The following is a 57,671-nucleotide window of genomic DNA, read 5'->3' as shown; positions in this document are numbered from 1 at the left end:
TCTTCCTTGGAAAGATGGAGACATCTCTTGTCATAAATAGAGATTTCCTTACCCGCAACAGTACGTTTCATGCTTTCCAGCTCTTCCTTGCCGCAGAAGCAGTAATATGCATCTCCCTGCTCAATAAGCTGTTTGGCATATTTCAGATACATGCCTGTTGCCTGACGCTCGCTCTGTACATACGGGCCAAATCCGCCATCCTTGTCCGGTCCCTCATCATGGAGAAGTCCTGTTTTCTCAAGAGTACGGTAGATGATATCTACAGCTCCCTCCACATAACGTTCCTGGTCTGTATCTTCAATACGGAGGATAAAATCTCCGCCCTCATGTTTTGTGATCAAATAAGCATAAAGAGCTGTTCTTAAATTACCCACATGCATTCTTCCTGTAGGGCTCGGTGCAAATCTTGTTCTGATCTTTGTCATTTCTTTTCTCCTCGTTTTTGTTGTTTCTCTTTATAGGTGCTATTATATACCCAAATCCTTCAAAATGTCCATAGGTTTTCCGACGGAACCCCCTGCCATACCGCTCCCATATCTTCATATATACAGAAAAATCCCCTGAGACACTGTCGTCCCAGAGGATCATTAATTCCTGTTTATGCTTCTACGCCTTTGTTCTTAAGATAATCAATCACATCTCCAACTGTGTTCAGATCTGTAAGCTCCTCTGCCGGGATCTCAACATTGTACTCATCCTCAAGAGCCATAACCAGTTCAAACAGGTCAAGAGAATCTGCACCAAGATCATCCTTGAAAGATGTCTCCGGTGTGATTGTAGATGCCTCACAATTTAACTGCTCTGCAAGCATTTCTTTCATTTTTTCTAACATGTCTTATTCTCTCCTTTAATCATTACAGATCGAATCTGTTTCCTCTTTTTGAGCAAAGTATATAGTCTGCCAAAACAGTTGTCAAGAGGATTTTCCCAAAAAATGGCTCCAGAGCAAAAATATTTTGATTTTAAAACTATTTTACTCTTGAAATTTTATCTGACGGGCCACGCTGAGAGCTATTGCCATCTCCAGCATCAGAAACACAATGGACGTTCCTCCGTAACTGATAAAGGGCAAGGTAACACCTGTATTGGGCAGCAGATTCAGTACAACGGCAATGTTCAGGATCACCTGCAGCGCAATATGTATAAAAATCCCGGTAACGATCAGTGAGCCAAACAGATCCGGTGCATTCTGCGCAATAAAAAACAACCTGTACAAAAGATATCCGAACAGGGCCAGTACAAAAATCCCTCCGAAAATTCCAAGTTCCTCACAGATAATGGAAAAGATCATATCATTTTGTGCTTCCGGAACACTTCCAAGCTTCTGGATACTATTTCCAAGCCCGCGGCCAAAAAGCCCTCCGGAGCCAATGGCATACAATGCCTGCAGCGTCTGATAACCGCCTTCATCGGAATATTTCTCAGGCTGAAGCCATACAAGTACTCGCATAACACGGAAGCTGTCACTGTCCCTGGTCGTCGCAACCAGAAAAAGTACTCCGATCACAATAAGGATCACTCCTGCCGCTGCCACAGCAATAAACGGACGCATATCCGGATGTGCCACAAACACCATTCCAACTGTTATTCCCAGAATGATCATGGCTGTACTCAGATTATCTGTAAGTATATAAGCCGCAAGCGCAAGTCCTGCTCCCGGAAGTCCCAGGATCATACAGCTCTTTAAAGTCTTTACCTTTCGTCCCATTTTTCCGATCATGTAAGCCATCATGATAATAACTGCGATCTTTGCCAGCTCGGCAGGCTGGAAGTTGATCGGTCCGATATACAGCCATCTGGTAGCACCATGAGAGGAATGTCCCAGCGGAGTCCGCACAAGTCCCATAAGGATCAGCGAAGCCACATACAACGCAGTTGTAAAAGGAAGAAGGATATGATAATCCAGTATTTTTGAAATAAATAACGCTCCGATCAGACATGCTGCACTGATCAGTGCCTGTTTCTTAAAATAAAACATATCGTTGCCATAATTCACTTCTGCCATATATGAACTGGTGCTGTAAAGCATGACCAGTCCAAAGCACACCAGCAGTACAATAACAGCTACCAGATTATAATCATAATAATCAGCTTTCTTATTCTGCTTTTTTCTGTTAAGCAGAGTTTTTTTCATTCTATCACCATCGCTTTCTGTATCTGCGAAGAATTTCCTGATATCCACGAGTAATAAAGAAAGTAAAAAAAATTCCCGGAAAGCCGCATAAATGCTGTCTTTCCGGGACGTTCCATAAATGGACCTGAGGGGAATCGAACCCCTGTCCGAAAGCCTATCCCTTAAGGCATCTCCCATCACAGTCGCTGATTTAACATTCCCTCGGCAATACGCCCACCGACAGGCTTACTGCTTCAGTAGCTTCATGATACATCTACCGGGGCAAAGCTTACCCGGCAAGGTTTCTCACATGGTCGACGCCAGATTCCCGATGTGTGAGTGCAACGGGGCTGACGAGCAGCTTAGGCTGCTAACGCTAACTTTTCGTCTGCGTTTATATTTAGTTCCCGGTTGGTACGCAGTCCAGGAGTCTGCGGATGGCTTCCCTAACTTCAAAGCCCCCGTCGAAACCAGTACAAGCCCTTAAAAGACTTCTGTGACCGGATCATTCCCGGTCACCTCTGGTGGACAGACGAACTTCTTAGTCAGTTTTTTGACTGGGTTTAATTATACCAGAATGATTTTTCGTGTCAAGGATATTTCAAAAAAAGTCCAGACTGTACAGTTTTTTCTTACCTGTACAGTCTGGAATATGCATTCAAACTTTGGTATTTTAAATACTGTCAAAATGATCTTTTAATTTTATGGCACAAAAAAACCCGCTTACGCGGGTTTTTTGCTGCATTATACACGTGAGAGATACTCACCTGTTCTTGTATCGATCTTCAGTTTGTCGCCCTGGTTTACGAACAGAGGAACCTGAACCTGTGCACCTGTCTCAACAGTTGCCGGTTTGGTAGCACCCTGTGCTGTATTTCCTGCGAATCCTGGCTCTGTCTCAATAACCTCAAGCTCTACAAAAAGAGGTGGCTCGATTGCGAATACCTCTCCGTTATGAGAGCAAACCTTAACCATCTCATTATCCTTAACAAATTTCAGAGAATCGCCAACCTGCTCCTCTGTAAGACCAACCTGATCATATGTCTCTGTATTCATGAAGTAGTATAAACCACCATCCTGATACAGATACTGCATATCTACACGCTCAATACGTGCTGCCGGGAATTTCTCTGTAGGACGGAAGGATTTCTCTACTACAGAGCCTGTGATAATGTTCTTGTATTTTGTTCTTACAAAGGCTGCGCCTTTTCCTGGTTTTACATGCTGGAATTCAACGATCTGACATACGTTTCCATCAATTTCAAGTGTGATACCATTTTTGAAATCACCTGCTGAAATCATAAATATTTCCTCCTTAATATATGCGGTTCTTTTTCGCTATGGATTATTCTATAATACCTTTTGCCATTTTTCAACTGTTTTTTTGTTTAAGCCTTCAATTTTTCTTCAATTTCTGCGATCAGCTCATCAAAAGGCTTCACTCCTGTGACAACTTTAATGTCCGCAAACTTCTCATAAACCGGATCTCTCTGTTTCAGAAGTTTCTTGATCTTCTCTTCTTTATTCTCAGTTCCTTCCAATGTGGGATTGTTACTTCCTTCCAGACGTTTGATCAACGTTGCAGCAGATCCCTTCAGATAGATGATCGTTCCCATACTCTGGAGATATTTCTGGTTCTGCTCCTGAAGAGGCAATCCCGCACTTACAGAGATTACCTTCCGTTCGCTGTCTGTGGACAGTTCCTTGACTGCCATAGTCTCCAGCGCACGGTAAAATGCTTCTCCAAAGCGTTCAAATACCTCCTTTACTGACATGTTCATTTTTTTCACGATCAGTCTGTCCACGTCAATAAACGGAAGCCCCAGGTCCTTCGCCAGTCTCTTTCCAACTCGTGTCTTTCCTGAACCCATAAAGCCGATGATTACAATATGGTTCATGAATTCTTTCCCTCCTCTTTTTGGTAAAAATGTAATACTATTTTTTCCAGATATCGCTTCAGTACGATCTGGATCTCCTCTTTTGGATGAATCGGTTTCACAAGGATCGTCCGGATCCCTGCTCTCTTTGCTCCATAAATATCCGTAAACAACTGATCTCCTATAAAGATCGTCCTGTCAAGATCGATTCCGATCACCTGGCAGGCTTTTTTATAATTTTTCACAGCCGGTTTATGGGCATTTTCTATAAAATCCCCCTCTACTGCTTTGGCAAAGGGCTCCACACGAGGTTTCTGGTTATTGGATACAAAACAGTATCGAAACCCGAGAGCCCTCAGCTTTTCAAACAGTTTCTTTGCCCGGTCATCTGCCGGTGCCCCGTGGGGAACAATGGTATTATCGATATCAAAGAGCAGCCCTCTGTATCCTTCTCTGTAAAGCTTCTCATAATCGATCCCATACGCAGAATCCAGATATTCATCCGGAAAAAAGCATCTGAACATCTATTCCACCTCAGTCCTTTCCTATCGCTCGCAAAGAGGAATATACTCTGCTTCCGGAAGGACATTCTTATATGCGGGACGGATGATCTTATCCACATTGATAAGCTCTTCCATACGATGTGCGCTCCAGCCTACGATACGTGCAATAGCAAACATCGGTGTGTAAAGCTCCAGCGGCAGATCCAGCATGCTGTAAACAAATCCGCTGTAAAAATCCACATTGGCACTGACACCCTTATAGATCTTACGCTCCTCTGCGATAACCTTTGGTGCAAGACGCTCTACTGCAGCATACAGCTGATAATCCTTCATTCTGCCCTTTTCTCTTGCAAGCTGTTCCACATAGCCTTTAAAGACTTCTGCACGTGGATCTGAAACAGAATAGATCGCATGTCCCATACCATAGATCAGTCCACGTTTATCAAAGGCCTCTTTATGAAGAAGCTTCTTAAGGTATGCACTGATCTCCTCTTCATCACTGTAGTCATGTACATGTTTACGCATATCGTTAAACATTTTTACGACTTTGATGTTGGCACCGCCGTGTTTCGGGCCTTTCAGAGAACCTAGTGCTGCCGCGATCGCAGAATACGTATCTGTCCCGGAAGAGGAAACCACATGTGTAGTAAAAGTAGAGTTATTACCACCGCCATGCTCCATATGAAGGATCAGAGCAATATCAAGGATCTCTGCCTCCAGTGCCGTATACTTCTTATCCGGTCTTAACAGACGCAGGATATTCTCAGCTGTGGAAAGCTCCTTTTTAGGCTGATGGATATAAAGACTCTCGCCTCTCTCATAGTGGTTATAGGCCTGATATGCATAAACAGATAACAGCGGGAAAACACTGATCAGGTTGATACACTGACGGAGCACATTCTCCAGTTCAATATTATCCGGGTCTTTGTCGTAGGAATAAAGTGTCAGCACGCTTCTTGACAGAGCGTTCATAATATCTCTGGATGGTGCCTTCATAATGACATCCCTTACAAAATTCCGCGGAAGCATACGCTGGTTCGCAAGAATCCCGGAAAATCCATTCAGTTCTTCCTGATCCGGAAGCTTTCCGAAAAGAAGCAGATAGGTTACTTCCTCAAAGCCGAAGCGCCGGTCATTGATAAAACCATTTGTCAGATCCTTAATGTCATACCCGCGATAAGAAAGCTTACCTGCGCAGGGAACCTCTTTTCCGTCCACGATCTTCGTTGCCTGGACATTGGAGATCTGGGTCAGTCCTGCAAGGACACCCTTTCCATTCAGGTCACGCAAGCCTCGCTTGACATCGTATTTACCATATAAAGACAGATCCAGTTTGTCATTCTCACGACAGATCTGGGTAAGTTTCTCAATCTCAGGTGTCACTTTCATGTTGAATTTGCTCATCAGTTATTTCCCCTTTCGATTTCTGTTTTATTGCTGTTCGATAACGGTCCCTCCTCATTCCCCTCTCAAGCAATTCTGGTCTTATTTGTATATCCCGGCGTAGCTGGCCGGGATATTTCAGATATATTATAACATTTTTTTCGGTTCCGGTCTATGCCGAAAATATAACCGAATACCTGCTTTACAGTTTATCGGTTATGAGCAGGCAGCGAATGCGGATCGCAAATCTCTTCTTGTCTATCTGCGATCAGCCCTGCTTATATGTAGCAAAGAACTCTTTCATCTTCTTCATTGCCTTGTCAAGCTGGCGGATATCCGGCAGATAAACAATACGGAAGTGATCCGGCTGGTTCCAGTTGAATCCCTTGCCCGGAACAACAAGCACCTGTTTCTCATGAAGAAAATCCAAAGCAAACTGTTCATCATTGAAAATATTGAATTTCTCAGTATCGATCTTCGGGAATATATAAAATGCCGCATGTGGTTTTACAACGGAAATTCCCGGAATATCATTCAGTGCCTTGTAAATAAAGTCTCTCTGCTCATAAACACGTCCGCCCGGCTGCGTATATTCATTGACACTCTGATATCCGCCAAGTGCAGTCTGTACAATGGACTGTGCCGGAACATTTGAACAGAGACGCATGGAAGAGAGCATATTGATTCCCTCTATATAACCCTTCGCCTTACTTTTTGCACCACTTAAAATCATCCATCCGATGCGGAAACCTGCGATCATATGAGACTTGGACAATCCTGAAAATGTTACACAGAACACATCGGGTGCAAGGGATGCAATCGATGTATGTTTATATCCATCCATAACAAGACGGTCATAGATCTCATCAGAAAAGATGATCAGCTCATTTTCTCTTGCAATGTCTGCAATCTGTTCCAGGATCTCCTTCGGATATACTGCACCTGTAGGGTTATTGGGATTGATGATAACGATCGCCTTGGTCCTTGGTGTGATCTTGCTCTTGATATCCTCAATATCCGGATACCAGTCAGACTGTTCGTCACAGATATAATGAACTACATTTCCGCCTGCCAGTGTTGCAGTAGCTGTCCACAGCGGATAATCCGGAGCCGGGATCAGGATCTCATCCCCGTTATCAAGCAGCGCCTGCATACAGAGGTTGATCAGTTCACTGACACCATTTCCCGTATAAATATCATTAATGGTAACTCCCGGGATCCCGCGAAGCTGTGCATACTGCATGATCGCTTTTCTTGCAGAAAAAATGCCCTTGGAATCGGAATATCCCTGGGAAGTACGAACATTACTCAGCATATCCAGGATCACTTCCTGAGGTGCTGAAAACCCAAATGGATACGGATTACCAATATTCAGCTTCAGAATCTCCATTCCATCTTCTTCCATTCTGGCAGCCTCATCCACAACCGGTCCGCGCACATCGTACAGCACGTTGTCAAGCTTTGATGATTTCCCGAATGTTCTCATAAAAACCACTCCTCTTCTAATTTTCACTATTATTTAACCATTTTAATTTCATAGTCAAAAAATATTTATTCTATATCATCTCACATTTAGGCTTTCAACGCAAGAAATAAAAATTTAAAAAAATCAAATTTAGCACTTCCCTTTTTTAGCATGTTAATGTATAATAGCACTCGAATTTAGTTTTCAACGCAATTTAATATGTGATGAGGAGGAAACAACAATGTCTTACACAGAAGAAGTTTATGAAAGAGTTGTAGCACAGAATCCTGGCGAGCCAGAATTCCATCAGGCAGTTAAGGAAGTTCTCGATTCCCTTAAAGTCGTAATTGACAAAAATGAGGAAGAGTATCGTAAACTTTCCATCCTTGAGCGTCTTGTAGAGCCAGAGAGGATCATCTCCTTCAAAGTACCGTGGATCGATGATAACGGAACTGTACAGGTTAACAAGGGATATCGTGTTCAGTTCAACAGCGCCATCGGACCATACAAAGGCGGCTTAAGATTCCATCCTTCTGTAAATCAGGGTATCCTGAAATTCCTTGGTTTTGAGCAGACCTTTAAAAACTCTCTTACAGGCCTTCCGATCGGCGGTGGAAAAGGTGGCTCCAACTTCGATCCTAAGGGTAAATCTGACAGAGAGGTTATGGCATTCTGCCAGAGCTTTATGACAGAGCTTTGCAAATATATCGGCGCAGATACAGATGTTCCGGCTGGTGACATCGGTGTCGGCGGACGTGAGATCGGTTATCTCTTCGGACAGTATAAGAGAATCCGTGGCCTTTATGAGGGTGTCCTTACAGGAAAGGGTCTTTCCTTCGGAGGTTCCCTGATCCGTACAGAGGCTACCGGTTACGGTGTTGTATACATGCTCAACGAGATCGCCAAAGCTCACAATGATTCTGTAGAAGGAAAAACAATCGTTGTAACAGGTTCCGGTAATGTAGCTATTTACGCTGTTGAGAAAGCTACTCAGCTTGGTGCCAAGGTTGTTGCAATGAACGACTCCAACGGATATGTCTACGATCCGAACGGAATCAACCTTGACGTCGTAAAGGATATCAAAGAAGTAAAACGTGGACGTATCAAAGAATATGCAGACCGTGTTGAGGGTGCTACCTACACTGAGGGACTTGGCATCTGGAATATCAAATGTGATATCTACCTTCCATGCGCTACTCAGAACGAGCTTGGTCTTGACGGAGCTAAAACACTGGTTGCAAATGGCTGCAAATACGTCGTTGAAGGTGCAAACATGCCTACTACTCTTGATGCAACAACATACCTTCAGGAGAACGGTGTTCTCTTCATGCCTGGTAAAGCCGCAAACGCTGGCGGTGTTGCCACATCTGCACTTGAGATGAGCCAGAACTCCATGAGACTTTCCTGGACAAGAGAAGAGGTTGATGAGAAACTCCACCACATCATGATCGATATCTTCCACAAAGCTGATGACGCTGCTAAACGTTACGGTATGGAAGACAACTATGTTGTAGGTGCAAACATCGCCGGCTTCGAAAAAGTTGTTGACGCTATGAAAGCTCAGGGTATTGTTTAATTAAGTTTCCTGAATCATTAATGTATATTTATAGCAGGGACCGCAGAGGATTTTTCCCAGGCGGTTCCTGTTTTTTTGTATCCACTTTTACGATCTCTGAAAAATCAAACATTCATGTGTAAAGCGGACATTCGCAATCCGCTTCGCTACTTGCTCATGAACGCAGTCGCTTCGCGATCTGCGTTCAAAAAAGGCCGGTTGTCTTTTGACAATCGGCCTGAAATCTCCTGCATTTGCGGTCTATTCATTTAATCTCTTAATTGATCAGCTTCTTCAGCTCATCCATAAAGGTACTGACATCTTTAAACTCTCTGTATACAGACGCAAAGCGTACATACGCCACCGCATCCAGATCCTTCAGATGCTCCATAACGATCTCTCCGATCTTGGTACTGCTGATCTCACGGTCTTCTGACCGGAAAATATCTCCTTCTATGGAATCGATCATCTCTTCCACTCTCTCAATGGGAATGGGGCGCTTATAGCAGGCACGAAGAACACCATCCTGGATCTTGGAACGTTTATAGCTTTCCCGGTTCTGATCCTTCTTGATCACAGTCAGCGGAATCGTTTCCACCTTCTCATAAGTTGTAAAACGCTTTCCGCAGGCATCACAGAGACGGCGGCGGCGGATGGAATTGGTATCCTCTACAGGTCTGGAATCTACAACTCTTGTATTATCCTGGTTACAGAACGGACATCTCACGGAACTCTCCCCCTTTCCGGATCAGTAAATCATTACTAAATTCGTTTTTATTATAAAATAAATGCACATAATGTGTCAATAATCGGACTTGCATAAATTTTACAGATTTTCCATAAAATCATACCAGGTGATGAATTTATGCGCATCTGTGAGCTGAAACAAAAAGAAGTGATCAATATCCATACCTGCCGCAGTCTTGGCTGCCCTCTTGATGTGGAATTCTGCTGTGAAACCGCACGTCTGAAAGCCCTGATCATGCCGGAACCGGGAAAATTTTGCTGGTGTTTTTCCAAAGAAAATGAATATTCCATTCCATGGGACTGCATCCGCCAGATCGGCGAAGATATCATCCTTGTTGATTTCCGTAATGAAAAACTGCTGTCCGGAGAATAAATACCTCCTTATTGTCAAGGCCCTTTATTTTTTATATTTTCCCTGAAAAAGTATATTTCAACCGCCCTCTGAGAATCATCTTAATGTACTGACAAGACAAGGAGGATTCTAAGATGGCACTGAATAAAGTTGAAATCTGCGGAGTAAATACCTCAACCCTTCCCGTTCTCGATCAGGAAGAAAAGGCGGAGCTCTTTAAAAGAATCAAAGCTGGCGATGAAGAAGCCAGGGAATTGTACATCAAAGGCAATCTGCGGCTTGTTTTAAGCGTGATCCGGCGTTTTCAGAACAGCAGTGAAAATCCGGATGACCTTTTTCAGATCGGCTGCATCGGCCTGATCAAAGCGATCGATAATTTCGACACCACTCTTCAGGTAAAATTTTCCACCTATGCAGTTCCCATGATCATCGGAGAGATCCGAAGATATCTCCGTGATAACAACAGCATACGGGTCAGCCGTTCTCTGCGGGATATCGCTTACAAAACCATCTATACCCGGGAAAACTATATGCGGCAGCATCTCAAAGAGCCTACCATTGCAGAAATCGCTGATGAGATCGGTATCGACAAGGAAATGATCGTCTATGCCATGGATGCGATCCAGAGCCCGGTAAGCCTTTTTGAGCCCGTGTATTCCGAAGGCGGAGATACCCTATATGTTATGGATCAGATCAGTGATAAAAAGAACCTGGAAGAAAACTGGGTGGAGGATATTTCTCTTCGAGATGCCATGAACCGGCTTGGAGAGCGTGAACGTCACATTATCGATCTCCGCTTCTACGAGGGAAAAACCCAAATGGAGGTAGCTGATGAGATTGGTATCTCCCAGGCTCAGGTCAGCCGACTGGAAAAACATGCTCTTCGCAGTATGCGAAACTATCTCCGGAATTGATTCATCTCTCTTCAGACAAAAAGCTGCAGCAGAATATCTGTTATCCTGCCGCAGCTTTTATCTCTTATTTCAGCGCTTTCTCAATTTCTTCGATCACGATCCGAAGCGCCTTCAGCCTTGCATATTTCTTATCTACGGATTCCAGAATGTGCCATGGTGCATAAGCAGTACTGGTTTTCTGAAGCATCTCATCTACTGCTGTTTCATACTGATCCCATTTTTCACGGTTTCTCCAGTCCTCATCCGTGATCTTCCACTGTTTTTCCGGATTGCTCTGGCGGTCGTTGAACCTGGCAAGCTGGGTGTCCTTATCAATGTGGACCCAGAATTTCACGATCACAGCGCCCCAGTCAGAAAGCTCCTTCTCAAATTCATTGATCTCATTGTAGGCACGTCTCCAGTCATTCTCGCTGCAGAAGCCCTCCAGACGTTCTACCATCACTCTTCCGTACCACGTCCGGTCAAAGATGGCAATGTGACCATCCTTGGGAAGCCTTGTCCAGAAACGCCACAGATAATGACGGGCTTTTTCATGAGGCTCCGGACTTGCGATAGGATATACCTCAAATCCACGGGGATCAAGAGCCTCCGTGATCCTCTTGATATTTCCTCCCTTTCCGGCAGCATCCCAGCCTTCATAGGTGATGATCACAGGCACTCTTTTTCGGTAAAGACGGTTATGCAGGCTTCCAAGCTTTGCCTGCAGTTCCTTAAGCTCAGCCTTGTACTCTTCATCCCCCACTTCTTTTCCATCCAGAGGAATCTCGCTTAATCTGGGCATCTCCACCAGAGGAAAAACATTCTGCAGGATCGGCACTGCATGTTTGCTGTTTTCCATGGCAACCTCTATATTGCTGATCATGGTTTCCAGTACCTGCAGTTCTGCCCACTTCCGGTCACCGGCATCGACAATATACCATGGAGCCGCAGATGTATTGGTATCCTGCATATACTGGTCGAAAATCTTTCTGCACTTCTTATAATGATCATTCTGCCAGAGATCATATTCATTGACTCTCCATCTGGTATCCTTGCTTTCCAGAAGGATGCCCATACGTTTTTCCTGTTCTTTCCGGTCGATCTGTATAAAAAATTTCAGGAGTACATATCCATTATCCGTCAGCTGACGTTCAAATCTCCGGATACTGTCAATCCGTTTTGAATAATTGTCACCCTTCAGCTTTTTATCCATACGTTCACGACAGGTCTGATCCATCCATCCTGAATCCAGGAATGTAAACTTGCCCGCTTCCGGGATTTCCCTGAAATATCGGTAAAGAAATGGTTTCCGAAGTTCTTCCTCTGTAGGTGCTGACATAGTCGCAACTTTGAAGAAACGAGGATCGATATTCTTGATCACCTTACTTATGGTACTTCCTTTTCCGGAAGCTCCCCAGCCTTCAAACAGCACGATCACCGGAATCTTATGCTCTTTCAGAGCCATCTGCAATTCATATAATCTGGTTCTTGCAGCACTTAAACGCACTTTGATATCCTCTTTTTCCGGAATCTGTTCCGGGTTCCAGTTTTTCAACATCTGCATCGTCCTTCCTTGAATTTTTTGAATATTCATATTATACCACAGAAGATCTTATTTTACGATAATTTTTACATAATTTTAACCTTTAGCCTCACAAAAGCAAACAAATTGCACAACAAAAATCATTCATAAGCATCGAAAATCTTTTTAACCTCTTGACATTTTTGTCGCCGCTTCATACAATAGACGCTGATTGTTATTTTTTTAACTTCATAAAAAAGCAGTGCCTGAAAACTGTTGAAATAATAAAGATCAAGGAGCCGATCATGAAACTCACAGAAAAACTTCTGCAGAAAATGGAACAGAAAAAAGAACTCTATGGCGATGGCATCATCATGCCGGACGGGGATTACCGTCTGATCCAGGATGGACACTTAAAAACTCTCATGTCCCTTCTTCCATATACAGAAAACGAAATCTGGAAAATGATCCCCGATGATGATTCCGCACTTTTCTGGCTGGTAGAAAAAACAAGCTGCGTACTGACCGATGTCAATTCCACAATCGGAATGAAGATGACCCCCGCACAGCAGAAAACCTACGAAGCACTTTCCAGTCGCGGGATCATCTCTGATGAATATTATGATCTTACCAAACAGCGGGAAAAAGTAAAAGCTGCCCGGGCTAACGCCTGAGCAGCTTTTATTTATATCTGTCAGTCCTCATACCCTTCCAGAAAAGAATGTTTCACTCCATCTTTTTTGTATGCGATAACTGTATGAAGATTAACATTTTCCACACTTCGGAAAATATTACTTTCTACATGTGGATTTACCTTCTTAAGTTCTGCGATCAGATTCTTGATCTCCATTCTCTTGGAAACACTGGTACCATCTGTACGGCAGGTAGTACAGGTATCGGTAAATTTACATGCACACTGGATAAAATGAAGGTCATTATAATCTCTCCAGTGTTTGATATCTGCCTCCCGGATCAGATACATAGGACGGATCAGCTGCATTCCCTCAAAATTTGTACTATGGAGCTTCGGCATCATAGTCTGTACCTGCGCTCCGTAAAGCATTCCCATCAGGATCGTCTCGATCACATCATCATAGTGATGTCCAAGAGCGATCTTGTTGCAGCCAAGCTCCTTTGCCTTGCTGTAAAGATAGCCCCTTCTCATACGGGCACAGAGATAGCATGGGGATTTTTCTATATTATAAACCGCATCGAAGATCTCAGTCTCAAACACTGTGATCGGAATCCCGAGAAGCCTGGCATTGTGCTCGATCACCGCACGGTTTGCCTCATTATATCCCGGATCCATCACAAGAAACACCAGTTCAAAGGGAAACTTGTTATGACGCTTCAGTTCCTGGAACAGTTTGGCCATCAACATAGAGTCCTTACCACCGGAAATACAGACTGCTATCTTATCTCCCGGCTTCACCAGCTCATAATCGTTGATTCCCCTGGCAAATCTGGAAAACAGCTGCTTATGGAACTTTTTGCGGATACTCAGCTCGATATCCTTCCGCCGCTGTTCCATTGCATCATTTTCCTCTTCTTCACTGTTCTCTTTACCGGATTCTTTCTGCATCTGCTGAAAAAGCCATCCTGTATATCCACCTTTCAGGCTCAGTGCGGGAATTCCTTTTTCCCGGAGCATCTCTGCACCCTCCTGGCTGAAAAGCCCTCTTGTACAGTAAAGGACCGGTATCTTATCCCCCTTCAGTTCTTCTGCCCGCTCTTCCAGTTCCTGTTCCGGAACAGAGATTGCTCCCGGGATCATTCCATATTCTACAGTTACTTTATCACGGGTATCTATCAGAAGATATTTCCCCCGTTCTTTCTCTATCTGGTCAAAAGAAATCTCCAGTGTTTCTTCATTCATACTGCTATTATTCCTTTCCTTACATTTTCAAAGTTTCTGGTTCATATTGTAAGCCTTCCCGTCAAAAACCTCAAGAAGATTTTCCCGAAGGTTCCCGCGTTATTGGAATGCTGCTGTTCACTTTGTTCTCAACAACCCAGCCTGTACTTTTTTCTGAAAATCAGTTATAATATTTTTGTTTGTAAAAAAATTTTCACCAAGGAGGATACCGGAAATGAAAACACAGAATCAGACTATGCTCTCTGAGAATACACTGACATCCCGGCCCACAGATATTATTGCGGGATTTCCTGTACGTCCCGGGTTTTTTGAATTAAATGGCGCTACTCCTCTTTCCAACGGAGTCAACTTTACCGCACATACCCGCCACGGTACATCCTGCGAGCTTCTTCTTTTCCACTACGGAGAAGAGGAACCCTTCGCAGTCCTTCCTTTTCCCAATGCCTGTCGTATCGGTGATGTCTACTCCATGATCGTCATGGGACTGGACATCGAAGATCTGGAGTACGGCTACCGCATTGACGGTCCTTACGAACCGGAAAAGGGTCACATCTTCGATAAGACAAAGGTTCTTCTTGATCCTTATGCCAAAGCCGTTGCCGGTCAGCGTGAATGGGGCCAGCAAAAGATCGGAAGCTATCATGCCCGTGTGGTACGTGATTCCTTTGACTGGGAAGACATGCCGCAGTCCACCCGTAAGATCAGTGACCTGATCATCTATGAGCTTCACGTCCGCGGCTTTACACAGGATTCTTCTTCCGGTGTTATGCACCCGGGAACCTTTGCCGGTCTTCGTGAAAAGATCCCTTATCTCAAGGAACTGGGGATCAACGCCGTAGAGCTGATGCCGATCTTCGAGTTCGACGAGAATATGAATGCCCGTACTGTAAATGGCAAACGGCTTCTGGAATACTGGGGATACAATTCTGTCAACTTCTTTTCTCCAAACACCAGCTACGCTTCCAAGCCGGAGCATAACTGTGAGGGAACTGAGCTGAAAGAGCTGATCCGTGAGCTCCACGAAAATGGCATCGAAGTAATTCTTGATGTTGTATTCAATCATACCGCCGAAGGAAACGAGCTGGGAAAAACCTTCTGCTTTAAGGGCTTTGACAATAAGGTTTATTATATGCTGACTCCAGAGGGAAATTACTACAATTTCAGCGGATGTGGAAATACTCTGAACTGTAACCATCCCATTGTACGTCAGATGATCCTTGAATGCTTACGTTACTGGACCATCAACTACCGTGTGGACGGCTTCCGCTTCGATCTTGCCAGCATTCTCGGACGCCATGAGGACGGTTCTCCACTTAACAATCCGCCCCTTCTGGAGCTTCTCGCTTACGATCCGGTCCTTAGAAATGTCAAACTGATCGCAGAAGCCTGGGATGCCGGCGGGCTGTATCAGGTTGGTTCTTTCCCTGCCAGCCGCAGATGGGCTGAATGGAATGGCCGTTACCGTGACTGCCTCCGTTCCTTCCTGAAGGGAGATTTCTGGAATGCCTGGGACGCTGCATGGAGTATTTCCGGTTCCGGTGATCTGTACGGAGGCTTTTATTCTGATCATAATGACAATTATGCAGGATACAATTCCTGTGTCAATTTCCTTACCTGCCACGATGGCTTCACCATGTATGATCTTTATTCCTACAATGAAAAACACAACGAAGCAAACGGCTGGAATAACACCGACGGTTCCAACGATAACCGCAGCTGGAACTGTGGAGAAGAGGGCGATTCCACCAACCCCGAAGTGCTCTCCCTCCGCTTCCGCATGATACGAAATGCCTGTGCTGTACTGATGTCCAGCCGCGGAACCCCGATGTTCCTTGCAGGTGATGAATTCGGAAACACAAAACACGGAAATAACAATACCTACTGTCAGGATAACGAAACCTCATGGATCAACTGGAAGCTTCTGGAGAAAAATCACGATCTTTTTGAATTTTTCAAATTTATGATCCGGTTCCGTAAAGACCACCCTGTTATCTCCCGGAAGCTTCCCAACGCAGTATGCGGTATGGAAAATATCCACACTCATAACATTGACGCAAGGGATGTGACCATTCCAAGAGATGCCCACACCTTCGCTGTAAGCTTTGCAGGCTATGATAAGAGCAAAGGCACTGATGACCTGATCTACATTGTGATCAACGCATACTGGGAGGACGTAACGGTCACACTTCCGGAGCTTGCCCGTCCCGGTGCATGGTATCTCTGTGTCAACACGTTCGGTGACGGAAATGGCCGTTATTTCTACGAAAAAGGCCAGGAGCCACGCATTGAACACGATTTCTGCATGCGGCCCAGATCCGTTGCCATCTTTACCGGCCGCAATTATTAGAATTTATATCAGGGGCAAAATTCTTTTTGTCCCTGTCTGAAAGAAATGGAGTATTTTGAATGGAATTAAAAAACAGAACTTTGTCCAATTTTGCAGAACTTGTAGAAACAGGTGAATGTAAAAAATTCCGCGGTCGTCTGAAGACAGGCATAGACCTTGGTACTGCCAATACCGTTCTTGCCGTTGTCGACCGGAATAACCGTCCCATAGCCGGAATTTCCGCACCATCCCATGCGATTCAGGATGGAGTGATCGTCAATTACTATGAATCTGTCCAGCTTGTGACAAAGCTTAAAAATGAGCTGGAGGAAAGGCTTGGCACAGAACTTACTTACGGTGCTGCTGCCATCCCTCCGGGAGTTTCTGAAGGCAGTGTCAAAAGCATCGGCTATGTTCTGGAGGGTGCCGGTTTCGAGGTTACAAATATCGTGGACGAGCCTACTGCCGCAGCTGCTGTCCTTAAGATCACAGACGGTGCTGTTGTGGATGTGGGTGGCGGCACAACCGGTATCAGCATCCTGAAAGACGGAAAAGTTATCTACACCGATGATGAGGCTACTGGCGGCAGCCATATGACCATGACAGTCGCCGGTCACTATAAGATCCCTTATGAGGAAGCCGAAGTATTGAAAACTACTCCGGAAAAAGAAGACGAAATTTTCCCTGTGATCAAGGCCACTGTAGAAAAAATGGCTGTGATCACCGAGAAATTTCTAAAGGGCTATCAGGTTCCGGCTGTTTATGTAGTTGGCGGTTCTTCCATGTTTAAGGAATTTACTACCGTTTTTGAAAAGAGGCTGAAGCTTCCGGTATACCGTCCGGTCCATCCGCTTCTTGTTACGCCCCTTGGCATCGCATATCACTGTGAGCTGCCAAAAATCTAAGCTCTTCCCGGTCTGGTCCTACGATTCTCCAGAAGGCAAACAACCTCCACTGAATCGGTGAGCGGGAACATATCAACCGGCTGCATCTTCTTTACCAGGTAATCTCTCTTAGTAAGGCAGGCAAGATCTCTTGCCAGGGTTTCCGGGTTGCAGGATACATAAACAATTTTTTCCGGTGAAAGAGTCAAAAGGGAGTGAAGGAATTTACGGTCACTTCCGGAACGTGGCGGATCCATGAGAACAACCTCCACCTTCTCTCCCTCTGCTGCCATTCCTTCCATAAACCATCCTGCATCTCCCGGAACAAAACGAACATTACGGATCTTGTTTTCCCTGGCATTCATTCTGGCATCACGGATAGCATCACGGTTCAGTTCTACACCAATGACATCCCTGGCATTCCCGGAAGCGATGATCCCGATAGTACCTGTGCCACAGTAAGCATCGATCACCCTCTCTTTTCCTGTCATTGCCGCAAACTCCATAGCCTTTCCGTAAAGTACTTCTGTCTGCACAGGATTTACCTGATAAAAAGAAGATGGAGAAATACGGAAGGTCAGTCCCATAAGTCGATCTTTGATGAATCCCGGTCCGTAAAGTACGATATTGCGGTCTCCAAGTACCATGCTTGTCTGTCTGTCATTGACATTGAGAACCACCGTAGTGATCTCCGGATGCTCTTTACGGAGAGCTTTTACAAAGTTATTCTTAGATGGAAATATTGGAGAAACCGTAACTAATACCACCATGATCTCTCCTGTGGAAAAGCCTCTCCGCACAAGCACATGGCGGAGAAGTCCATATCCTGTATCCTCATCATAGGTCTTGATCTTAAAGGATTTCAGCATACCACGTATGGTACGGATGATTTCCTGACTTTTTTTATCTTCGATCATACAGTCATCTACGGAAACGATCCTATGACTCTTCTCCTCATAAATCCCGGAAATTACGTTTCCCTTCCGGTCACGGCCAAAAGCTGCATGAACTTTGTTTCTGTAATAATAGGGATCTTCCATTCCAATGATCGGCTCTACTTTTCCGAATTTTTTCAGAAGGCCTTCTGTAATTCTCTGTTTCCTGCGAAGCTGCTCCTGGTAGGATACACCCTGATAACGGCAACCGCCGCATTTCTTCGCAACTGAACAGACAGTCTCTTTCTGTTCCATTTTTATCTCTCCTCTTTTATGGGCACAAAAAAGATGTTCCCAGTTATTTTCACTGAGAACATCTTATCAGACCTTTTCTTTTTTTACAAGAAAATCCTTGGCCTACTCCTGATATGGCTCATTAAATACAAGAATATGTTTCTTCACATTCTCGTAAGTACCCTGGGCCATAGCCTCATTGAGGTCAAAGAAATTATGCTTGTCTGTTGATTCCATATATTTCTCCACATGAGCTGTCAGGCTGTTAAAGCTTGCTGTGGCAATATTCACCTTACGGATGCCAAGAGAGATCGCCTTCTGGAAATCTTTATCGGTGATGCCACTGCCGCCATGAAGAACCAGCGGAATATCCACTTTCTCATGGATCTTCTCCAATACATCAAAAGCAAGCGTCGGCGCTACCGGATAATTACCATGGGCATTCCCGATGGCAACTGCAAGCGCATCAATACCTGTCTCTCTTGCGTAAACGACCGCATCATCCGGATCTGTGCAGCGGATACCGTGGTCACAACTTCCATCCTCACTTCCGCCCACAAGTCCCAGCTCAGCCTCAACTGTAGCGCCGTATTTACGTGCTTTCTCCACAACGGCCTTTACTCTGGCGATGTTTTCTTCAAAAGGAAGCGTAGAAGCATCCAGCATAACCGATGTAAAGCCAAGCTCCAGAGCCTTGTCAACCGACTCAAAAGTAAGACCATGATCCAGATGGACAGCCACATCCACCTTAGCCTCCTTTGCAGCCTGTACCATCATCGGTCCCATCAGGTGAAGCGGAGAATTTTTCAAACGCACCTCCGCGATCTGAAGGATGATCGGAGTATCCAGTTCTTCTGCTGCGCGGATCGCACCTCTTACCATTTCCATATTACCAACACTGAAAGCACCGCAGCCAATATTTTTCTCTTCGGCACGTCTCAGCAGATCTTTCATTTTCACAAGTGCCATGATTTGGCCCTCCTGTCCTGTTTATCGTACACTGTTTGCATCTTACAGAAAAAAGCGGTGTCAAAGCACTACTGGCTGATACCGCTTTTTCTATGCAAAGCGGACATCTTTATTCCGCTTAACTGTACATCAGCATGCACCTATTTCCCTGTCGTAATTATAAGCCTGTCTTCTCAGCAATGAATTTTCTTGCACGGATCGCATACTCAAGCGGATTAGCCTTAGCCGGATCCTGCTCAGCCTCAACAACCATATATCCCTCGTAGCCTGCATCCTCGAGAACCTTGAAGATTGGATCATAGTTGATGCATCCATCTCCCGGAATCGTGAAGGCACCGGCTCTTACGCCTGCAAGGAAGCTCATGTTTTCTTTCTTAACCTGCTCAACAACTTCCGGACGGATATCCTTCAGATGAACATGTCTGATCCTGTGAACATATTTCTTTACAACCTCAAGAGGATCCTCTCCACAGTATGTAAAGTGACCGGTATCAAAAAGAAGACTTACATATTCAGGATCTGTATTCTCCATCATACGGTCAACCTCAGCAAGGCTCTGTACAACAGTACCCATATGATGATGGAAAGTAAGAGCAATATCATACTCCTCTTTTGCGATCTTACCAAGCTTGTTCATACCTGTGCAGAAGGTATCCCACTCTTCGTCATTCATCTCATATTTATGTCCGAAAATCGGAGTATCCATCTGGCCCTGAACACTGTGGCTCTGCTCAGATGCGCCGATCACTTTCGCACCCATAGCTTTCAGGAAAGCAAGCTGTGCACGGAACTCCTTCTCAACCTCCTCAAACGGTTTGGTGATCAGGAAGCTTGAGAACCACTGGTTACAGATCTCAACACCACGAAGCTCAAGAGCCTTCTTAAGAACCTCAGGATCCTTCGGATACTTGTTACCCACCTCGGAGCCTGTGAAACCGGCAAGAGCCATCTCACTGACGCACTGCTCAAAAGTATTCTCTTTGCCAAGATCCGGCATATCATCATTTGTCCATGCAATTGGTGCAATACCAAGCTTTACTTTATTCTTATCAAACATTGGTCAATTCTCCTTTTTATTTGAATTATTCCATAATCTCAGAAATCTTAACCGGTCTGTGCTCCTCGCTGGATTTCTTAGCTGCAAGACCCATTAATACCGGCTTCAGACCATCATAAACATTAAGAGGTGTTTCTTTGTCATTAACGATCGCATCAATAAATGCTGCAACCTCTTTACCATAAGCGTCCATGTATCTCTCAAGGAAGAAGAACATCGGCTTCTCGCCTGTAACACCCTCAGCATTGCTGATCACTGTGGAAGACTGGCTGTCATTGGAAATAGCAGCCATACCATCAGAACCGAAAACCTCAGCTCTCTGATCATAGCCATAGGAAGCTCTTCTGCAGTTATCGATAACAGCAATAGCACCATTCTCCATCTGAAGAGTGATAACAGCTGTATCAACATCCCCAGCCTCACCAATAGCCGGATCAACCAGATTTGCGCTCTGAACATAAACCTCTGTAGCATCGCAGCCTGCAAGATAACGAACCATATCGAAATCATGAATTGTCATATCCAGGAACATGCCACCGGAAACCTTAACATAATCAATGCTAGGCGGCTCAGGATCGCGGGAAGTGATCTTGATGATCTCCGGTTTACCAACCTTACCAGCTGCAACAGCCTGCTGAAGAGACTCAAAGTTATGGTCGAATCTTCTGTTAAAACCAACCTGATATTTCAGATTTGTGCCCTCAAGAGCATCGATAACCTCTTTGATCTTGGCAATGTCATGATCGATCGGTTTCTCACAGAAAACATGCTTGCCAGCCTTGATAGCCTCTACAGAAATCGGAGAATGAGTATCTGTAGAAGAACAGATCAGAACTGCGGAAATCTCAGGATCATTGATGATTTCCTTATAATCCTTAGTCGTGTGCTCAACACCCATGCTCTTAGCCCATGCAGCAGTCTCATCATTTAAGAAAGGATCTGCAACCGTCTTGATCACCGCATCCGGCACCCTTGTTGTGATACTGGTAATATGAACTCTACCAATTCTACCTGCTCCGATAATACCAACTTTAATCATAGTTTTGATCTCCTTTTGATTTATTTTCCCAATGTAATCTCCTTGCGTGTCCGAACACGCTCTTTATGCTTAATATAATATCATCGCAACACACAAATCGCAACCCCTAATATTGTACAATATTACCATCTTTTTTCTATTAAAAATGACGAGAACTATTTTTAGCCACAATATGTAATATTTTTAGGTCAACTTCACCGAAAATATCTCCAACACATTCCCATACAATCACCCTAATCATCCCACACACCACCCCCTCCAAACATCCAGCACAGCATCACAACTCACATCCCTTCAAGCATCCAGCACAGCATCACAGCTCACATCCCCTCAAACATCCAGCACAGCGCCGATGCCACACCCCTTCCAGCATCCAGCGCAGCGCCGATGCCCACAACTCTCCCGGCAAACAGACGCAAACTCAGCCCTTGCAGTCGTCCAGCGCAGCGCTGACGACCCACAACCTATCGTCAAACGACATTTTTTCTCGCTGGAAGCACCAGCCGCGGAAGGGGATGCTGTCTGGCTCTGCTTCTGCAGGAGGGGAGCTGATTCTTGGACGGCGGGAATCTGCGTTGTTTTTCAAAAGTCCGCTGTCTGAGCGGCAACAGGCCGCGAGTTCGGACTTTTGAAAAACGCTTTTAGCAGATTTCCGGCGTCCTAGAAGCCAGCCCCCGACGAAGCCGCAGACCAGACAGCATCCCCTTCCGCGGCGTCCCTCCGCACAAAAAAAAGGAGACACCCCACTTCAGTGTCTCCCCTCCGGAATCGTATACTCATTCCTTATATATATTTCCGTAAAAATCTTCGCCCTCTCCGGCGCTTCCCCATTAAACAGCAGCCGGAACAAAATCATCACCGGCTCATACCCCTGTATCCTGGCATCCTGCCCGATCAGGAAATGAATAAATCCTTCCCTCATCAGCTCATAATTCCGCCCCATAAAATCATTGGCAACCATCTTCACCTGACCAGCTTTCCCCGCTCCGGCAATTGCCTCACACACCCCCTCCTCCCCATGAGAAGTAAGATATATCCCGTCAAGATCCGGAACATCCTTAAATATCCCTTCCGTAATTTCCCTGGCCCTGCCATTCTCCTCAAAGCAATACTCCGGCCCAATGATCTCAATCCCAGGATACTTCCGCGCAATTTCCTCACGGAATCCAACCACCCTGCTACTCAGAGAAGTATTGGTACTATAGCCGGAAATCACAGCAACCTTTCCTTTTCCACCGGTCAGCTCCCCCATAAGCCCCGCAGCCGCACGGCCACACTGCACACCGTTCTGCCCTACAAAGCAAAGCCGTTTCGTATCCTCCACATCCGAAGTAAACGTCACCACCGGGATCCGAAATTCCTCCACAAACCGATCAATTTCCCTTTTCACACGTTCCTCATCCAAAGGAACCATGGCAATACCACTAACCTCTTCCATCCGCATCTTCTCCATGGCGAGAATAACATCCTCCGCATTCTGATGCTCGATCTTATGGACCAGGACTGTACCACCAAGATTATCCACCTCAGCGCACGCCTCCTGGATTCCCTTCAGAACTTCTTTCATAAAAGGTGTTTCCGCACCCTGCAGGATCACGCCGATCTTAATATTATTTCTGCTCATGGATAGAGCACGGCCCAGTTGATTCGGCTTATACCCCATCTCATCAGCGATGGCACGGATCCTCTCAGCAACCTCCGGACGGATCCTGCCCCTGTTATTTAACGCTCTGTCAACAGTACCTCTGGAAACACCGGCAGCTTCCGCGATCTGCCTTATAGTAACTCCCATACTAAGCACCTCTTTCTATGATAATCCGGATTCTTTTCTGTATTCCGCAGGACTTAAGCCCGTAAACTTCTTAAATATCTTGGAAAAATAATGATAATCTCCAAAACCGGAACGCAACGCCACATCCTTAACTTTACAGTTCGTCTCTGAAAGAAGCTTCTTTGCATAGTCGATCCGAAGCTCCTGCACATAATTGGAAAAACCGATCTTCATCTCCTGTTTGAAAAGATAACTGAGATAAGCAGGATTCACCTCCGCCGCATCTGCTGCATCCTGAAGGCTGATCGGCGCTTCATAATGTTCCCGGATAAACTCCAGAGCTTTTTTCACAGCAGCAGAGATTCCCTCCGGAACAGCATCCTCTTCCCCTACAAAAAGCTGTGAAATACAGGCACTGCCCTTTTCCCTGAATTTCTCAAAGCTTTCGATATCTCCATACCAGATGGACTCTTTCTCAATTCCGGCTGTCTGATTCAATTTCTTAAGCCACTGTACCAAAATTCTTCCGTCGGTATAGCGATCCTGACAGTCAGCGAGAACCTGTGTCCAAAGCTCCTCCGCTTTCTTTCGGTCTTTCCCTGCCTTCAACCTGGAAATCTGCCCTTCCAGCTTCTCAGCACTTTCCGGTAAAACACTGTCCGCTTTCTTCCGTCCTTCAAAATAAAGGATCTCTTTTTTCTCATAAAAATGCAGCTTCATCATTTCTCTGGCCTGCTGATAAGCCTGGCGGATCCCATCCTCTCCCATGCAGACACTGCTGACACTGATACCAAAATCACAAAGATCCTCCTGACAGTGCCGATAGCAGATCGCTGCTGCCTCAGTCAGTCTCTGCTGCATAGCCGATGTCCTGCAGTCTCCGGAAAGATCAAGAAAACAGCAAAAAATCCCTGCGCCAAGATAGACCACTTCCGTAAATTCACTTTCTGTCCCAAGAAGCTCCTCCGTACGTTCCAGCAGTCTGTGACGGAAATGATGGGAATACTGTTCCACTTCCAGCGGCGTCCATTGTCTTTCCCTCTCTGCCCAGTTCTCCATAAACATACAGATCACAGCACTGTTAAAATATTTCCCGGCGATTCCGGCTTCCACACGCTTTTCCTCACGTACCTGATTTTTCAGCATTCCCGAGATCAGTCCGTTAAAAAAATAATACTTCAGAGCGTGACTTCCCAGATGGATCAGCTTTCTCGTCCGTGCCTGTTCCTGACTTTTTTCTCTGCGCTTCTCGATCAGCCGGGCTGATTTTTCCAGAGTATCATAAAGACTATCCTCGTCCAGACTGTTCTTTAATACATATTCATCCGCCCCAAGACGCATGGCCTCTTTTACATATTCAAAATCATCATGACAGCTGAGCACGATAATATAGATATCCCTGTTTTCCTCACGGATTTTTCTGATCAGCTCAATTCCATCCATCACAGGCATGGTAAGATCCGTCACAAGAACATCGATTTTTTCTTTCTGAAGGAATCCATAAGCTTCCTCCCGTCTTCTGCATCATCCACGATCTCATATCCTGCTTTTTCCCAGGAATCCAGGGTTTTGAGATAGCTCCTTACAAGAAAATCATCATCTGCCACCAGTGTTCTGTACATTAATTTTTTCTCCCTTCTTCAGGCATATCATAGATCGCAGGCAGAAATACCGTGACCTCTGTACCGTTTCCACTGCTTACGTATTCCATTCCTCCCTGTGTCCCGTAATAAAGCTCCAGGCGTTCTTTTACATTTGGAATCCCCACTGCGGAAAGTCCGTTTGTTTTTTTTGCATGACTGTTAAAAAGATCTCGGATCTGCTCTTTTGTCATTCCTCTGCCGTTATCCTTTACTATGAGGATCAGCTTTCCTTCACTTACGTTTCCGCTGATCCAGATTTTTCCTGTTTGCCGTTTGATGTCGATCCCGTGAAGAAGAGCATTCTCCACAAGCGGCTGAAGGATCAGTCTTGGAATATAGCACCGGTATGCTTCCTCAGAGATCTCATATTTCACCCGAAAGCTTCCCTGATAGCGAAAATCCTGCAGATGGATATAATTTTTCAGTATATGGATCTCATCGGCAACAGAAAGGAAGCTTCCCTTTTTGTTGATACTGGCCTGCAGAAGCTCCACGAAATCTCCAATAAGCCCCGCCAGCTCTTTTTCCCCTTTCAGAAATGCCGCAAATTTGATGGAGTTCAATGTATTATACATAAAATGCGGTGTGATCTGATACTGCAGTGCTTCCAGCTCTGCATCTTTTTTCTGCTGTTCCTCTTCGATCACCTGGGCGATCAGAGCTTCGATATAATCCAGCATGTGGTTGAATTCTTTTCCGAGGGTTCCGATCTCATCAGCAGTAGTCACTTCTGTACGGAGGCTCAGATCTCCCTCACCAACCTTCTCAACCGTGCCAGTCATGGATCTGAGCGGTCCGCAGACTACTCTGGAGAGCCACAGTGCCAGCAGCACAGCTGCCACAAAAACTGCACCAAATATTCCGATCAGAAAGAGCCGCATCCGGGAAAGTCCGCTTAAAACTTCTTTTTTCGGTACCTCCAGATATAAGCCGCAGTCTGAAAAGCTACCTCTGCTGAAAAAAGAGATCACACCGTTTTTTTCTGCATAGCCTTCCATTTTGGGAGCATTCTGGTCTGTAATCTCCGGAAATGTTTTTCCAATGTCACTGTAGTCTCCGGATGTCACGATTTCATCATTTCTGTCTACCAGAACTATTCTGGTGATCTTTTCATCATTGACAGCTTCCAGATATTCGTAATAAATTGCCCGTTCCCTGATATCTGCGACAACATACCCCAGAATCTCTCCGTTATCATCCTCTACCTTCTGGATCACAGAAAGAAAGCTGCCGCCTTCATGGATCGGAGATTCCACAAGAACCGGAAAGGAATCCAGTTCCTGTATTTTTTCCAATTCCTCGATATGTTCTCCTGAAATCCCCTGCTTGTTTACCGGAAATTCCTCAGAAGTCACAGCCATTTTTTTGTCTGGAAAGACAAAGTAAAGGGAGTTGATATCTTTATATTCCCGACTGTGTTCCCGGAGAAGCCCAGCCATATTTTCCAGGCTGTTTTCATTTCCTGTACAGCTGTATTCCTTCGCATTATTCCGTATATCTGTATCCCAGGCAGTTCTCGTATTCACATAATAAATCTCTTTCAGGGATTCGTCCAGATCTTTTATAGTTTGCTGCATCCGTCCATACAGGATACCTGAATAATTTTCTTCGATCATCCCTGCTGCCCGAAAATAAAATACCCCCGTAAGAGAACAGGCAGTAAACATGGTTACTGTCAGGATCGCCAGTAATATCTTTGCCCGGATACTTTTTAACATAGAACTCCTCCCTTCTGTAAAGCGGATATATGCCTCTCTATGCTATATGCCCATAAACGCAGGAAACAGCAGGAGTATCCTACCCCTGCCTGATTTCCTGTTTGCGGTTGAATATATGTTTTACAATAAAATGTTTATAACTGTCCGTGTGCCTCGCGCTCGGTAAGCTCCTGCATGATCGCCGGATACATTTTGTCAAGCTTATATCCGAAAAGCGTTACAATGATCACTGCTGCAATGAGGATCGGTCCAAATTTATAAAGAGAAACGATCATCTCCAGTGCTGTTTCCGGCTGTGCAGTTATTCCTGCAGATGAGCTTACATATCCGGAACTGCTTAAAAGACCTGTGATCACTGCGGAGGCAAGACCTGCGCCAACTTTTGTTCCGATGGAACCACCTGCAAAGATCAGACTTTCCTGACGGATATGGTTTTTCCACTGTCCGAACTCTACTACATCACCAACCATACTGAATACAACTGCGTTCAGTGGAGCAAGTCCGATGGCACGTGTGACACAGCTCATAACCATGAAGCCGAAGCTGTATGGATTCAGGAAAAACAAAATCTGGCCGCCAAGTGCAACAAATCCGCCGACAAATGCGATATTTCTTTTTCCGAATTTCTTGATCAACGGTGAGCAGATGAAGATTCCCACTACCAGAACCAGGGTTTCTGTAAGGAACAGTGCGCTGTACATCCATGTATCATTGTTGAAAATATATTTACAGTAGTACGGAAGAATGGTTCCTGTGATCGTAAAGGATACACTCTGTACTGTCCACAGAAGCATTACTGCCCAGAAATACTGATTTGCAAAAAGTGCCTTCAGCATTGTCGGAATCGGAAGCTTCTCATCTTTCTTTCTTGCTTCGATCTGAACCTTTTCCTCACATTTGAAGAAGCAGAGAAGCAGAAGTGCAAGTGCAAGCACTGCCCATACACTCATAACCTTGATCCATGCAGCCTGATCATTTCCAAGAAGCTTTACAAGCGGCAGTGTACAGGTTGCTGCAACGATCTTTCCGATAGGTGACAGTCCCATTCTCAATACACTGAGTTTATCTCTCTCTGCTGATTCACGGATCATCATTGAAGAAAGGCTTCCATATGGAAGATTGATCGCTGTATAGCATATGGTCGTACAGAAGTTATAGGTTACAAAGAGATACAGAAACTGAAGCATCCCTGTTGTACGCGGCACTGTGAAAAGCAGTACTGCTGACAGCGCAAACGGAATGCTCATCCACAGAAGCCAGGGTCTTGATTTTCCCCATTTGGAATTGGTCCTCTCTACAATGACACCCATGACCAGATCGGAAAATCCATCAAAGCATCTGGAAAGTAACATTACCAGTCCTACTGTTGCTGCGCTTATCCCTACATAATCTGTGTAAAACAGCGTCAGCAGTGTTCCGATCATTCCGAACACGATATTACATCCTACATCTCCTCCAGCATAACACAGCCCTGTTGATACCGAAAGTTTTTTCTTCTCCATCTTATTATCCCGCCCTTTCATTTCTTTTCGTTTTTTTATTTTCGCTTTCCTTTTGATGATTCTATTTTATCGAAAATACGGGATTATCATAGTATGAGAAATTTTAGTTTTTTCGGTATTATTTTTACCTGACTGTTAAATCTGTACCAAAGTTTTTCTGGTTCTGATATCTCTACATCCTTCTTTTGTCCTATTTTTATGTTTTGTGTTTTATTTTTGGATACCAGCCTGACTTTTTACCGAATCAGTCAATGCCTCTGCCGGATTGTAAAAAATAATAAGCAGCGGATGGAAACCTGCTTGTATCAGGGATGAGAATGTCCGTCATCCTTCATATATGTATCAATATTTTCTTCGGTAAGCACCTGGGAATCCAGAATCTCATTTTCTCCTGTTCCCTCTCCCTCCAGATCCTTCACAATATACCGGATGGTTTCATAACCGATCTGATAACCGGACTGCGCGCCAAGCGCCACGATACGCCCATCCTGAACCGCTTTCAAGGCATCTTCCTGAGCATCTACGGAAACAATAGAAATCTCCCGTCCTTCAGTTGCCTCTGAAAGTCCCAGGGCCGTCACTGCACTTGTGGTCATGATTCCGTTAAGATCCGGATACTTCACCAGGATCTCATCCACATCCTTCTGGGAAACCCGCATATTGCTGTATCCGTTCCGAACCATTTCAATGGTGATCCCAGGCTCTTTTTCCATATATTTTTCAAATCCGGCAACACGCATCCGGTGTCCAGCCTGCTTAAAATCACCGGCGATCACGCCAATCTTTCCTTTATGATCCAGAGCCTTTGCAAGCTGCTCGCCCAGCTCATAGCCTAGTTTTTCATTGTCAATTCCAATATAAGGGATTTCTGAATCCTCTATGGGAGTATCACAGGCATATACAGAAATCCCCTTTTCTCTTGCGAAATTTAAATAATCTTCGCATTCATAGGAATCTATAGGAGAAACTGCCATCGCCTGGATATCGGTTTTCAGAAGATCCCGGATCATATTTTTCTGAACCTCTTCTTCTGTTTCGGAATCCGGAGACAGAATCACCACATCTGCATGATATTTTTCTGCCGCATCTTCCATTCCGTCGCAGACAGACAACCAATATTCACTGCTTTTAGATTTTGTAACAACACCGATCGTTACCTGCTCTTCTTCTGTTTTCTTTGCAGAAGACCCGCATCCGGAAAGGCTGCAAACTCCTATGACTGCCACCAGAATACAGATATACTTTTTTCTCATGAAGGATATGCCTCCTTTTCTTTTGCAGCTATATTTGCCACGGGAAAAAAGACTCCGGAGCCTTTTTCTCCGGTCCGGAGTCTTTTCCTATCTGGCAATGCAGGGTTTACATTTACATTTTACCAGAGTTTTCTGTAGATTTCTTTTACTTCCTCTTCTGTTACATCACGCATGGTATTCTGAGGACTTCCACTGTCCATGGCATCATGTGCCATTTTTTCGATGACGTTGAAGAACTCTTCTTTATTGATACCGAACTGCTCCAGAGTCGGAGTATCCAGTTCATTTACAAGTGACTCTACTGCTTTCAGGAATTTCTCAGCTGCTTCCTGATCAGAATCAGTTGCATCCGCCACACCAATATCACGTCCCAACGCTCCGAATCTGTCGTATGCTCCGGGAAGCGCAAAGGTAAGGCACTCCTTCAGAAGCATGGCATTGGAAAGTCCGTGTGCTACATGGAACAGTGCTCCGATCGGACGGCTCATTCCATGGATAATGGTAACAGATGCATTGTTAAATGCGATTCCTGCCTCAAGAGCAGCGACAGACATCTGTACACGAGCTTCTTCATTCTTTCCGTCTTTATATGCAACCGGAAGATATTTAAAGATCCTCTTTACTGCAGATACTGCAAAAGTATCGGAAAGTGTCTGTGCTTTTCTGGATGTATAAGCTTCCACACAGTGGCAAAGTGCATCAAGACCTGTTGCTGCTGTGATCTTTGGAGGTGCAGTCATAGTAAACTGTGGGTCGATAATGGCAAGATCCGGCATGAGAACTTTGCCTTTAAGAAGCATCTTGATGTCTTTTTTGGTATCCGTGATAATCGTGAACTGTGTTGCCTCAGATCCCGTTCCTGCTGTGGTAGGGATCGCCGCCATTGGCGGCATCTTTACATCGATCACTTTTCCCATGTAGTCGGAAATGCTTCCACCGTTTACTACCAGTGAGCCGATGGCTTTCATGGAGTCAATGGGGCTTCCGCCTCCCAGAGCTACCAGGAAGTCACAGTTCTCATCTTTATAGATCTGTAAGCCTTTTTCGATCATGGTATCTGTTGGCTCACCGCAGATGTCAGAATAAATGCTGTATGCAATGCCCTGATTTGTCAGCGCCTTCTCAACTTTTGCACAATTTCCCAGGTCGATCATTACTTTATCGGTTACGATCAGAGCTTTTTTACCAAGGAGTTTCAGTGCGTCTTCTGCCATGTCCAGTGCTCCGGAACCGGAAATAATTTCTCCAGGTACAATAAATTCTCTTGCCATTGTCAAAATCTCCCTTCAGTCAGTACAATTTTTTTCATAATAGCAGCAGGTCTACTGCCTGCTATTTACAACCCAGTATCAGTATCTCCGCATCCTTAAAACTCGGCGTCATGAAGCCAGGTATATCTCTCATCCTCGCAACGGTCTGTCTGCAGCCACGGATTTCCGTCAATGTGGCGGATCATCCAGCATGTATACATCTGATATCCAGGTGCAACTGCCTGCGGATGAAGCTCTCCTCCTGGAATTGCGGAAAAGCTCTCATCTGTGCTCTTAAATACCTGGTCACCGACAAAGCTTGCTCCGAATCCCTCCGGATGATCAAATTTGAAGAAGTATGTCTCAGGCTGCGGGTGTCTGTGCGGCAGGTATCCGGACCAGTTTCCTCTGTCATTGAGAACCTCACCAAGTACCATATTGGATTCCGGTGAAATGTCGTGATCAAAAATCGTATTTACTCTTCTCTTTGCCACGTTTCCGAATTTTCCTACACTGGAATATCCCCATGGAGCGTCTTCCGGTTTGTAAAGCCTTGCACCGAAATCTTTCTCATTCTTTGTGCACTGGACAAGGATCTGTGACTCCGCATTTGCCACAACTGCGATCTCAGTTCCTGTACATCCATGAACGCACCAAGGTCCCTCTGTGAACACATCTTTTCTGGTTGCTGCTGCTTCGTTTCCGTTCCATTTATAGGTGATATTTCCGGAAAGGAGGAGAACTGCTGTCTCCTCACCCTCTCTTAAAAATGTTCTTGTCTCCCCTGCCTTCATACGGTAAACACGGATGTCCATCATCATGGCCTTGTACTCATTATCGTATGTTGTAAGAATCTTTTCACCTTTTTCGTCATATTCAGGATAACCAAATACTTTACTCATTTTCTTACCTCCCAGATTAGTACAGTCTTGCCTCTTCACGGCCTTTCATAACTCCCTCGCAGGCCTTTCTTACACTTTCTTTCTCAGATGTTGTTGCGATTCCTACATCCCACCAGGACTCATATCCGTCTGTCATGGTCTTCGGGATAACCTTCAGATCAAAGAGGCATGCAATCTCCTGCTTTTTGGCATCTTCCAGAGCATCTACCAGTTCCTGGATAGTGCGGCAGGTATAAGTCTTCAGACCATAGCCTTCGCCAATCTTTGCATAATCTACAGGGATCAGGTCTCCGGTCGGTTTCTTGCCGTCTGTATAACGGAACTCCGTTGCAAGGCTTCCGATTCCGTGATTCATCTCAAGGTTGTTAATGCAGCCAAATCCGCAGTTATCAAATACCATGATATTGACTTTCTGTCTCTCCTGCATGATAGTCATGATCTCACTGTGGAGCATCTGGAAACTGGAGTCTCCAACCACACAATATACTTCGTTATCCGGCTCTGCAAATTTCACACCAAGGGTAGCGGCAACCTCATATCCCATACAGGAATATCCGTACTCTGCGTGATATCCGCCACGTTTGTCTGTTCTCCACATACGCTGCATACAGCTTGGAAGGGAACCGCCTGCTGTGATGATGGTTGCATCTTTGTCGATAGTTCTGTTGATCGCTGCAAGTGCTGCTGTCTGTGTGATCTTTCCGTTTGTAAGCTTTACATATTCCGGGATTGTACGAGGATCTCTTGCCTTGATCAGCGGCTCAAAATCATCTCCTGTGTACTCAATACTTCCAAGGCGCTCCATTTCTTTATCCCATGCAGCTTTTGCTTTCTCGATCTCATCTGTATATGCAGATTTATATCCTCTTGCACGAAGCTTCTCCGCAAGTGCTTCTACGGTAGCTTTTGCATCGCCCACAGCTTTTACTGCATCCATCTTGTATGCGTGGAATCTGCAGTTGTTGATGCTTACAAACTGAACATCCTCATTCTGGAACAGATGCTTGGAGCTTGTTGTAAAGTCAGACATTCTTGAACCGATAGAAATTACCACGTCTGCGTCTTTACCGATGATATTGGAAGCATAGGTTCCTGTTACACCGATACCGCCAAGGCAGTATGGATTGCCGGACTGGCAGGCACTCTTTCCGGCCTGTGTCTCGCCGAATGGGATCTTGAATTCCTCGCAGAATTTCTCAACAGCTTCTCCAGCTTCTGAGTAACGGACACCACCACCAACAACGATAAGCGGCTTCTTTGCTCCTGCGATGATCTCTGCCACATCTTCAAGCTCTTCCTCTACTGCAACCGGTCTTGTGATCCTGTGTACTCTCTTCTTGAAGAAGTACTCCGGGAAGTCAAAGGACTCACCCTCAACATCCTGGCAAAGTGCGATGCAGCATGCACCTGTTTCAGCCGGATCTGTAAGAACTCTCATTGCGTTGATCAGAGCTGTCATAACCATCTCCGGTCTTGTGATTCTGTCCCAGTATTTGCAGACCGGTTTGAATGCATCGTTCGTACTGATAGCAAGGCTGCTGCTCTGCTCCAGCTGCTGGAGAACCGGGTCAGGCTGGCGGGATGCAAAAGTATCTGCCGGGAATACAAGAAGCGGAATGTTGTTTACAGTTGCTGTTGCACATGCTGTTACCATGTTTGCAGCTCCAGGTCCAATGGAGGAAGCGCATGCAATGATTTTTTTGCGGTTGCTCTGTTTTGCAAAAGCGGTAGCAACGTGGCACATACCCTGCTCATTTCTTCCCTGAAGAACCTTCAGCTGTCCCGGATTTGTATCCAGCGCCTCGCCAAGTCCTACAGCAATACCGTGTCCGAAGATCGTGAAAAATCCTTCTACAAATTTTGTCTCCACTCCGTCCATGGAAACATACTGATTATCCAGGAATTTTACAATTGCCTGTGCAGTTGTCATTCTTACTGTCTTTGCCATTTTTTCCACTCCTTTTCTTTATACTCTTGCGATCATTTCGCCGAATTTTTCTTTTTCATCTTTAATAAATGCGTGAACCTCATCCGGTCCCGGAAGGGAATCAGAACAGTTGTTGCTCTTAACCATCATGGATGCCTCTGCTGAACCGAACTCCAGACAATCGATGATCTCCCAGCCCTGATACAGTCCATACAGGAATCCGGAGCCGTATCCGTCGCCGCCGCCGAAGCCTTTTCTTGCCTCAACCGGAAATGGCTTGATACTGAACTTCTGTCCGTCAACTGTGTAGGCTGTGGAACCCTTCATACCGTGTTTGATGACAACGATCTTTGCATTTTTTGCCTGCCAGTAAGCTGCGCTCTCCTCATCAGTCATACCCTCTTTGATCAGCTTCTCGGTAAGGTCAAACTCTTCTCTGGAGCCCATGATGATGTCAGCTTCCTTAGCTACGATGGAATAGTAGATGGAAATCTCATCTGCATTCTTCCAGTTGTACTCTCTGTAATCAATATCAAAAATGATCTTTGTGTTTACTTTCTTAGCAAGCATAACCGCTTTGATCGCTGCTTCTCTGGAAGGGCTCTCTGCAAGAGCAGTTCCGGAAATGAGGATTGCTTTTGCATTTTTGATATAATCCTCGTGGATGTCGTCTACATGAAGCTGCAGATCTGCGATACGGTTACGATACATGAGGATACTGCTTTCCTTTGGAGAAAGCATCTCGGTAAAGGTAAGTCCCAGCTTCTCTCCGTTTGTACATTTGGTGATCTGTGAGGTATCGATTCCTCTCTCATCAAAATAATCTACAACATACTCACCGAACTGATCATCAGAAACCTTTCCGATGAATCCTGCTTTCAGACCATGTTTGGTGACACCTACAGCGATGTTTGCAGGAGATCCTCCTACAAATTTCTCAAACATATGTACCTTCTTCAGGGGTTTGAACTCCTCCTTCACCTGATCGTTGTAAGCAGGATTGAAATCAATGGCAACTCTTCCAAGGAGCACCAGGTCCATTGGTCTGGATTCATCAAATTCGATATACTTCATGATCTTACCTCCGTTTGTTTGATGGTTTATTTTTACTTCTTTTTTGTGTGCTTTTTTGTTTTGCGTGCTTTTTCCTTTATTTAGCGTGCTTTCTTGCGTGTTTCTTATGATGTTAATATAGCACTGTTTTACAGTTTGGGCAAGTACTTCTTTTCATTTTCCTCTATTTCTGTTATTCTGTACAATTTTTGCAGTTTTCTTTTGTTTAAATTGGATATTGCATTAATGTGCTTTTGTGTGTATGTAATTTTAGCACGCATTACGCACGCGTTTTGATTTCTTTTTCCCATCAGCGGATTTTTCAGATTTTCTGCAATAAAAAAGCCTGCAGTTTTTTTCATCCTGCAGACTTTCCTTACTTTTCTATATGTTCTTTCGTTTAATACGTCATTTAAAGGTTATATTTCGTTTTGATCTTGATATCTGTAAAGAGATATTCTCTCTCCGGCTCCTGTCCTTTTGTCAGGATATCCGCCAGGATTCTTGGCGGTTCATACCCCTGGACATATCCATTCTGGTCGATCAGAAAATCCACATGATCATTCTTCAGTGCCCGTTCATTCTTCGGAGTCTGATCATAGATCACAACGTAGGGCCTGCGGTCAAGTCTCAGTTTTTCAAATGCCTTTCCCACTCCTTCCTGGCCTCCTGATACCACCAGGATTCCGCTGATCCCCGAAGTATTCATCATGGCATTTTCTATAATGTGCTCCACCTCAGCTGCTTCATCAAAGCTTCCGTGAACACCTGCGATCTCCAGATGAGGAAAAGCCCGCTTGACTTCCTCCACAAAGCCATCCACCCGCTGATTATCAACATGATTGCTGAAATATCCGGTGATGATCAGAATCTTTCCGATTCCTCTTGTCAGCATTCCAAGGAGTCCTGCCGCAGTACGTCCGCTCTTGCGGTTATCCATTCCCACAAAACAGGTTCTTCTCGTTCCTACAATATCAGAATTAAAGGTTACCACCGGGATATTCTTCTCTTCGATCAAAGCATTCAATTTCTCCCGGACAGCCTCACTGTCCACAGGCATGACCGCAAGTCCCCTGATTCCTTCCTGTTCCAGTTCTTCAATGGCCTGCAGCTGTTCCTCTTCATCAACAGAAAGACCCTCTTTCAGAATCAGCTGGATCCCTTTTTCTTTTAGTTCTAGGGCCGCCTTCACAATACCACGGTTTACTTCCTGCATAAAAGAAGATCTGGCAAGCTGTGTCACCACTCCGATCTTCAGTCTTTCATCTTTAGCTGTTCTGGAATGTTTCCGTTCTTTCTGTACATATCCCATCTCGTCCGCCAGACGGCAGATTCTCTCTGCCACCTCCGGATTGATCCGTCCTCTGTGGTTCAATGCTCTGTCCACGGTTCCCCTGGAAACCCCTGCCTGTTCGGCAATCTGCTGTATTGTTACCGCCATAAATCCTTCTCCTGCCTCTGCCTTACTGTATCATTGCCAACTGTTCTGTTCGGCAATGATCTTTCTATATACATTTATATAGTTTTTTCGAAAAGGTGTCAATATGTAAGTGCATTATACGCGGCCCCTCCGATCTTATCCCCGAACAGCCATATGATATGCTTCTTTATAGGAAATCCCTGTTTTTTCACAGAGTTTTTTTACGCTTTCGTATTCCGGATAAAAATATTCCTGTCCGTCAAAAGTGCAGACCTTCACTTCTACCTCCCCAAGCGGGGTTGTAACCGCTCTTTTCTCTCTTTTCAGAATGGTTCTCCCCATCTCCTGGCGACGGATCCCAATGGTTGTTGTTTCTCTGAAAATAATCTGCTCCATCACTGAAACCTGTTCTTCTTTACATAGAACGGTAAGCAGCCATGCCGGACGGTTTTTCTTCATAAATACAGGCATGTAATTGGCCTCTCTGGCTCCTGCCTCATACAGAAGCTCCATAACATAGCCAAGCGTTTCTCCTGTACAGTCATCAATGTTGGATTCCAGCTTTATAATGGTATCTGTTTCCGTACAAGCATCATTGCCTGAAGCCTCCTCCCCGGATCCCCGGATCAGCATGGCACGGAGAATTCCCGGGCACTCATACTGGCGCTTGCCTGCTCCGATACCGATCTTCCTCACCGTAAAATCTTCAGGCAGTTTTTCTGATGTAAGGAATGCCGCCACGATGGCTGCTCCGGTAGGCGTTATCAGTTCACCCTGCACCGATGTGATATGCAGCTTCAGCTGATGAGCACTTACAATATTACTTACCGCCGGTACCGGTACCGGAAGGATTCCGTGCTGACAGCGAATCGTTCCGCTACCCTCACAAAGTCTTGGAACGATCACTTCCTCCACATCCAGATCATCCATACAGATCGCAACTGAAAGAATATCCACAATGGAATCCACTGCACCCACTTCATGGAAATGGATCTGATTCACCGGTACATTATGGGCTTTTGCTTCTGCCTCGGCAAGAATCTTAAAAATCCTTTTTCCATAGGATTTTGCACGATCTGTCATATCTGTGTGGTCGATAATCTCCATGATCTCGTTAAGGCCACGGTGCTCGTGATGATGGTGTCCATGCCGGGAACCCCCATGATCATGATGATGTTTTTCATGATTATGACCGTGAAAATCCCCATCATCTCCATGCAGATATTTCATATCATGATCATGATTCTCGTGATCATGATCCAGCAGTACATCAAAATCACAGGCATCGATCCCTGATTTCATCACACGGCTGATCTTTATGTCGAAACCTTTTACCGGCAGACTTTTAAGAGTTCTCACCAGTTTTTTCTGATCTGCACCCAGATCCAAAAGGGCCGCAACTGTCATATCCCCGCTGATCCCAGAGGTACACTCCAGATATAATTTGTTTCTCATTTATTTCCCCTCCGCAAGCCGATTGATCTGGGTTGCCAGATATCCTGCCCCAAATCCGTTGTCAATATTTACTACTGCAATTCCGTTGGCACAGGAATTGATCATTGTCAGAAGCGCTGACAATCCATGAAAGCTGGCGCCATATCCCACAGAAGTAGGTACCGCGATCACCGGACGTTTCACAAGACCACCCATAACACTTGCCAGTGCACCCTCCATTCCTGCTACTGCAACCACGCAGTTAGCCTCCTGGATGGTATCCAGTCTGGAAAAGAGTCTGTGCATACCACTAACTCCCACATCATAGATCCTCTCCACATGTGTGCCGAAATACTCTGCTGTCTGGGCAGCCTCCTCCGCAACAGAAATATCTGCTGTTCCGGCTGTACACACTGCCACTTTTCCGATATGCTCCTTCTCTTTTTCAATCTTCAAAATTCCGGAAATCGGATCGTAGACCACATTGGGAAGAACCTTTTTTACCAGTTCATACTGATATTCCGACGCCCTTGTTCCAAAGACTTCTCCATCTTCCTCATAAAGCTTCTGATAGATATTCAAAAGGTGTTCGTCTGCTTTTCTCGCACAGTAAACTACCTCTGCAAAACCGGTCCTCGCTTTTCGGGTAGTATCCAGTTTCGCATAATCCATTTCCTCATATCCCTCTTTTTTCAGAAGGCCCTCTGCATGCTCCACAGAGAGCTGGCCATTTTTTACCTCTTCAAGAATCTGCTGTAAAGTCATCTTTTTGCCTCCCTGTTTTCTATAATAGAATAACACAATAGCCAGACATTTGCCTGCACTTTTGCAAATAGTCTGGCTATCCGCCATTCGGACCTTTCACTGTCCGGTTTTTTATTTATGCAGCTACTTTGGCCGCCTTCTGTTCTTTATCTGATCATCTCCGCATATTTAGCCGAGATCTCATCAATATCTCCATATGCGATCAATTTTCCTTTTTCAAGTATCATTGCTTTATTGCACAGGCGCTGTACCTGTTCCAAAGAATGGGATACGAACAGTACCGTAACGCCCTTATCAAACATACTTAAGACTTTCTTTTCACTCTTTTTCCGGAATTTGGCATCTCCTACAGAAAGGACTTCATCAAGGATCAGGATATCCGGTGATACCAGTGTGGCAATGGAGAATCCAAGCCTTGCCTTCATACCGGAAGAATAATTCTTAATAGGAACATCGATAAATTCTTTCAGCTCAGAAAACTCAACGATCTCATCAAATTTCGATTCCAGAAACTTCTTGGAATATCCGAGCATCGCACCATACAGAAAAATATTCTCACGTCCTGTATACTGTGAATCAAAACCGGCTCCCAGTTCCAGAAGAGGGACCAGACGTCCGTTTCGGACCACCTTGCCTTCGGTAGGCTTGAATACACCGGCAATTACTTTGAGCAGAGTACTTTTTCCCGCTCCGTTAAGTCCCAGGATTCCTACACGGTCACCTTTTTTCACCTCAAAATCAACATTCTGAAGAGCCCAGAATTCATTATATTTAATTTCTTTTTTTAAGAATTTAATCACGTAATCCTTCAGGCTGTCTACCTTTTCTTTACTGAGATTAAACTTCATACTTACGTTATCTACAACTACTGCAGGTTTTTCCATATTTTTCTCCTGTTAAATATAAAGGATAAAATCATCCTGTTTCTTCTTGAAACAGAACATTCCGATGGCGATCGTCACAAGACTGAATACCAGTGCGTATGCCGCATAATGAAGATTCATCGGCTCTCCGAACATTCCTGAACGAAAAACATCGATGGTACAGTACAGCGGATTATATTTCAGGATCCATGAAAAACCGCTCTTCAGCAGTCTGGACGGATAATAAAAGATCGCACAGGTATACATGATCAGCATCAGCGCTACTGACCACAGATATTCCATATCTCTGAAAAAAACGCCAATCGTAGCAAGGATCATTCCGCAGCCATAGGACAGCAGAAATACCAGGATCAACGCGATCGGGATCTGGAGCATATAGAGTGTCGGCTCCACACCAAGTACTGCTCCTACCGGAACCAGCACGATCAGCGAGATCAGGAAGATCACGTAGTTAAAAAGCACACTTGACAGCGGATAGAGATATTTTGGCACATAAACTTTCTTGATCATTGCCGAATTCGCTCTTACTGATTTCAATGCCGCTTTTGTGGCACTGGAATAGAATGTGTACAAAAGACGTCCTGTCAGGATATATACAGGAAATGTCCGATCCTTGTTTCCAAACAGGGTACCGAATACGATCGTCAGTACGATCATGGTAAGCAGCGGCTCAAGAAGAGACCAGATGATACCAAGATAGGAACGTCTGTACTTCAGTTTGATTCCTTTTTTTACAAGCTCTCCCAGAAGAAACCTGTAACGTATAAAAGTATTTACGTATTCTTTCATAGCATCTCCAATATTCAATTTTATTTTTTCACACGGCTGTAAATCATAATATACCATTTTTAGAAATCTGGCAACCTTATTTTCGCCAAAAAAAGAGGCTCCAAAGGGCGCCTTTTTGAAAAATATGCTACTTATCCCGCATCTCTTCCATCTGTCTGTGGTCGCATCCCGCATTCGGTCAAAAAACCAGGGCCGGAACAGGATTTCTCCCATACCGACCCTTTGGTACTCTTGGCTTATTTGTAACAAACAAATTTTATGGAAAACTTTTCTTATCTCTTAATATTGAAAGCCTGAAATCCCGGATATACTGCTGCATCACCAAGCTCTTCCTCAATACGGAGAAGCTGGTTATATTTTGCCACACGTTCGCTTCTGGAAGGAGCTCCTGTCTTAATCTGGCAGGTATTCAGTGCTACTGCAAGATCTGCGATGGTTGTATCCTCTGTCTCACCGGAACGATGAGAGGAAATCGCTGTATAACCAGCTTTATGTGCCATTTTGATAGCTTCCAGAGTCTCGGATACGGAACCGATCTGATTCAGTTTGATCAGAATGGAGTTTCCGCAGCCAAGGCTAATACCTTTCTCAAGACGCTCTGTATTTGTAACGAACAGGTCATCACCTACAAGCTGTACTTTTTGGCCAAGCTCTTTTGTCATGATCTGCCATCCTTCCCAGTCTTCCTCGTCAAGGCCGTCTTCGATGGAATAGATCGGGTATTTCTCGATCAGGGTCTTCCAATGCTCAACAAGCTCTGCAGATGTGAATTTCTTTCCGCATTTCGGAAGAACATACTCGCCTTTCTGGCTTCCTTTCCACTCGCTGGATGCTGCATCCATGGCAAGAACGAAATCTTTTCCCGGTTCATATCCTGCTTTCTTTACTGCCTCAAGAATGTACTCGATGGCTTCCTCGTCGCTTCCAAGGTCTGGTGCAAAACCACCCTCATCACCAACACTTGTTGCAAGACCTTTCTCTTTCAGAAGTGCTGCAAGTGCATGGAACACCTCTGTGCACCAGCGAAGTCCTTCTTTGAAGCTCGGTGCTCCCGCAGGCATGATCATGAATTCCTGAACATCAACAGTATTCGCAGCATGTGCACCACCGTTTAAGATATTCATCATCGGAACCGGAAGTCTGTTTCCGTTCACCCCACCAAGAAATCTGTAAAGGGGAATGTCAAGAGAAATCGCAGCTGCTCGTGCGCATGCGATAGATACTGCAAGAATAGCATTTGCGCCAAGTTTGGATTTGTCCTTTGTTCCGTCTGCATTGATCATGGCAGCGTCCACTGCATAAATGTCAGATGCATCCATTCCTGTCAGTGCATCGTTAATTACAGTATTGATATTTTCAACGGCCTTGGAAACACCTTTTCCTCCGAAACGGCTCTTATCCTGATCCCTCAGTTCAAGTGCCTCGAATTCTCCTGTGGATGCACCACTTGGAGCTGCTCCTCTTCCGATAGTTCCATCTGCCAGATAAACCTCTGCCTCTACGGTCGGATTTCCTCTTGAATCAATGATCTCTCTTCCAATGACTTTCTCGATCTCTAAATATTCCATTTGATATTTATCCTCCTGTCTGGCTTTTTCGCCCTGTCCGTAAATTTGCCCGGGCCGCATTTTGCCAGAGGATACGGCCCGCCACAATTATTTACGCAATAGTTAGAACCTGCTAACCATATATAAGTTTACTGTATCTAACTTTTATGGTCAAGGGGAGTTATTGTCATTTTTTTCTCATTAGAGCAGCTCCGTCTATTTTCAGAAAGCTTAATAAAAATGTGCAAATTTTACATATTGACATCCTTACGCTGATTATGATAATATAATCGCCGGACTTAAAACTAAATATGGTTTATGACAAAATCCTGTCATATATTGGAAACGCACATTCTCCTGAATGATTAACGAACAACACATGCTTTACGGTTTTACATCACCACTTAATCATTTTAAAGGAGGATTTTTTATGCCAAAAAACAAATTTCAGGAAGTTATCTTTACCATTATCATGGTATTTTTCATGGTTTACGCCATGATCTGCTACAACATTTCTCTGAACACTGGGAGTATGACAAACCATGTGTTCCTTGACGCTTTTCATGAGCTGGTGATCATGGGACCGATTGCATTTATCCTTGACTTCTTCCTTGTATCCAAACTTGCTTTTGGTTGTGCAATGCGCATGGTAGATTTCAAAAACTGCCATCCGTTCAGCAAGATTCTTGCGATCTCCGTTCCTTCTGTTGCTTTCATGTGCCCGTTAATGAGTCTTGCCGCAACCATTCTCTTTAAGGATGCCGGAAATAAGTTCGTAGCTGTATGGCTTCAAACAACCGCCTTTAACTTTCCGATGGCATTCTTCTGGCAGCTGATCTATGCAGGTCCGATCGTACGTTTTATTTTCAGACATATCTTTCCTGAAAAACAAAACGTAAAAGAAGCGACAGCAAATATGTAAAATAAAGAAAGCACATTGCCATGGTTGAACCACCCCAAAAGTCATACTTTCCGGTGGGGCTCATTCCATACAATGTGCTTTTTATTTTTCACACGGATCTTTCTCATCTGATTTTCGGATCTCTCAGACTGTTCTCTTTAATTCCGACATCCTAAGGATCTTCACGATCAGCGGGATCACCATAATGACCCAGACTATCGGTTCTGCCACGATCACGCCGGTATATCCGAGAAGCGGCACCAATGTCACTGCGATCACCACTTTTCCGATCATCTCCAGCGCACTGGAAGTCAACGGGATCACCATTTCTCCAAGTCCCTGCATAGCATTTCTGAGTACACTGATCACAGCCGTTACAAAATAAAAAAGCGTATCGAATTTAAGATAATTGGTGGCGTTTAGGATCACCGTCTCATTGTGGCTTCCTGTGACCAGATAGATCAGCTGTTTTCCAATGGTAAAACTGAAAATCACAGTCATCACGGACCAGATACAGGTATACAGAACTGCAAGACTGATTCCCTGGCGCACCCGGTCCATACGCCCTGCACCTGCGTTCTGTCCGCAGAAGATTGCCATAGTCTGCCCGAACACGCCAAACATGATCATAAACATTTCCGTGATCTTACGGGCCGCTGTATGTGCCACGATGATATCTCTTCCAAGTCGGTTGATGGAGGTCTGCAGTGCCAGTGTACCAAGATTTACCAGAGAATTTACAAGTCCCATGGAAAGTCCTGCACTCAGCATATTTTTCATCATATTTCTGTCAGGATCAGAAAAATCCTCTTTTTTCAGCCGTAGGATCTCATACCTGCGGATCATGTAAAACCAGCATACCAGAAAAGCCAGCGTCTGTGAAAGTACTGTGGCAATGGCTGCTCCCTGAACTCCTGCTTTTACTACCAGAATAAAAAACAGATCTCCTGCGATATTTAAAGTTACAGACACTGCCAGGATCACAAGGGGCGTCACCGTATCCCCAAGTGCACGCAGAGATGCCGCACAGGTATCATAAAGAAATGTTGCCAGCATACCTGCAATAATGATAAAGATATACTGTCTGGCGATTCCCGTCAAATGATCAGGAACATTCAGGAACCTCAGGATCGGATGCAGAAACAAAAGTCCCAAAACAGTCAGAATCAGAGAAAGCACACTGCCCATTACAAGAGACAGCGCAAAGGATTTTCGCACTTCTTCCCGGTTTCCGGCACCGAATTTCTGTGCGGTGACAATGGCAAATCCATTTGCAAGGCCCATCAGAAAACCGATGATCAGCCCGCTTAAAGGACTGGTGGCCCCTACTGCAGCCAGCGCATCTTCTTTTAAAAAGCTCCCCACAATCCTAGTATCTGCCAGGCTGTACGTCAGCTGCAGGAGATTTCCCAGAAATACAGGAAGTGCAAAGGACAGGATCAATGTGGAAGGTCTCCCTTTTGTCAAGTCTTTCATGTCATCCTCCCTCAGTCAACGATATCATTCTGAAAACGGGAAAGATGCTCATAAGGAAGAATCATCCTTCCGCGGAACAGTCCGCAGCCATCATTGATCAGGCTATTATTTACCGCACCAAACATATTGACATCCAGTTTTGCAAGATCCAGTCCAAGAAGCCGCATCCCCCGCTCATAGGCCTCGTCAAAATAGATACATTCCCCCTGGGGAATCGCGTCCCTTCTCCTGCGTTCACTTTCCTGTTTTTTCTCATAGCTTAAATGGTTGGCGGAACCAATCTCCGCAACATCATCCATGTCTTTGGTCCGCAGCTGTACTTCCATATAGCTTCGGGAACTGTTATCATAAAACGTGATATGCAGGGACTGATAATCATCCTCACTGTTGTTACAGATGTAATCTCGGTAATAAGGTCTGACCTCCTCACTGAGCAACGGAGAAGTGCTTTCCTGTACCCCTCTGGCCGGCTCTGCGGTAAATCCTCTTTCTTCCAGAAATCCCGGAAGTATATTGGCAATTTCATAAAGATAACGAAGCTCTTCTTCTCTGACATTCTCTCCATTTTTCAGATGACATCTGGGCATGGCGATAACGATCCTGTACGCAATAAAATCCCGAAAACAACTTAAGCGCTCCTTGATCTGTGACACGGAAGGATATTCACCTTGTTCTTTGTAATAGTCATAAATAAACTCCACTACATATCCATTAAATTTTTCCTCCGCACGGATCAGAGATTTGATCCTTCCCTTGAAGGTAAACGCCAAAAACGGATATTCCCCTGCCATGTATTTATAAAATTCCCGGATTTTCTGAGACTGAGCAGTAAGGAAATCATTATGCTCCAGAAGCTCCTGGATCTGGATCAGAAAATTACAGTGTACCAGATCGATCTCGTTGTGTTTTTCCTTCGCCTCTGTTCTAAGATCCCGGATGTATTTCTTCAGTATCCGAAGAAGAGTATCTCCGGAATACAGATAATCATTTAATATTATCATTTGTGTTTCTCTTTTCTACTTTTAGTCTTTTCAGGATCACATATTTACAACAACTGCCGGATGATCTGTGCTCCTGTCTTTTATTTATTTCAGTTTTTCACGGAAAAATTCCGCAATCCGGTTCCATACCTCATCCTGAAAAAACTGGATATCTGCATGGTCTGCACCATCCAGTGTCAGCAAAGTGACATCACAGCCATTTTCTTCAAGAAGGACATATAAAGTTTCCGACTGAACATAAGGAACGACCTGATCGCAGTTGCCATGAATGATCATAAATGGCGGTGCATCCTTCGTAACCTTGGAAACCGGACTGCTCTGGTATGCCATTTCTTTATTTAACATGGAATTAAATCCAAGCAGAAGGGATTCTGCGGAAGAAGCACATTTTTCTGCAGATTCACACGGAAATGCAGAAAGATCCGTAGGCGGGTACCATGGGCAGGCAGCCTGTACCTTACTGGATTCTTCCAGATACCCTCCCACATCCAGAGCCGGATCATTGTCCAGCGCAGCCATACATGTAAGATATCCTCCGGCAGACTCTCCCATAACTCCTATCTGCTCTTTGTTGATGCGGAACCGGTCTGCATGAGCTTTCAGATAGCGGATGGCTGCCTTTACATCCTGCAGCGGCATCGGATACGGGCCCTGATTGGAAGTACGATACTCCACACTTGCCACTACAAATCCATCCGATGCCAGTCTGCTCAGATAAAGATTATGTGCGGATTTATCCATCATCAGCCATGCACCTCCGCAGATCCAGAGGATGCAGGGATAGGTTTTTCCATCTTTTGTTTCCGGGTAGATTATATCCAGTTTCAGATCCCGCCTGCAATGTCCGAACCAGGAATCCACCTGTGCGTAAGTAATATCATTTACTGTAATATACTGAGGCTTCTCTGCCGGAAGCTTCAGTGTCTTTTTTTCTGCTTTTGTCATAATCTATTTTCCTCTTTTCTTCTGATCATTTTATCTTTGAAATATTTTTCTTTTATTTTATCACAACACTGCTTTTTCTGCTTTTATTTTTCGGAGAAAAAGCACTCTTTTTCTGCAAAACAGGGTTTTGATCTTTTTGTTCATAAATCCCTCCTCTTTGTAAGTAAAATTGTTTGTCAGCAATAACAAAAAGCTGCTATAATAGATTTTCTCTATTGTAACAGCTTTGTTTTCCTACTTTTGGAATGGATTTATTATATTATAAGTTTTTTCTCTGTCAACGCCCGCAGACAATTTCACAGCTTTTCTTTATCAGTAAACCTGTATCCTGCTTTCTCAGATCTGATACCAACGAATCTCATTAGCTTCCAGATGAAGGTCAAAGCTCTTTCCATCCCCTGTGTAAACCGTAGTATCCTGTGGCTCATAGGTGTTGTTTACCACACAATACTTTTTATTTTTCACATAAGCATGTACTTCCACATTATAATTGGAAGAAAACCAGCAGAAAAGCTCATTTTCTGCTGCGGCTGACCAGAGCACCGCACGATAAAGGATACGACTGTTGCAGAAGCTGTACGGAAGTCCGCTGATGTAAACACCTCTGCCTTTTCCGAAGGTTTTTACTGCCATCTGGACTTCCTGATTCTTCTGGATAAGAATCTTTGTATCCGGAAGTGCGAAGATATTCTTTTTCCCCTCACCGAAATCTACAGTTTCGTCTGTATCCTCCAGGATAAAATGATCTTTATGCTCTTCCCAGTTGTATTTATCTGTATTAAGATTAAATCCTCTTTCTTCCTCTACACCAAGAATATCATCCAGCTGGAAGAATTTTCCCTGCCACTGATGAGCCGCTGGCTCGCCCACTCCAATGAATCCGCCTCCATTATAGACAAATTTCCGCACAGCTGTAAGAATCTTCGGATCTGCCCAGTTCTCGCCACCGGACTGCGCAGTGTCCGCATCACCTACATTGATGATCACATCAAAATCATTCAGCAGATCTTTATCCTGACGGATGTCATCAAAGCTGATAAAGGACACATCAAAAGGCGCACCACTTAATGCCTCGATGATTCCGAAATAGGAATAATTCTGCTTGTAATAGATGGCATGATGTACCATATGGTTTCCCCAGGAGCGCATTTTTCCCCAGCAATTTAAAACTGCCACACGTTTTACGCAGTACGGTGTGGTTCCCCGGATGTTGTCGTAGAGCACACGGAATTCCTGGCAGACTTCCTTGATATACTGTACAAAATCCGGAAATTCCAGAGCCAGCTTCAGATAACCGCCATATCCAATCCTCTGGATCGGGCTTCGAAGGATGGCTCTTCTTGCAGTCACCCAGTTTACTTTTGCCTCTTTTACAGGATCCCCTCCCTCATGGAAGGTATCCGGGAAAAAGTACGGCAGAAATCTTCCCTCCGTATATTTTACATGTTTAATATCACTGAACAAACGTAAGGTCGCACCGTTTCCAACGCTTCCCACTACCGCATCCAGCCCGATGGAAGCAAACTCATCCATAAAGGGCTCCATTCCGATCCAGTGATCGCCCATGAACATCATGGCTTCTTTTCCATATTCATGAACAATGTCTACCATTTCCTTTGCAAGCTTCGCCACTTCCCGTCTCTGAAAAGCCTGGAAATCTTTAAATTCTTTTGATGGGATCCGATAAGTGTTGTTCATGTATCCCTGATCAATGATAAACTCCGGACGGAACTTATATCCCACTTCCTGCTCAAACTGTTCCAGGATATATGGACTCACCGAAGCGGAATATCCGAACCAGTCTACATATTTTTCCCGTGCCATCTCATCAAAAATCAGTGTGAACTGGTGAAAAAAGGTAGTAAATCGTACTACATTCACATAATCATGGGAATCCAGAAATCTGCGGAGGCGATCCATAGAATGCGCACGTGTTGCAGGCTGACGCACATCAAAAGTGATCTGAGGCTCTACATCCTTCCAGTCATTGACAACTGCATTATACATATGTACCGGATCCCACATGATATATGCAAGAAAGCTTACCGTATACTCATGAAACCCTTTCGCCGGTCTGATCACAACATTTCCGTTTTTTTCATCGTATGACCATTCCTCTGTACTGACAACTTCCCCGGTAGTCCGATCAATGACTTCCCACCATCTTCTGATATCATCTCTTGTATTCACCGCCAGCATATCCGGATACAGATGATCCATCAGATGGATCTCCAGAGTATCCGACACTGCCGTGTGAAAAGATGTCATGATATACATCTGCTGGATTTCTTCCGGATGAGCCTTTGCCCAGGCATTATCCTTTCTGGTGGTATAATAAGTTGCATAAATCTTTGCGCCGGTTTTCTTCAGCTCTGCCGGAAATTCTGTTCCATCACAGTCACGGATGGCATCTGCCCCCCATTCGTCCAGCATTTTCAGTGTCTCCGGAATCACATCCAGATCTGTCGGAATAGTCACTCTTCCTTTTGTTTCGCTCATCGCTTTACCTCCATTGTAAAAACCTCTGTTTTTTATTTCTGATATTTTTTCACGATCGTCTGCATAGTGTCCCATTTCTGTTCCATATCTGCCACCAATTTAAACTGTGTGCGGCAGCGGTCCAGATTATGTTCTTCCCGGTCGATTTTAAAATAATGATCTCCCTCCAGATAATCAGTAAGAAAGCGAATGCCGCATTCATAGGTCATCACCTTAGCTCCCATGGGAAGCATTTCGATCTCTTTTGCACTAAGCTTATCTCCACAGCTTTCCAGAAAGCCTTTTACATAGATTTCATAGAGTTCCATATCACAGGATACTTTGCTTAAATCTTTCTCATCCTCCAATGCAGTGCTGGCCCCGAAACGAATGGAATCCCCAAAATCATTCATGGCAAGTCCCGGCATAACCGTGTCCAGATCCACTACACAGATTCCCTTTCCTGTTTCCAGATCGATCATAACGTTATTCAGCTTCGTATCGTTGTGCGTTACCCGAAGGGGCACCTCACCTTTTGCCAGAAGCTCACCGAATACATTTGCCAGATACTCATGCTGAAGCGCAAATGCAATCTCTTCTTTTACAGATTCGGCACGATGGCAGCTGTCCTTCTCTATGGCATTTTTCAAAGTCTGAAAACGTTTCTTTGTATCATGAAAATCCTTTATCGTTTCATGCAGAGTCTCTGCCGGATAATCTGCCAGCATTTCCTGGAATTTTCCAAATGCAACTGCACTTTCATAAAAATCCTCCGGTTTTTCCGCCAGATCATAGCTTACTGCATCGGTAATAAAAATATAAGCTCTCCAGCATTCTCCGTTTTCATCTGTCAAGAATGCCTTCCCCTCTTTCGTCGGAATCAGGTTCAGAACCTCCCGTTCCGGATCTCCTCCCTTCTGAAGGACTTTCTTTTTCAGATGTCCAGTGACTCCGGCAATGTTCTCCATCAGTTCTTCCGGTTTCTGAAAGATTTCCCGATTGATCTTCTGAAGGATCACCTTAATGGACCCCATATCTCCGATCCGATATCTCAGCATATAGGTTTCGTTGATATGCCCGCTTCCGCAAGGGCCGCAGGAAACCAGTTCTCCGGTAAATGCAAACTGATCCGCTATTCTTTTTATCTCTTCTTTTGCTGTACCTTTCATTTTACCTTCTCTTTCCCAGACAACAGTAAAAAGCATACCGTCCGAAAACAAATATGCTTTATACTTTTTGCTGTGATCATTTTTTCCGCTTTAAGATCCTGGTGGCAAGCGGAGCCATATTTTCATCCGCTGATCCATAGAGAACTTCGTAATCCCCCGGAACAGAAACAGTTTCTGTCTTTTCTCCGAAGTTCTGGATAAACAGATATTCCGTATCCTCATTTTCTCTGGTTGTCACAGAAATACATTCCGGTATAAATGTAATCGGCATCTTCACACCTGCTTCCTCTGCTGCCCTTCCCAGAAAGTCCTCATAAAAAGACGCTTCCATATCTGCCGCCACATAATAAACATGGCCCTTTCCGTATTTCTTGTGAGTCAGCACCGGATACCCCTGATAGAAATCCCTTCCATAACGCAGCAACACTTCCGCATCGGAAACCTTTGCAAGCTCGCAGAGATTTTTACAGGTATAGCTTTCTGTAAGTCTGAGATGATTTCCTGTTTCCGGAACACCTACATTTTCTTCCCAGTCATAAAGTGCATCGATTTCTTCCGTACGGATACCGGCTGCCTCCATCAGTCCGTGAGGGGTTCCCTCAAGATAGCATTTATCTGTTTCATCTACAATTCCTGACCAGTAGGAAAGTACCAGAGTACCGCCATTTTTTGCAAAAGTGCGCAGCTTTTCGGCATATCCATGATAAAACATGTAGGCCATCGGTGCCGTTAACAGACGGTACCGGGACAGATCATGTTCCATATTGATGATGTCTGTATTATAGCCTTTTCTTCGGAGGGCACGATATTGTTTCTGCACATTTTCCTGATAATGCATATCCTCGTTTCGAGGTCCCTGCGCATCCTTCAGCGCCCAGTCATTTTCCCTGTCATAGAGAACAGCCACCGGAGACTTCGTCACGCTTCCAGCAGTTTCCCGGATCTGCTCCAATGCTTCTCCTACCTCTGTCACTTCGCGGAAAATACGGGTATCATCCCCACCGTAGTGATCGATCACCGCACCATGGAATTTCTCAGAGGCTCCCTGACTCTGACGAAGCTGGAAATACAGAACACTGTCTGAACCATGAGCAACTGCCTGCAGAGAAGCAGCCAGATGTATTCCTGGTTTTTTCAGCTTGTTGACAGGCTTCCAGTTGGTCGCAGAGGGACAGGATTCCATCAGAAGAAACGGTGCTTTCTTGATGCTTCGCATAAGATCATGCTGCATGGCTCCGTCCAACGCTGTGGTATAATTGTCTTTTTTATGCCAGCTTGGGTAATTATCCCAGGATGCAATATCCATAACATCCTTAAATTTTTTATAGTCCAGTCCGTTGTAGTCATACATCAGATTGGCGGTTGCCGGAAGCTCGGAACCACCTGCACGGATCGCAGAAATTTCATACTTCATAAAATCCACAGTCCTGTCTGTAACAAAACGTTTCCAGTCCAGGGTAAGTGCATGAAGAGCATTTTCCCCCTTTGGCGAAGGACTTTCGATCTGATCAAAGCTGTTATAGGTATGGCTCCAGAATGTTGTGCACCATCTGGAATTTAAATTTTCGATGGTTCCGTATTTTTCTTTCAGCCATTCCCGGAATTTTTCCTGGCACAGAGGACAGTGGCATTCTCCGCCATATTCATTAGAAATATGCCACAAAAGCACTGCGGGATGTTTTCCGAAACGTTCAGAAAGCTTCTTATTAATATTGTAGACTTTTTCCCTATATACCGGAGAAGTATAACAGTGATTATGTCTTCCACCGAAAAATCTTCTTGTGCGATCCGGATCCATGCGAAGAACTTCTTCGTATTTATCTGCCATCCATTTCGGTCTTGCTCCGGATGGTGTGGAAAGTATCGTATAAATTCCTTCTTTATACAGATTATCGATCACCTCTTCCAGCCAGTCAAAATTATATCTTCCCTCTTCCGGCTCCAGCACTGCCCAGGAAAACATTCCCATGGAAACGGTATTGATATGGGCTTTTTTGAAATATTCGATATCTTTTTTCAGAATATCCGGTCTGTCCAGCCACTGCTCAGGGTTGTAATCGCCGCCGTGTAGATAATGGTCATATCTGATCTGCTCTGCCATTTTTTTATCTCCTTATAATTTGATTCGCATCAAGCGGACAAAAGCATCCGCTGCGCTGCGAAGCTTTATCCCAGACAACTGCTCTGGTTAAGAAAAGGATGCTACATAATCCAGTTAAAGCATATTATACAATATACCTAAAGATTTCAGCAGCATCCTTTTTGTGTCAAGCAGGTATTCGCAATCCACATTAGGTTAAGATTATTTTACAGCTCCCGTAATACCCTCCGCAAACTGTTTCTGCAATACAAAGAATACAATCATAGTCGGAATGGAACAGAATAATACACCGCACATCAGCATACCGTAATCTGTTACATATCCTGTGATCAGATTGGCGATCAGCATCGGCATTGTCATCGCCTTATTATCTGTCATGATTACCTTCGGCCACAGATAAGAATTCCATGCATTCATAAATGTGATAACTGCTGCCGCCGCATAAGTAGATTTCATAGTCGGAATAAACATCTGGAAAAAGATCCTTACCTCGCTTAATCCATCAATACGTGCTGCTTCAATGATATCAACAGGAAATGCTCTGGCATTCTGACGGAACATCATGATCATAAATGGTGTGGAGATGATCGGGAGAATAAAACCTACCGCTGTATTTAAGAGTCCTGCTTTGGAAAACATCTTAAATAAAGGAACCATCGTTGCAACCTGCGGAATCATCATGGCAAGAAGCAGGATGGAAAACAGTCTGTCTTTCCATCTGTCATGATATACCTCAAAGCCATAACCTGCAATAGAACAGATCAGAAGGCAGATCACTGTGGTAAGAGCTGCATAAAACAGAGAGTTTCCAAGAGCTCTCCACAGCGGCTGCTGTGCAGTCAGGTTTTTAAAGTTCTGCATAAAATATGTACCCGGAAGGATCCGACCTCTGGATACATCTGTGGATGTATTGGTTGCCGCAGAGATCATCCAGTACAGCGGAAATACAGAGATAAATGATACGATGATCAGAAAAATATATGTAGGGATCAATCTTCTCTGAATTGCGGATTTGTTCTTTTTCTCAGTCACGTGTATCACCTACTTTCAAATTGATAAAGGCCAGGATCGCTACCATGATAAATATGATAAATGACATTGCTGCCGCATATCCGAAGTTTGGCACGTTGATGAAGCATGTATTATAAACATAATGGGACATTGTGATGGTTGAGTTTGCCGGGCCACCTTTTGTCAGGTTGACAGACTCATCAAACAACTGCAGTGTACCATTGATCGACATAATAAATGTCATGATAATTGTCGGTTTCAGAAGTGGTACGGTAATTTTCCAGAAAGTCTTCCAGCCATTGGCACCATCGATCTTTGCTGCCTCGTATACAGAATATTCAATATTCTGAAGACCTGCCAGATAGAACACCATGTTATATCCTGTCCATCTCCAGATCAGTGCGATGATGATCACGATCTTTGCACTTGTGGAGTTACCCAGGAAGTTATAGCCAGTTGTTAAAATTCCAAGTTTGATCAGGATGCTGTTGATCAGACCGTCTGTTGCAAACATAGAACGAAAGATCAGAGAATAAGATACAAGAGATGTTGCACATGGAAGAAATACACATGTGCGGAAAAAACCTTTAAATTTCAGATCCTTGTTATTCAGAAGCTGTGCAAGCAGGATCGCAAGGACCAGCATGATCGGTACCTGAATAATAAGATACAGGAACGTATTGACGATGGACTGCTGGAATACCTTATCCATCATGATACGTTTATAGTTACTGAAGATCGGATCCGCAAACCTCATATTTGCTCCGGCACCTGTCTGTAAAGAGATGATAAATGCACGGATCATCGGATAAAAACTCATGACAGCGATCATGATCGTTGCCGGTGCCAGAAAGATCCAGCCCGCCGCTCTCTGTTTCGCCACCAGAGACATGCCACTTTTTTTGGAATTCACAGGAACTCCTCCTTTCAAACATCTAAACCTTTACATAAGACAGGGGACTGCATGCAGTCCCCTGCTCTGTATTTCATTAATATTTCAGCTTTACTCTGTCATCTTGAATGCCAGTGTATCCTGTGCCTCCTGAAGTGCAGATTCTTTGTCTGTACCATTTACGATATTGACAACAGCTGTATTGATGCACTCTCTTGCCTCATAATGATAAGGAGTTTTTGTGAATTCCGGAATATGTGAAGAGTACTCTACAATTGTTGAGAAGATCGGCTGGTTATTGAAGAACTCGCTTGGCTCATTGTAAACCTCAGACTCACCAGCCGGCAGGTAGCAGGAAATCGCACCTGTCTCCGGAAGGATTGCATCATAGAAGTCTGTGCTGGAACCAAATGTGCTTGCAAGGAAGTCCTCAGCAAGCTCTACATTCTTGCAGTTGGATGTAATGTACCAGGAAGATCCACCGTTGTTTGCATAGTTTGTAGCTGTATCAACGCCGTCAACCTTCGGCATTGTTGTGATCTGCCACAGCCCCTTCTGATCCTCTGTTCCCATCAGCGTAGCTGTGATCCAGTTACCGTTAACGATACCGGCAGCCTCTCCGCCTGTGATCGTGGAGATATACTCATCCCAGTTATTTACTAATTTAACAACATTGTTCTTTACAAGATCCACATAAAGATCTACACATTTTTCTGCTACATCATTGCCAACGATATAAGCCTCTCCGTCATCATTTACGAAGTTTGCTCCACAGGACTGGATCATCATCATCAGAGTATCGCCGCCTGTTGCTTCACTTGTAAGGAGATATTTACCGGTTTTTTCATGAACGTCTTTACCGATCTCCATGAATTTGCTCCATGTGATATCTGTAAGGTCATCAATGGTATATCCTGCTTCTTTCAGAATATCTGTACGATAGCAGGCAATTGCTGCACCGTTATCAAACGGAACTCCGTAATGTGTGTCATCTACCATAGAGTAGGACTGTTTCAGTTTTCCGAAATCATCCCAGTTGATATCCATATCTTTCAGATCTGTGAATGCGTCTGGATAACTCTTCAGATATTTCTGATAGCTGTTATCCTGCATCAGGACGATATCCGGAAGTGTACTGTAATCTCCGGCGTTTGCAGCTGTTGTAAGCTTGGTCTGGCAGTCATCGGAAGATGTCTCAACAACATCAACCTTAAATCCCTCGTGATCCTTTGCATACTGCTCACCGGCAATGTTCATAGACTTAATATTGAAATTCTGGTCCCATGCCCATACAGTCAACGTGTTGTCGTCATCACCCTTTGCATATACTGCTGTAGTTGTTGCGGCAAAAGACATTACCATGATACCTGTCATTAACATTGCGAGTAATTTTTTCTTCATTTACTTTTCCTCCTTTATTAAGCACTTCCCGTTTGCTTATGAGTAGATTATAGCATCCGCATTCCGGCCATAGTTTGCAGAACCGTTCATATAATATGCAATTTCAACCATTTTATCGATTATGCACTATTATCACGCTGTATTTCCATAAAAAATATGCACTTTGAGGATTATCTCTTTTCGCGTTCGTCAGAACGCAAAAAAAAAGCCTCCTTTTTCGACATTATACGAACATTTTTCGTCAAAAAAGAAGGTTTTTGTTTCTATTTCATAAAATTTCATATTGTTTTTCATACATTTTTCACAAACATTTGAATGTATTATGCAAAATAAACCTTTTCAGGAAACTGTGTTTTCATCGTATGCAGCATTTCCTCCGTCAGATCAAGAAGAAGTTTTATTTTGCGTCCATTTTCCCGGATGATCATTGTATAGTAAGGTACATCATCTTCATAAGAAGTATAATCGTATTTTTTCAGTTTCTCCGTTCCGGTATTCTTTTTATATTTTGCCACTTTTTCATGATAGTGAGGTACGGTCACTTCCATTTCCTCAAGATTCAGCACGTGAGCTGTTTTGCGATATTTTTTGCCATAGATCACATCTATAGTCAGTTGTCCGTTTTCCATGGTATATTCATAGTCTCTCTGGCTGAATATGTCATAAACAAAATAAAGCAATGCCAGAAGAAATCCCGGAAGCATGAATGCCTGAGAGATCGTGATACCCATCAGTACAAAAATTGCCGCAAAGATCACCATTACTTTTCTGAGAGCTCCTGACATATGTTTTTTTTTTCTGGAGACCTGCTCCACAATCCTGTAATCGTACATTTCTTACCTCTTTCTATCTGCCTGATCCGCATACAGTCTGATATTTCTATTCTGTCGTGTCAGATCCACATATCTGGTTTTGTTGTTTTACCAGCCTTCCTCTGAATGGATGTCAAACTTAAGAAGCTGCTGTTCATAGTTCTCCGGACGTTTTCTCCACTCCAGAGGTGTCATTCCCGTAACCTGGCGAAAATTCCGGTTAAATGTGGAATTGGTGGTAAAACCACACTTATGTGCTATATCTGCAATTGGCTGATCTGTTTTTTTCAGATAATCACAGGCCGCCTGAATACGGATCGTATTGATATATTCCAGCGGGCTCATCTTCATGTAAGTCGTAAATATCCGGCGCAAATGAGTTTCACTGATATGACAGTATTCTGCCAGTTCGTCAATACGAATATCCTCCATGTAATGATCAGAAATATAATCCTGGGACCTGGAGATCATATCCATGACTTTCCCTCTGCCTTCGCTGTAACGTTCTTCGCCTGAATCCCGGTTTATCCTTGCGATTTCCACAAGAAGCGATGCCAAAACTCCCTTAGCTTCTTCCAGATAAAATTCCTCTCCATCCCGCATGATATCCAGAATCTTAAGGATCTTACCTGCCATGGATCGGTTTTCTTTTTCATTCAGAAAAAGCGATCTGGAGTTGATCCGCTGAACGATTTTTTCTCTTTTTACTGAATTATTAATAAATTTATCCAGGAATCCTTCTACATCAATAAAAAGATACTCCCAGCGGCTGATAGTTCCAATATCACTGTTTGTGGTATGTGGATAATTGGCTGGGATCACCGAAAATATCCGGTCATGAAACTGTACCTTATCCTCTCCCAGTATCATAAATCCCTGTCCTTCATAGCAGAACCCGATTTCCAGATAATTATGAAAATGGAGATAATCGATATCGTTCCCATAATTCTGGACCCACTTCTGTCCGAGCAATGCAAGGATGGGACTCCCCTCCGGCATCTTATAATATCGCAGCTCCATTTTGGGTTTTCGTTTTTTTGCCACAAATATTCCTCCGTATGTTTTCTGTTCCGATATTTACTGATCTTTCTGTTATATTACAGCCATACATAAAAAAAAGCAACCTGCAGGATAACAATAATTAATAACTCTTGTTTCTGCAGATTGCAATTTTATTTATATCAGCTAGTTGCTTTTTATCTGTTTATTCCTCGTCCAGGTAATATTTTCCATATGCATCTGCCGCTTTAATTGTTGCAAATACAGTTTCCGGTGTAACTTCAAATGGCATGTTGTGAAGTGTATCATTCTCCGCACATGCAGTTCTGGCAACTTCCATAAGCTGCTCGTCAGTTACCTTCCCAGCTCCAAGCTCTGCCAGAGTAACAGGAAGTCCTACTTCAATGCACCATAAGATGATCTCTTCCAGATCTTCCTGAGGAATATTCTCCAGTACCAGCTGTGTGATGGTTCCGAATGCGACTTTTTCTCCATGATACATATGATGGCATTCTTCCAGTACAGTAAATCCGTTATGGATCGCATGTGCACCTGCAAGTCCTGCACTTTCAAAACCAATTCCAGAAAGAAGTGTATTAGCCTCAATCACTTTCTCAACTGCCGGTGTGCATACTCCTGCTTCCAGAGCTATCTTAGCTTTTACACCCTCATCCATCAAGGTATTAAAGCAAAGTTCAGCCAGTGCCATTGCAGCCTCTGTTGTCTTACCTCCCGCACAGGAAGTCGCGCCGCTTCTCTTGCATGCCCTTGCCTCAAAATATGTTGCCAGTGCATCTCCCATACCAGCCACAGTAAGACGAACCGGTGATTTGGCGATGATATCTGTATCCATCAGAACAAGATTCGGATTTGCCGGAAGAAACAGATATTTTTCAA

At 44.4% G+C, this 57,671-nt stretch carries 51 protein-coding genes and 1 other RNA gene (2 of these 52 cut by a window edge); 7 read left to right on the top strand and 45 right to left on the bottom strand.

Annotated elements, in window-relative coordinates:
• The 9 genes from gltX to EYS05_RS12550 all read right to left on the bottom strand — a co-directional run.
• On the bottom strand, nucleotides 1-425 hold the 5' portion of the coding sequence (gene gltX / locus EYS05_RS12590) for a glutamate--tRNA ligase (RefSeq protein ID WP_138277300.1). 1,030 nt of this gene lie to the left of the window's left edge; 425 of the gene's 1,455 nt are visible here — the first part of the coding sequence; it begins with the start codon at nucleotides 423-425; the stop codon falls past the left edge of the window.
• 173 nt (nucleotides 426-598) lie between these two features.
• On the bottom strand, nucleotides 599-832 hold the full coding sequence (acpP, locus tag EYS05_RS12585; RefSeq protein WP_015524431.1) for an acyl carrier protein: 234 nt from the start codon (nucleotides 830-832) through the stop codon (nucleotides 599-601).
• A 141-nt stretch (nucleotides 833-973) separates the two neighbouring features.
• On the bottom strand, nucleotides 974-2,134 hold the full coding sequence (locus EYS05_RS12580) for an FtsW/RodA/SpoVE family cell cycle protein (RefSeq protein WP_138277299.1): 1,161 nt from the start codon (nucleotides 2,132-2,134) through the stop codon (nucleotides 974-976).
• Between the two features lie 116 nt (nucleotides 2,135-2,250).
• Nucleotides 2,251-2,596: a transfer-messenger RNA gene (ssrA, locus tag EYS05_RS12575) on the bottom strand.
• A gap of 261 nt (nucleotides 2,597-2,857) precedes the next feature.
• Complete coding sequence (gene efp, locus EYS05_RS12570; protein ID WP_015524430.1) at nucleotides 2,858-3,415, bottom strand: elongation factor P; 558 nt, start codon at nucleotides 3,413-3,415, stop codon at nucleotides 2,858-2,860.
• Nucleotides 3,416-3,501: 86 nt separating this feature from the next.
• Nucleotides 3,502-4,011 carry a shikimate kinase gene (locus tag EYS05_RS12565; RefSeq protein WP_015524429.1) on the bottom strand — a complete coding sequence of 170 codons (510 nt, stop codon included), beginning with the start codon at nucleotides 4,009-4,011 and terminating at the stop codon, nucleotides 3,502-3,504.
• Nucleotides 4,008-4,514, bottom strand: coding sequence for a YqeG family HAD IIIA-type phosphatase (locus EYS05_RS12560; protein ID WP_110103007.1), 507 nt, complete (start codon nucleotides 4,512-4,514; stop codon nucleotides 4,008-4,010). Before EYS05_RS12560 ends, EYS05_RS12565 begins: the two co-directional genes overlap by 4 nt.
• Before the next feature lie 21 nt (nucleotides 4,515-4,535).
• Nucleotides 4,536-5,897 (bottom strand): citrate/2-methylcitrate synthase, encoded by a 1,362-nt coding sequence (locus tag EYS05_RS12555; RefSeq protein ID WP_015524427.1) that lies wholly within the window; start codon nucleotides 5,895-5,897, stop codon nucleotides 4,536-4,538.
• Nucleotides 5,898-6,144: 247 nt separating this feature from the next.
• Entirely contained in the window at nucleotides 6,145-7,362 is a 1,218-nt protein-coding gene (locus EYS05_RS12550) for an aminotransferase class I/II-fold pyridoxal phosphate-dependent enzyme (protein WP_015524426.1), read from the bottom strand.
• Between the two features lie 220 nt (nucleotides 7,363-7,582).
• On the opposite strand from EYS05_RS12550, the gene gdhA reads away from it, so the two are divergent.
• A complete protein-coding gene (gene gdhA, locus EYS05_RS12545) occupies nucleotides 7,583-8,917 on the top strand; it encodes an NADP-specific glutamate dehydrogenase (protein WP_021650707.1) in 1,335 nt (444 codons plus the stop codon).
• A 256-nt stretch (nucleotides 8,918-9,173) separates the two neighbouring features.
• Here the strand turns inward: gdhA and nrdR are convergent, their stop codons facing one another.
• Nucleotides 9,174-9,623: a transcriptional regulator NrdR gene (gene nrdR / locus EYS05_RS12540; RefSeq protein ID WP_021976805.1), complete on the bottom strand. Its 450-nt coding sequence runs from the start codon at nucleotides 9,621-9,623 to the stop codon at nucleotides 9,174-9,176.
• Between the two features lie 138 nt (nucleotides 9,624-9,761).
• Here nrdR and EYS05_RS12535 point away from each other — a divergent pair, with 138 nt between their 5' ends.
• Nucleotides 9,762-10,016, top strand: coding sequence for a YlmC/YmxH family sporulation protein (locus EYS05_RS12535; protein WP_015524424.1), 255 nt, complete (start codon nucleotides 9,762-9,764; stop codon nucleotides 10,014-10,016).
• Between the two features lie 113 nt (nucleotides 10,017-10,129).
• A complete protein-coding gene (gene sigG, locus EYS05_RS12530) occupies nucleotides 10,130-10,909 on the top strand; it encodes an RNA polymerase sporulation sigma factor SigG (protein WP_015524423.1) in 780 nt (259 codons plus the stop codon).
• Between the two features lie 64 nt (nucleotides 10,910-10,973).
• On the opposite strand, the gene pap is transcribed toward sigG, so the two are convergent.
• On the bottom strand, nucleotides 10,974-12,446 hold the full coding sequence (pap, locus tag EYS05_RS12525) for a polyphosphate:AMP phosphotransferase (RefSeq protein WP_110103030.1): 1,473 nt from the start codon (nucleotides 12,444-12,446) through the stop codon (nucleotides 10,974-10,976).
• Between the two features lie 269 nt (nucleotides 12,447-12,715).
• Between pap and EYS05_RS12520 the strand changes: the two genes are divergently transcribed.
• Complete coding sequence (locus EYS05_RS12520; protein WP_015524421.1) at nucleotides 12,716-13,084, top strand: hypothetical protein; 369 nt, start codon at nucleotides 12,716-12,718, stop codon at nucleotides 13,082-13,084.
• A 20-nt stretch (nucleotides 13,085-13,104) separates the two neighbouring features.
• On the opposite strand, the gene EYS05_RS12515 is transcribed toward EYS05_RS12520, so the two are convergent.
• Nucleotides 13,105-14,286 carry an ATP-binding protein gene (locus tag EYS05_RS12515; RefSeq protein WP_110103008.1) on the bottom strand — a complete coding sequence of 394 codons (1,182 nt, stop codon included), beginning with the start codon at nucleotides 14,284-14,286 and terminating at the stop codon, nucleotides 13,105-13,107.
• A 214-nt stretch (nucleotides 14,287-14,500) separates the two neighbouring features.
• On the opposite strand from EYS05_RS12515, the gene EYS05_RS12510 reads away from it, so the two are divergent.
• Nucleotides 14,501-16,633, top strand: a complete 2,133-nt coding sequence (locus EYS05_RS12510; RefSeq protein ID WP_118368423.1) for a glycogen debranching protein — start codon at nucleotides 14,501-14,503, stop codon at nucleotides 16,631-16,633.
• A gap of 59 nt (nucleotides 16,634-16,692) precedes the next feature.
• Nucleotides 16,693-17,517 (top strand): ethanolamine utilization protein EutJ, encoded by an 825-nt coding sequence (eutJ, locus tag EYS05_RS12505; protein WP_015524418.1) that lies wholly within the window; start codon nucleotides 16,693-16,695, stop codon nucleotides 17,515-17,517.
• Here eutJ and rlmD read toward each other — a convergent pair.
• The 21 genes from rlmD to eno form a co-directional block, all read right to left on the bottom strand.
• On the bottom strand, nucleotides 17,514-18,686 hold the full coding sequence (rlmD, locus tag EYS05_RS12500) for a 23S rRNA (uracil(1939)-C(5))-methyltransferase RlmD (RefSeq protein WP_059085471.1): 1,173 nt from the start codon (nucleotides 18,684-18,686) through the stop codon (nucleotides 17,514-17,516). The genes eutJ and rlmD overlap by 4 nt on opposite strands.
• Nucleotides 18,687-18,788: 102 nt before the next feature.
• Nucleotides 18,789-19,634 carry a class II fructose-bisphosphate aldolase gene (locus EYS05_RS12495; protein ID WP_110103010.1) on the bottom strand — a complete coding sequence of 282 codons (846 nt, stop codon included), beginning with the start codon at nucleotides 19,632-19,634 and terminating at the stop codon, nucleotides 18,789-18,791.
• Between the two features lie 157 nt (nucleotides 19,635-19,791).
• Nucleotides 19,792-20,691 carry a myo-inosose-2 dehydratase gene (iolE, locus tag EYS05_RS12490; RefSeq protein ID WP_110103011.1) on the bottom strand — a complete coding sequence of 300 codons (900 nt, stop codon included), beginning with the start codon at nucleotides 20,689-20,691 and terminating at the stop codon, nucleotides 19,792-19,794.
• Between the two features lie 25 nt (nucleotides 20,692-20,716).
• Nucleotides 20,717-21,730, bottom strand: a complete 1,014-nt coding sequence (gene iolG, locus EYS05_RS12485) for an inositol 2-dehydrogenase (RefSeq protein ID WP_015524414.1) — start codon at nucleotides 21,728-21,730, stop codon at nucleotides 20,717-20,719.
• Between the two features lie 748 nt (nucleotides 21,731-22,478).
• Entirely contained in the window at nucleotides 22,479-23,522 is a 1,044-nt protein-coding gene (locus tag EYS05_RS12480) for a LacI family DNA-binding transcriptional regulator (protein ID WP_015524413.1), read from the bottom strand.
• 15 nt (nucleotides 23,523-23,537) lie between these two features.
• Entirely contained in the window at nucleotides 23,538-24,968 is a 1,431-nt protein-coding gene (locus EYS05_RS12475; protein WP_243119102.1) for a helix-turn-helix domain-containing protein, read from the bottom strand.
• Nucleotides 24,965-25,123, bottom strand: a complete 159-nt coding sequence (locus tag EYS05_RS17725; protein ID WP_243119101.1) for a hypothetical protein — start codon at nucleotides 25,121-25,123, stop codon at nucleotides 24,965-24,967. Before EYS05_RS17725 ends, EYS05_RS12475 begins: the two co-directional genes overlap by 4 nt.
• Nucleotides 25,123-26,862 carry a cache domain-containing sensor histidine kinase gene (locus EYS05_RS12470; protein ID WP_138277298.1) on the bottom strand — a complete coding sequence of 580 codons (1,740 nt, stop codon included), beginning with the start codon at nucleotides 26,860-26,862 and terminating at the stop codon, nucleotides 25,123-25,125. The genes EYS05_RS17725 and EYS05_RS12470 overlap by 1 nt, the downstream gene beginning before the upstream one ends.
• A gap of 134 nt (nucleotides 26,863-26,996) precedes the next feature.
• Nucleotides 26,997-28,364 carry an MFS transporter gene (locus tag EYS05_RS12465; protein ID WP_237971439.1) on the bottom strand — a complete coding sequence of 456 codons (1,368 nt, stop codon included), beginning with the start codon at nucleotides 28,362-28,364 and terminating at the stop codon, nucleotides 26,997-26,999.
• A gap of 305 nt (nucleotides 28,365-28,669) precedes the next feature.
• Entirely contained in the window at nucleotides 28,670-29,617 is a 948-nt protein-coding gene (locus EYS05_RS12460; protein ID WP_092070457.1) for a substrate-binding domain-containing protein, read from the bottom strand.
• A 119-nt stretch (nucleotides 29,618-29,736) separates the two neighbouring features.
• Complete coding sequence (locus tag EYS05_RS12455) at nucleotides 29,737-30,888, bottom strand: iron-containing alcohol dehydrogenase (protein ID WP_138277296.1); 1,152 nt, start codon at nucleotides 30,886-30,888, stop codon at nucleotides 29,737-29,739.
• Nucleotides 30,889-30,983: 95 nt separating this feature from the next.
• The gene (locus EYS05_RS12450) at nucleotides 30,984-31,769 is read right to left on the bottom strand and encodes a 5-deoxy-glucuronate isomerase (RefSeq protein WP_118513342.1); all 786 of its coding nucleotides are present in this window, start codon (nucleotides 31,767-31,769) and stop codon (nucleotides 30,984-30,986) included.
• A gap of 16 nt (nucleotides 31,770-31,785) precedes the next feature.
• Nucleotides 31,786-33,717: a 3D-(3,5/4)-trihydroxycyclohexane-1,2-dione acylhydrolase (decyclizing) gene (gene iolD, locus EYS05_RS12445; protein ID WP_138277295.1), complete on the bottom strand. Its 1,932-nt coding sequence runs from the start codon at nucleotides 33,715-33,717 to the stop codon at nucleotides 31,786-31,788.
• A gap of 18 nt (nucleotides 33,718-33,735) precedes the next feature.
• Nucleotides 33,736-34,770, bottom strand: coding sequence for a 5-dehydro-2-deoxygluconokinase (gene iolC, locus EYS05_RS12440; protein ID WP_015524405.1), 1,035 nt, complete (start codon nucleotides 34,768-34,770; stop codon nucleotides 33,736-33,738).
• A 128-nt stretch (nucleotides 34,771-34,898) separates the two neighbouring features.
• Entirely contained in the window at nucleotides 34,899-35,111 is a 213-nt protein-coding gene (locus EYS05_RS12435; protein ID WP_138277294.1) for a hypothetical protein, read from the bottom strand.
• A gap of 50 nt (nucleotides 35,112-35,161) precedes the next feature.
• Nucleotides 35,162-36,190: a LacI family DNA-binding transcriptional regulator gene (locus EYS05_RS12430; RefSeq protein ID WP_138277293.1), complete on the bottom strand. Its 1,029-nt coding sequence runs from the start codon at nucleotides 36,188-36,190 to the stop codon at nucleotides 35,162-35,164.
• A gap of 135 nt (nucleotides 36,191-36,325) precedes the next feature.
• On the bottom strand, nucleotides 36,326-37,624 hold the full coding sequence (gene larC, locus EYS05_RS12425) for a nickel pincer cofactor biosynthesis protein LarC (protein WP_138277292.1): 1,299 nt from the start codon (nucleotides 37,622-37,624) through the stop codon (nucleotides 36,326-36,328).
• Entirely contained in the window at nucleotides 37,625-38,368 is a 744-nt protein-coding gene (larB, locus tag EYS05_RS12420) for a nickel pincer cofactor biosynthesis protein LarB (RefSeq protein ID WP_118513346.1), read from the bottom strand.
• Between the two features lie 146 nt (nucleotides 38,369-38,514).
• Nucleotides 38,515-39,252: an ABC transporter ATP-binding protein gene (locus tag EYS05_RS12415; protein WP_092072899.1), complete on the bottom strand. Its 738-nt coding sequence runs from the start codon at nucleotides 39,250-39,252 to the stop codon at nucleotides 38,515-38,517.
• Nucleotides 39,253-39,264: 12 nt separating this feature from the next.
• Nucleotides 39,265-40,041 (bottom strand): ABC transporter permease, encoded by a 777-nt coding sequence (locus EYS05_RS12410; protein ID WP_118513373.1) that lies wholly within the window; start codon nucleotides 40,039-40,041, stop codon nucleotides 39,265-39,267.
• Nucleotides 40,042-40,313: 272 nt separating this feature from the next.
• Nucleotides 40,314-41,609 (bottom strand): phosphopyruvate hydratase, encoded by a 1,296-nt coding sequence (gene eno / locus EYS05_RS12405; protein WP_138277291.1) that lies wholly within the window; start codon nucleotides 41,607-41,609, stop codon nucleotides 40,314-40,316.
• Nucleotides 41,610-42,018: 409 nt separating this feature from the next.
• Between eno and EYS05_RS12400 the strand changes: the two genes are divergently transcribed.
• Nucleotides 42,019-42,510: a DUF2798 domain-containing protein gene (locus EYS05_RS12400; protein WP_138277290.1), complete on the top strand. Its 492-nt coding sequence runs from the start codon at nucleotides 42,019-42,021 to the stop codon at nucleotides 42,508-42,510.
• A 123-nt stretch (nucleotides 42,511-42,633) separates the two neighbouring features.
• Here EYS05_RS12400 and EYS05_RS12395 read toward each other — a convergent pair whose 3' ends face one another.
• The 12 genes from EYS05_RS12395 to EYS05_RS12340 form a co-directional block, all read right to left on the bottom strand.
• Entirely contained in the window at nucleotides 42,634-43,965 is a 1,332-nt protein-coding gene (locus EYS05_RS12395) for an MATE family efflux transporter (RefSeq protein WP_138277289.1), read from the bottom strand.
• Nucleotides 43,966-43,976: 11 nt separating this feature from the next.
• Nucleotides 43,977-44,966 carry a guanosine polyphosphate pyrophosphohydrolase gene (locus EYS05_RS12390; RefSeq protein WP_138277288.1) on the bottom strand — a complete coding sequence of 330 codons (990 nt, stop codon included), beginning with the start codon at nucleotides 44,964-44,966 and terminating at the stop codon, nucleotides 43,977-43,979.
• An 84-nt stretch (nucleotides 44,967-45,050) separates the two neighbouring features.
• Complete coding sequence (locus EYS05_RS12385; RefSeq protein ID WP_138277287.1) at nucleotides 45,051-45,911, bottom strand: alpha/beta hydrolase; 861 nt, start codon at nucleotides 45,909-45,911, stop codon at nucleotides 45,051-45,053.
• 336 nt (nucleotides 45,912-46,247) lie between these two features.
• The gene (gene gnpA / locus EYS05_RS12380; protein WP_118624439.1) at nucleotides 46,248-48,410 is read right to left on the bottom strand and encodes a 1,3-beta-galactosyl-N-acetylhexosamine phosphorylase; all 2,163 of its coding nucleotides are present in this window, start codon (nucleotides 48,408-48,410) and stop codon (nucleotides 46,248-46,250) included.
• Between the two features lie 32 nt (nucleotides 48,411-48,442).
• Nucleotides 48,443-49,558, bottom strand: a complete 1,116-nt coding sequence (locus EYS05_RS12375) for a phosphotransferase enzyme family protein (protein ID WP_138277286.1) — start codon at nucleotides 49,556-49,558, stop codon at nucleotides 48,443-48,445.
• 76 nt (nucleotides 49,559-49,634) lie between these two features.
• Complete coding sequence (locus EYS05_RS12370; RefSeq protein ID WP_138277285.1) at nucleotides 49,635-51,659, bottom strand: beta-galactosidase; 2,025 nt, start codon at nucleotides 51,657-51,659, stop codon at nucleotides 49,635-49,637.
• A gap of 201 nt (nucleotides 51,660-51,860) precedes the next feature.
• Nucleotides 51,861-52,691 (bottom strand): carbohydrate ABC transporter permease, encoded by an 831-nt coding sequence (locus tag EYS05_RS12365; protein ID WP_174235849.1) that lies wholly within the window; start codon nucleotides 52,689-52,691, stop codon nucleotides 51,861-51,863.
• Nucleotides 52,684-53,583 carry a carbohydrate ABC transporter permease gene (locus tag EYS05_RS12360; RefSeq protein WP_022426329.1) on the bottom strand — a complete coding sequence of 300 codons (900 nt, stop codon included), beginning with the start codon at nucleotides 53,581-53,583 and terminating at the stop codon, nucleotides 52,684-52,686. Before EYS05_RS12360 ends, EYS05_RS12365 begins: the two co-directional genes overlap by 8 nt.
• 90 nt (nucleotides 53,584-53,673) lie before the next feature.
• Nucleotides 53,674-54,963, bottom strand: coding sequence for an ABC transporter substrate-binding protein (locus EYS05_RS12355; RefSeq protein ID WP_138277284.1), 1,290 nt, complete (start codon nucleotides 54,961-54,963; stop codon nucleotides 53,674-53,676).
• A 320-nt stretch (nucleotides 54,964-55,283) separates the two neighbouring features.
• On the bottom strand, nucleotides 55,284-55,796 hold the full coding sequence (locus EYS05_RS12350) for a hypothetical protein (protein WP_138277283.1): 513 nt from the start codon (nucleotides 55,794-55,796) through the stop codon (nucleotides 55,284-55,286).
• 87 nt (nucleotides 55,797-55,883) lie between these two features.
• The gene (locus EYS05_RS17720; RefSeq protein ID WP_243119100.1) at nucleotides 55,884-56,819 is read right to left on the bottom strand and encodes a helix-turn-helix domain-containing protein; all 936 of its coding nucleotides are present in this window, start codon (nucleotides 56,817-56,819) and stop codon (nucleotides 55,884-55,886) included.
• 160 nt (nucleotides 56,820-56,979) lie between these two features.
• Nucleotides 56,980-57,671, bottom strand: the 3' portion of a protein-coding gene (locus EYS05_RS12340; RefSeq protein WP_138277282.1) for a glycerol dehydrogenase. Its footprint extends 409 nt past the window's final position; only the last 692 of its 1,101 coding nucleotides appear in the window; the start codon falls outside the window, past its right edge; its stop codon occupies nucleotides 56,980-56,982.

Origin of the sequence: Blautia sp. SC05B48 (genome assembly GCF_005848555.1) — a bacterium.
Lineage (GTDB): Bacteria > Bacillota > Clostridia > Lachnospirales > Lachnospiraceae > Blautia_A.
The sequence above is the reverse complement of the archived record's forward strand: the minus strand, read 5'-3'. Positions and strand labels throughout refer to the sequence as shown.

Excerpts from the sequence above, each read along its gene's own strand:
- acpP (WP_015524431.1), bottom strand. The coding sequence starts at position 832 with ATGTTAGAAAAAATGAAAGAAATGCTTGCAGAGCAGTTAAATTGTGAG.
- EYS05_RS12580 (WP_138277299.1), bottom strand. The coding sequence starts at position 2,134 with ATGAAAAAAACTCTGCTTAACAGAAAAAAGCAGAATAAGAAAGCTGAT.
- efp (WP_015524430.1), bottom strand. The coding sequence starts at position 3,415 with ATGATTTCAGCAGGTGATTTCAAAAATGGTATCACACTTGAAATTGAT.
- EYS05_RS12565 (WP_015524429.1), bottom strand. The coding sequence starts at position 4,011 with ATGAACCATATTGTAATCATCGGCTTTATGGGTTCAGGAAAGACACGA.
- EYS05_RS12560 (WP_110103007.1), bottom strand. The coding sequence starts at position 4,514 with ATGTTCAGATGCTTTTTTCCGGATGAATATCTGGATTCTGCGTATGGG.
- EYS05_RS12555 (WP_015524427.1), bottom strand. The coding sequence starts at position 5,897 with ATGAGCAAATTCAACATGAAAGTGACACCTGAGATTGAGAAACTTACC.
- EYS05_RS12550 (WP_015524426.1), bottom strand. The coding sequence starts at position 7,362 with ATGAGAACATTCGGGAAATCATCAAAGCTTGACAACGTGCTGTACGAT.
- gdhA (WP_021650707.1), top strand. The coding sequence starts at position 7,583 with ATGTCTTACACAGAAGAAGTTTATGAAAGAGTTGTAGCACAGAATCCT.
- EYS05_RS12535 (WP_015524424.1), top strand. The coding sequence starts at position 9,762 with ATGCGCATCTGTGAGCTGAAACAAAAAGAAGTGATCAATATCCATACC.
- sigG (WP_015524423.1), top strand. The coding sequence starts at position 10,130 with ATGGCACTGAATAAAGTTGAAATCTGCGGAGTAAATACCTCAACCCTT.
- pap (WP_110103030.1), bottom strand. The coding sequence starts at position 12,446 with ATGTTGAAAAACTGGAACCCGGAACAGATTCCGGAAAAAGAGGATATC.
- EYS05_RS12520 (WP_015524421.1), top strand. The coding sequence starts at position 12,716 with ATGAAACTCACAGAAAAACTTCTGCAGAAAATGGAACAGAAAAAAGAA.
- EYS05_RS12515 (WP_110103008.1), bottom strand. The coding sequence starts at position 14,286 with ATGAATGAAGAAACACTGGAGATTTCTTTTGACCAGATAGAGAAAGAA.
- EYS05_RS12510 (WP_118368423.1), top strand. The coding sequence starts at position 14,501 with ATGAAAACACAGAATCAGACTATGCTCTCTGAGAATACACTGACATCC.
- eutJ (WP_015524418.1), top strand. The coding sequence starts at position 16,693 with ATGGAATTAAAAAACAGAACTTTGTCCAATTTTGCAGAACTTGTAGAA.
- rlmD (WP_059085471.1), bottom strand. The coding sequence starts at position 18,686 with ATGGAACAGAAAGAGACTGTCTGTTCAGTTGCGAAGAAATGCGGCGGT.
- EYS05_RS12495 (WP_110103010.1), bottom strand. The coding sequence starts at position 19,634 with ATGGCACTTGTGAAAATGAAAGATCTGCTGAGACGTGCCGAAGAGAAA.
- iolE (WP_110103011.1), bottom strand. The coding sequence starts at position 20,691 with ATGTTTGATAAGAATAAAGTAAAGCTTGGTATTGCACCAATTGCATGG.
- iolG (WP_015524414.1), bottom strand. The coding sequence starts at position 21,730 with ATGATTAAAGTTGGTATTATCGGAGCAGGTAGAATTGGTAGAGTTCAT.
- EYS05_RS12480 (WP_015524413.1), bottom strand. The coding sequence starts at position 23,522 with ATGGGAGTTACTATAAGGCAGATCGCGGAAGCTGCCGGTGTTTCCAGA.
- EYS05_RS17725 (WP_243119101.1), bottom strand. The coding sequence starts at position 25,123 with ATGTACAGAACACTGGTGGCAGATGATGATTTTCTTGTAAGGAGCTAT.
- EYS05_RS12470 (WP_138277298.1), bottom strand. The coding sequence starts at position 26,862 with ATGTTAAAAAGTATCCGGGCAAAGATATTACTGGCGATCCTGACAGTA.
- EYS05_RS12465 (WP_237971439.1), bottom strand. The coding sequence starts at position 28,364 with ATGGAGAAGAAAAAACTTTCGGTATCAACAGGGCTGTGTTATGCTGGA.
- EYS05_RS12460 (WP_092070457.1), bottom strand. The coding sequence starts at position 29,617 with ATGAGAAAAAAGTATATCTGTATTCTGGTGGCAGTCATAGGAGTTTGC.
- EYS05_RS12455 (WP_138277296.1), bottom strand. The coding sequence starts at position 30,888 with ATGGCAAGAGAATTTATTGTACCTGGAGAAATTATTTCCGGTTCCGGA.
- EYS05_RS12450 (WP_118513342.1), bottom strand. The coding sequence starts at position 31,769 with ATGAGTAAAGTATTTGGTTATCCTGAATATGACGAAAAAGGTGAAAAG.
- iolD (WP_138277295.1), bottom strand. The coding sequence starts at position 33,717 with ATGGCAAAGACAGTAAGAATGACAACTGCACAGGCAATTGTAAAATTC.
- iolC (WP_015524405.1), bottom strand. The coding sequence starts at position 34,770 with ATGAAGTATATCGAATTTGATGAATCCAGACCAATGGACCTGGTGCTC.
- EYS05_RS12435 (WP_138277294.1), bottom strand. The coding sequence starts at position 35,111 with ATGAAAAAAACTGCAGGCTTTTTTATTGCAGAAAATCTGAAAAATCCG.
- EYS05_RS12430 (WP_138277293.1), bottom strand. The coding sequence starts at position 36,190 with ATGGCGGTAACAATACAGCAGATTGCCGAACAGGCAGGGGTTTCCAGG.
- larC (WP_138277292.1), bottom strand. The coding sequence starts at position 37,624 with ATGAGAAACAAATTATATCTGGAGTGTACCTCTGGGATCAGCGGGGAT.
- larB (WP_118513346.1), bottom strand. The coding sequence starts at position 38,368 with ATGACTTTACAGCAGATTCTTGAAGAGGTAAAAAATGGCCAGCTCTCT.
- EYS05_RS12415 (WP_092072899.1), bottom strand. The coding sequence starts at position 39,252 with ATGGAAAAACCTGCAGTAGTTGTAGATAACGTAAGTATGAAGTTTAAT.
- EYS05_RS12410 (WP_118513373.1), bottom strand. The coding sequence starts at position 40,041 with ATGAAAGAATACGTAAATACTTTTATACGTTACAGGTTTCTTCTGGGA.
- eno (WP_138277291.1), bottom strand. The coding sequence starts at position 41,609 with ATGGAATATTTAGAGATCGAGAAAGTCATTGGAAGAGAGATCATTGAT.
- EYS05_RS12400 (WP_138277290.1), top strand. The coding sequence starts at position 42,019 with ATGCCAAAAAACAAATTTCAGGAAGTTATCTTTACCATTATCATGGTA.
- EYS05_RS12395 (WP_138277289.1), bottom strand. The coding sequence starts at position 43,965 with ATGAAAGACTTGACAAAAGGGAGACCTTCCACATTGATCCTGTCCTTT.
- EYS05_RS12390 (WP_138277288.1), bottom strand. The coding sequence starts at position 44,966 with ATGATAATATTAAATGATTATCTGTATTCCGGAGATACTCTTCTTCGG.
- EYS05_RS12385 (WP_138277287.1), bottom strand. The coding sequence starts at position 45,911 with ATGACAAAAGCAGAAAAAAAGACACTGAAGCTTCCGGCAGAGAAGCCT.
- gnpA (WP_118624439.1), bottom strand. The coding sequence starts at position 48,410 with ATGAGCGAAACAAAAGGAAGAGTGACTATTCCGACAGATCTGGATGTG.
- EYS05_RS12375 (WP_138277286.1), bottom strand. The coding sequence starts at position 49,558 with ATGAAAGGTACAGCAAAAGAAGAGATAAAAAGAATAGCGGATCAGTTT.
- EYS05_RS12370 (WP_138277285.1), bottom strand. The coding sequence starts at position 51,659 with ATGGCAGAGCAGATCAGATATGACCATTATCTACACGGCGGCGATTAC.
- EYS05_RS12355 (WP_138277284.1), bottom strand. The coding sequence starts at position 54,963 with ATGAAGAAAAAATTACTCGCAATGTTAATGACAGGTATCATGGTAATG.
- EYS05_RS12350 (WP_138277283.1), bottom strand. The coding sequence starts at position 55,796 with ATGTACGATTACAGGATTGTGGAGCAGGTCTCCAGAAAAAAAAAACAT.